Source organism: Bradyrhizobium sp. AUGA SZCCT0158, assembly GCF_018130065.1.
Lineage (GTDB): Bacteria > Pseudomonadota > Alphaproteobacteria > Rhizobiales > Xanthobacteraceae > Bradyrhizobium.
The window spans coordinates 112164-167972 of sequence record NZ_JAFCME010000016.1 but is presented as its reverse complement, the minus strand read 5'-3'; the positions used below and the strand labels follow the sequence as shown (position 1 = coordinate 167972).

Below are 55809 nucleotides of genomic sequence, written 5' to 3'. Positions count from 1 at the left end.
GTCGCGCGCCATCATGTTTTCGGTCATCACCTCTGCGGCATAGCGATAGGCGTCGGCGAGGCTCATTTCGACCTGCCGGTAAAATGCTTCCTTGCCGAGTTTCACGGTGTAGGCGGATTTGAGCGCGACCTTCTGCGCGAGTGCAATCGCCGCATCGCGTTCGGTGCCGGGTGCAACCACGCGGTTGACGAGGCCAAGGCCCCGCGCCGTCGTAGCGTCCACCGGCTCGCCGGTGAGCAGCATTTCCATCGCCTGCTTGCGCGGCACGTTGCGCGACAGTGCCACCATCGGCGTCGAACAGAACAGCCCGATATCGACACCGGGCGTGGCAAAACTCGCGTTCTCGGAGGCGACCGCCAGATCGCAGCTCGCCACCAGCTGGCAGCCGGCGGCGGTGGCGACGCCCTGAACGGCTGCGACCACCGGCTTCGGCAACTGCACGATCGCCTGCATCATCGCGCTGCAGGCGTTCATGATCTCTGCGAAATAGGCGCGGCCGCGATCGGCGTCGCTGCGGCGCGCGGTCAGTTCCTTCATGTCGTGACCGGCCGAAAACGCCGGGCCGTTGGCGGCGATAACCAGCGCGCGTACATTCTTGTCGTCGTGAATGTCTTTCAGCGCCGCATGCAGTTCGGCGATCAGGCCTTCCGACAGGCTGTTGCGCGCCGCGGGCCGGTTCAAGGTAAGCACAGCGACGCTGCCGACCCGCTCGCGCAGCAGGATCGGCGATTGAGGGGCGGGCGCGCGGGCGGTCTGGGGCGACATCTCAAAATTTCCACTAAGTGGTTTTCTTGGGTTTTGTTTGGGCTTTGATGACAACTTAATGTAACAGGCGGTCTGAAGCGAGGGCAGGGGTCAGCATGGCGGCAGCGAAAATGAGCGTGGCTGAACTGGAGAAGTTCCTCCACGACGAATTCCCGCAGGCGTTCAAGGGTGGCGATATCACCATCGAAAGCGCCGATGGCGAAACCTGCCTGCTGCGCCAGCGCTATAACGAGAACATGCTGCGCCCGGGCGGTACGGTGTCGGGCCCGACGCTGATGGCGATGGCCGATTTCGCAATGTATGTGGTGCTGCTGTCGGCGATCGGGCCGGTTGGGCTTGCCGTGACCACCAATCTCAACATCAATTTCCTGCGCAAGGGCCAGCCTGGACAGGACGTGCTGGCCGCAGCGCGGCTGTTGAAGCTCGGCAAGCGGCTGGCGGTGGGGGAGGTCAACCTGCTGTCGGGCACGTCGCCCGATCCGATCGCGCACGTGACGTCGACCTATTCCATTCCAAACAAATAGGCTTTTATACGGTAATATAACACCATATTTATAAGCTGTTGTTTTTGCTATTGTAATTATCGTCGCTTGGCATTGACGCGCCGCGCGCGGTTCTCTAGAAACCGCGCAGTTCGGCGCAGCCTGCGCCGCGGTCCCCTTTTACGGATTTCCTCACATGAAAACCTTTTCGGCAAAGCCCGCCGAGGTGACGAAGAAGTGGGTGCTGATCGACGCCAAAGGTCTGGTGGTCGGACGGCTCGCTACCCTGGTCGCCATGCGTCTGCGCGGCAAACATCTGCCCACCTACACGCCCCACGTCGATTGCGGCGATCACGTCGTCATCATCAATGCGGCGCACGTCGTTCTGACCGGTCGCAAGCGCGACCAGAAGGTCTATTACAAGCACACCGGCTTCATCGGTGGCATCAAGGAACGCACCGCGAAGTCGATCCTCGAGGGTCGCTTCCCCGAGCGCGTCGTCGAGAAGGCCATCGAGCGCATGATCCCCCGCGGTCCGCTCGGCCGCGTGCAGATGGGCAATCTGCGCGTTTACCCCGGCGCCGAACATCCGCATGAAGCCCAGCAGCCCGAGACGGTTGATATCGCTTCGATGAACCGCAAGAACATGAGGGCCGCATAAGATGTCCGATACCATGCAGTCGCTCGACCAGTTGTCGCAGCTGAAGCCGGCAACGCCGGATGCCCCGAAATACGTCAAGAAGGTCGACAAGTACGGCCGCGCTTACGCCACCGGCAAGCGCAAGGACGCGGTCGCCCGCGTCTGGATCAAGCCGGGCGCCGGCAAGATTCTGGTCAACACCCGCGAAGTCGAAGTCTATTTCGCGCGTCCCGTTCTGCGCATGCTGATCCAGCAGCCGCTGGTCGCAGCTGCCCGTGCCGGCCAGTACGACGTCATCTGCACGGTCGCCGGCGGCGGTCTGTCGGGCCAGGCGGGTGCCGTGCGTCACGGCATCTCCAAGGCGCTGACCTGCTTCGAGCCGGATCTGCGCGGCGTATTGAAGAAGGGCGGCTTCCTGACCCGCGACTCCCGCACCGTGGAGCGCAAGAAGTACGGTCGCGCCAAGGCGCGCAAGTCGTTCCAGTTCTCGAAGCGCTAATTGCTTCGCTAAAATTTGCAGCGATTGCTGCATTCATCAACGAGGAAAAAGGGCGCTTTTCAGCGCCCTTTTTGTATTCAGTTTAGAGATGAATTAACGCAGATTTTCACGAAAACTTTCGTGCGCGTACACACGAAATTGGAACCCGAGCGGCCTAGCGTGCCAGGACTGCGGGGGCGCAGCATCACATTTCCAAATACGCGCCCAGCATTGCATCACACTTTTACGGTGGGGCTCATGTCGTTCGATACGTCCACGCTATATCTGTTCGCGACCATGGTTGCGGGCATGCTCGGGGCCATGCTCATTTTCTTCGGCAAGCAGGAAAATGTCCCGGCGTTGAAGTGGTGGGGCACGGCCTATCTGCTCGGTGCGGCCTCGGTCGCGATCTGGACCGTCGGCGGCGCCGCACTTGGCGGACCGCTGACGCTGGCGTTGAACGCGGTCGGCTTCATCGCCTGCGGCATGGTCTGGAATGCCGCGCGCGTCTTCCTCGGCCGCGCGCCCAACCTGCCGGGGCTGGTGTTCGGCGCGATCGCCTGGGTCGGTGTATCGGTAGGCTTGCCGTGGCTCGATCCGGCGATGCGCCTGACCGCCGGTGCGCTGATCGTTGCGATCTATGCAGCGCTGACGGCCTCGGAATTGTGGAGCGAGCGGCGGCGCAGCATGCAGAAGCGCTGGCCGACCATTGCGGTGCCCGTCATGCATGGCTGCGTGCTGATGCTGCCGATCCTGCTCGGCGACCTCCTGCGTCCGCATGACGAAACCTTCTACAGCAGCATCTGGGTGACGGCGTTTTCGATCGAGCTCGTGCTCTATGCGATCGGCACTGTGTTCGTGATCTTCATGCTGGTGTCGGATCGTGCCGTGACCGTGCACAAGACGGCAGCGTCGATCGATCCCTTGAGCGGCATGTTCAACCGCCGTGGCTTTGCCGAAGCCTGCGCGCGGGTGATCGAACGCGAGGCCACGGCGGGCCGGCCGGTGACGGTGATGATCTTCGACATCGACCATTTCAAGGGCATCAACGACCGTTTCGGCCATCCGGCGGGCGATGAGATCCTCAAACTGTTTGCCACCGTCGTGGTGAGCAATCTGCGCATCAGCGATCTGTCGGGCCGCATCGGCGGTGAAGAGTTCGCCGCGCTGTTGCCGTGTGCGCTGGAAGAGGGCGTGCTGGTGGCCGAGCGCGTGCGTGAAGCGTTCGAGGCGTCCGGAATCGTGTGCGAGGAAGGGCCGGTCGATACCACCGTCAGCATCGGCGTGGCCGGTGGGCCGGCGGGCACCGAGCTCGAGGTGCTGCTGGCGGCGGCCGACACCGCGCTCTATCAGGCCAAGCGCAGCGGCCGCAATCGCGTCGAGGCCGCGGAAGAGCTGCCGCTGTCACTGGAGCACTGGCGGCGCAAGACCGCGGGCCTTCCGGCGCCGGCCCGTGCGCAGGCTGCCACGACCTGAAGAAGCGCGGCGGTAACTCCGCGTTTACCATTCCATCCATATTATTTACTTATGGAATCGATACGCTCGCGAAATCCCCAGGCTGCGCTGATGTCGCTCGAAGCGGCCGCAGTTTCCGCCCGTGGCGGCTTCGCCTGCATGTTCTCCAGCTCGGAAGAATTCGAGACGGCGCTCATCACCGAGCGCCGGGCGCAGGGCCGTTACGATCAGCGCAGAACGCGCTGGCCTGCCATCCTGTTCATCGGTTGCGCGATGATGGTTGTGGGCGCAGTGTTGCTGTTCAACTGAGGCCGACTTTTCGGGATGCTGATGCCGGGCGCCGCAAGGCGCCTTTTTCTTTTCGGCGCCTTCAGCTAGAGACGGTTATTCCCAGCAGAAGGGCTTCATCAATGATCACCGAAATCGCACAGATCGACGTCAAGCCCGGCACCGAGAAGGATTTTGAAGCCGCCGTGGCCAAGGCGCGCCCGCTGTTCCTGCGCGCCAAGGGCGGCAAGGGATTTGAACTGCACAAGTCGATCGAGAAGCCGCAGCGCTATCGCCTGATGGCGCAATGGGAAACGCTGGAAAATCACACCGTCGATTTCCGCGGCTCGGAAGATTTTACGGCATGGCGCGGCCTGGTCGGGCAGTACTTTGCGGCGCCCCCCGAGGTCGAGCACACCGAGACGGTGCTGACGTCGGAGGGTTAAAGCGGCTTACACCATCGTCTTTTCGGCCTTGAAATGGTCGATCATGACCTTGGCGATCGCCATCAGGGGCAGGGCAAGCGCGAGGCCCCAGATGCCAAAGACGACGCCGAGCAGGATCTGGAACGCGAACAGCGTGGCGGGCGGAATATCCAGCGCCTGACGCTGGATGATCGGCGTCAGCACGTAGCTTTCCAACGCGTGCACGCCGAGGAACAGGATGAACGCGCTGAGCGCCGCGACCCATCCGGAGGCGAGGCTCGCCAGCACCACGATCAGCCCGCCGAGGATCGCGCCGACGGTCGGAATGAAGGCGAGCAGGCCGGCCTGGATGCCCAGAATAAACGAGCTGGGGATGCCGATGATGGCAAGCCCGATCCAGGTGACAAAGAACACCGCTGCCATGGTGATGATCTGCGCGATCAGCCAGCGCTCCAGCGTCCAGCCGATGCGGTCGATAATGATGGTGGCGCGGGCGCGGTGCCTGGCCGGCGCCATGAACAACAGCCCGTTGCGGTAAACGCTTGGCTGCACGGCAAAGGCGAGGCCCAGAAACAGCACGATAAAGAAGTTTCCGACCGCGCTCACGGTGCCCAGGATCAGCTTCAGGCTCTGGCTGAAAATGGCGCCGCCGCTGGACGCGATGGTGCTGGCGCTGGGAAGGCTATGCGGCGTTGTTGGCGCCGCCGGCGCAGACGCATCCGAAGCCGCATTGAGGCTGCCGAAGTCGAAAAAGCTGGTATCGACCCCATTCCTGTCCAGGAAGGCTTTGAGGTCGACCAGCTGCGACTTGATCGTGTCGCTCAACACCTTGGTCTGTTGGGCGATGGTGGCGCCGCCGAGGAAAAGAATTCCCGACAGGATACCGGCCAGCACCAGGCAGACGACGGTGAGCCGCAGCGAATGCGGAAGTTTGACCACGCGGCCGAGCATACCGGCCATCGCGGTGAGGGCGACGCCGAGCAGCACGCCGGCAAAGATCAGGAACAGGGTCGCGGCGAAATACCAGGTGAACAGCAAGAGTGCCGTGAACAGCACGACGCCGATGCCTCCGACCGAGATCGCCCACGCCAGATCGTTGCGGGCCAAAAGACGACCGTCAGCCGGACCTGTCACGTTGATTCCTTCCCCCAAAATATTCCTGCGCCAGTCTTTCGCGAAAATTCGCCCGGGATCAAGCGGCGAGGCACGCGCCGGTTTGACGCTGCCATGCCCGGTGTGCCAAGCGGTGCAGGCTAACTAAAGCGTTTTCCAGCGAAGTGGACGCCGGTTCGCGTCAAGAAAACGCGTCAAATCAAGAATCTGGAGCTCCGTTCCGATTCCATCGGAGCGGAAAAGCTCCAGCGACGGGCGCTTCGGCGAGGATGAGATGAATTTCAAATGGTTGGGGCCGGTTGCGCTGCTGGCGGCGATCTATATCGGCGACCAGATCAGGATCAACCGACCCGGCCACAAATATCGCTTGACCGTTGAAGTCGAGACCCCCGATGGACGCAAATCGGCGAGCGGAGTCTTGGCGGTCCACCCGTATCGCGGCTACAGCGGCATCGGCCCAACCCGCACCGTGGGTGATGCCGTCTACGTCGACCTCGGCGGCGGCAAAAATCTGGTCGCGCTGCTGGCGCATATCGACAAGAAACTCGAACTCGACGGCATCAATTATGTAGCCCTGCGCGCCTATACGGCGGCCGCCGGCGACGGCAAGCGCGTGTCGTTCAACGAAATGAACCGCCAGACCGGCGTCGTGCCGGTAACGGGCGCGCTGATCCCGGTACTCGTGACGTTTGCCGACCCGGCCAATCCCGGGACCGCACGCAATGTGCAGCCTGACGAAGCGGAAAGTGCACTGGGGAAGGGATATCGCCTCCGCGGGATATCGGCCGAGGCGGTGCCGAACGGATTTTGGCCGCTCGATTTCGGCGGCGTGCTGGGCGAGCCGGTGACCCGTGCCATTCAGGCGAAACTGCCGTGGCTGAACGGCGCCGACAATTCCGCCGCGACTGCGCTTCGGGCGGCCGGGCTGCCCGGCGTCGAGGCTGTCGAAGCCAGGGAAGCCTTTACGCGGAAGTAGCTGCCTTTGCCGCGCGTCAGGCCGCTCCACGAGCCAAAACGCGTGCCTTTGCGCCTGTTCTGACGCCGGGCTTGCCGGCACGGCCTGGGCTTCGCGCGGAGCTGTAAAGCAGAAGTAGGCAGCATATCATGTTGATCCGGCACGATCTCGCAGGCATGATCGGCCAAAATCATGGCTCAACCTGGAAGATCCTTGCGCAGGACGATGAAAGCAGAAACTTGGCGATGAGACGGCCCGTGGTCGGTGTGATCGGGAACGCCCATCGCATCGAAAATCGTTTCACAACCCAGATGGTCGGAGAGCGCAATCTCCGCGCTGTAGCCGACGTGTCGGGCGCACTGCCGCTGATGTTTGCCGGATCGCCCGAGATTACCGATATCGGCGCCTTGCTCGAAGCCGTCGACGGAGTGGTGCTGACAGGCGCCCGCGCCAACGTCCATCCGACCCGCTTCAAGACCGAGCCGCATGAGAGGCACGAGCCCTACGATATTCACCGCGACGACGTCGCCCTTGCGCTGGCGGAAGCCTGCGTCGCCCGCGGCGTGCCGATCTTCGGCATCTGCCGCGGCTTGCAGGAAATGAACGTCGCCTTTGGCGGCTCGCTGCACCCGGAGATTCGCGACATCCCCGGCCGCATGAATCACCGCATGCCGCGGCTGGAGAACGGCGAGATCCACCCCGATCCGTTGGTGATCTTTGCCGACCGGCATGACGTCCATCTGACGCCTGATGGCGCCTTTGCGAAGCTGCTTGGCTGCGAAACCATTCGCGTGAACTCGCTGCATGGGCAAGGCATTCTCGATCCCGGCGAGCGCGTCGTCATCGAGGGCGTGGCGGAAGACGGCACCATCGAGGCAATTCGCATTGCCGATGCACCGAGCTTTGCGCTCGGCGTGCAATGGCATGCGGAGTACGACCCGCAGCGCAATCCGATCAACCGTGCGCTGTTTGAGGCGTTCGGCGAGGCGCTCAAAGCGCATCAGCGGGCGAGCTAGCTGCTGGTCGAAATGTTCGCACACCGCTCATGAGCAGGTGAGGGGGAAGGGCGAGCACATCCCGCTGGCGAATCTGAAATTGCTCAAGGCCGATCCCGCCGCCGTGCAAGCGCAAAGCGAGGAGATCAAGGCGCGTTACTCCAGGATATTCGGGGTATAATTTGATTCGAAATATCCATTTCTCCGGGGTGCTGTCCGTAATTCTACGGAACCGAAAACGCGGGAGCGCGGCCCAGAACTCGGCTATGCATTGGGGTAGCTGAGGGCGCCGAACAACCGGCGCAAGGCGCCGGACCCGCATTCATACTCACACCATTGTCGTCATCATTTCCTGGGCGGTTTCTCTGGCGGTTTTCTTAGCGATTTTATTGGGCAGTTGGTCGTCATGACTTTGTGGAGCCGTCTTGCATTCGCGATGGTGTTCCTGGTCGTGGGCACCGTTTGCGCCCTTGCTGTGTTCGGTGATGGTTTCGGTCGCGCGACACTGGTCGTCGGGGTGATCGCGGTCTTGGTCGCGCTGGTGCTTGCGGCCGCCATCGCGGGCTCGCTGTCCCGACAGCTGACCCGAATGACCCGGGCGGTCGAGGGGCTGTCGCGCGGCAAGCCGGTTGCGATGCCTGCCGAAGGTAGCCGGGAGATGGCCCCGCTATCGGCGGCTTTCGCCGAATTGTCGGACCAGCTCGGCGCCAGGCCAAACCTGCTGGAAAACACGGTCGAAAGCATCCGCGATTGCGTTGTCGTGGCCGACGAGAACGCGGTGGTCGTCGTTGCCAACGGCGCAGCCCGCCACCTGCTGGGTCTGGACCGCGGCTTCGACAGCCTGACGGGGGTCAGAAAATTCGCCTGTTTCCTTGTCGACGGTACCACACCGCTGCCGATCCCGGATTCGCCGCTGGCGCGGGCGCTGCGCGGCGAACATGTCGATGATTTCGAACTCATGGTGCAGTCCGAAGGATCCTGCGCGAAAGCCCACATCGTCGCCAACGCCCGGCCGTTGCGCGACGAACGCGGCAGGCTTTGCGGGGCGGTGACCGTGCTCCGCGACGTCACCGAACAAAAGCGCGCCCTGCAGGCCCTGGTCGACAGCGAACAGATGGCGCAGACCATCGTGAGCACCGCGCTCGACGCCTTCGTCCAGACCGACGAAAACGGCTTCGTTCTCGAATGGAGTCCGCAGGCCGAAGCCTTGACCGGGTGGACGCGGGCGGAGACGGTTGGTGTGAAGCTGGTCGAGCTGGTGTTTCCCGAGCACCTTCGCGCGGCGCACCGGCAGCGGATCGCCAAATTCCTGCGTGAGACCGCCGGTGGCGCCATGGGCATGCGCTATGAGGCGCCGGCGCTGCACCGGGACGGTCACGAATTTTTTGTCGAAGTGTCGCTCACGGCGCTGCGCCGCGGCGACGGTTACATCATCAACGCCTTTGTCCGGGACATCACCCAGCGGCGCATCGCCGAGGAGCGGCTGATTCAGGCGCAAAAGATGGATACCGTCGGGCAATTGACCGGCGGCATTGCCCACGACTTCAACAACATGCTCACGGTGATCACAGGCACGATCGAAATTCTGGCCGATGGCGTCAAGGACGTTCCGCACCTGGCTTCGATCACCAAGCTGATCAGCGACGCCGCCGACCGCGGCGCAAACCTCACCGCCAGCCTGCTGGCGTTCGCGCGCAAGCAGCCGTTGCAGCCGGCCGAGATCGACGTCAATGATCTTGTTCGCGAGGCCGTTCGATTGCTCGCGCCGACCGTCGGCAAGGATATCGAAATCGAGGCCGCCTTGAGCGACGAGGCGTGGCCGGCATTCGTCGATCGTAGCCAACTCTCCTCCGCGGTCGTCAATCTCGCCATCAATGCCCGGGACGCCATGGCAGATGGCGGAAAGCTGACCATTGCGACCGGCAACATCACTTTGGGCGTGCCCGAGGCGGTGGCCCGCGGCGTCGAACGCGCCGGCGATTATGTCGTGGTCGAAGTGAGCGACACCGGCACCGGGATTCCGCAGCCCATTCTCGACAAGATATTTGAACCGTTCTTTTCCACCAAGGAGGTTGGCCAGGGAACAGGGCTCGGACTCAGCATGGTGTTTGGCTTCGCCAAGCAGTCGGGCGGAAGCGTCGACGTGCGCAGCGAGGAGGGAAGCGGCACGACGTTCACGATCTATCTGCCCAAAGCCGACACCAGCGCGCTTCAACCGTCGACACACGACGAGGATTCGCCGGTGCAGGGCGGCAGCGAAACGCTCCTGTGCGTCGAGGACGACCGCAAGATCCGCGACTACGTGACGATGCAGCTCGAGAGCCTCGGCTACAAGGTGATCGTGGCCTCGAATGCCGACGAGGCCCTCGCCATCGTCAATCGGGGCGCCGCGTTTGATTTATTGTTCACCGACGTCGTGATGCCCGGCAGTATGAACGGCAGGCAACTGGCCGAAACGCTGATGGCCCGCCGGCCGTCGCTGCGGGTGCTCTTCACCTCCGGCTATAGCGACGGCGCGCTGCCGCTGAAAAACCGCGCAGGCCACGGGATTCCGCTTTTGACCAAGCCTTATCGGCGCGCGGAGCTGGCGCGAACGTTGCGCCGTTGTCTTGATATTGCGGTCGATCCGGCCGGCGATCCGATACCGACGCCTTATTCCGTGCAGCCGGAGCTCGAGCGTTTCCTGCGCAAGTATCCGCCGAAGGAGGGATAGGTTATTCTTTGGCAGCCTCAACTTCTCTGGACTTGAACAGGCCGCCACATGAAGTCTCGCGTAGAGACACTCACGCCGCCGAACACGCCGAAGCCGATCGGCCCTTACAATCATATCGCCAAGGTCGGCCAACACATCTCGATTGGGGGGACGGCCGGCTTCGATCCGGCGACGGGACAATTGGCTGGCGCTGATGTCGGCGCGCAGACACGGCAAATCCTGAAATCATTCGCGGTCATGCTTGAAGCCGTGGGGTCCGATCTCAATCATGTGCTGCACATTTATATCTTCCTGCAGCACATGTCCGACTTCGAGGCGATGAACGCGGCCTATGTCGAGATGATGGGAGATCACAGACCGGCGCGGACGGTCATTGCGGTGAAGGAGCTGCCCAAGTCCGGCGTGTTGCTGACGATGAATCTCACCGCCGTAACGCGAGAGGGATGATCCTGCGTTCCGAGCACCGGTGTTGAGATGTGTTCAAAAACAAAAGGCGCCCCGTTCGGAGCGCCTTTCGCATTTGTGAACCGTGACATCAGCGGCGCGAACGCCGCGAAAAATCACAGCGAATAGTACATGTCGAATTCGACCGGATGCGGGGTCATCTCGAAGCGCTCGACTTCGGTCATCTTTAGCTCGATGTAGCTGTCGATGAAGTCGTCGTCGAACACGCCGCCGTTCTTGAGGAACGCGCGGTCCTTGTCGAGGTTTTCCAGCGCCTCGCGGAGCGAACCGCATACCGTCGGGATCTGCTTCAGCTCTTCCTTCGGCAGGTCGTAGAGGTCCTTGTCCATCGCCGGACCCGGATCGATCTTGTTCTTGATGCCGTCGAGGCCGGCCATCAGCATCGCGGCGAAGCCGAGATACGGGTTGGCCATCGGGTCGGGGAAGCGGACCTCGACGCGCTTGGCCTTCGGGTTGGCGGTGTAGGGGATACGGCAGGAGGCCGAACGGTTGCGCGCGGAGTAGGCGAGCAGCACGGGCGCTTCATAACCGGGGACCAGACGCTTGTAGGAGTTGGTCGACGGGTTGGTGAAGGCGTTGATCGCCTTGGCGTGCTTGATGATGCCGCCGATGTAGTGGAGGCAGGTCTCGGAGAGGTCGGCGTATTTGTTGCCGGCGAACACCGGCTTGCCGTCTTTCCAGATCGACTGGTGGACATGCATGCCCGAGCCGTTGTCGCCATAGATCGGCTTCGGCATGAAGGTCGCGGTCTTGCCGTAGATGTGCGCGACCTGATGGATGCAGTATTTGTAGATCTGCATGTGGTCGGCCATCAGCGTCAGCGTGTCGAACTTCATGCCGAGCTCGTGCTGGGCGGAAGCGACTTCATGGTGATGCTTCTCGACCTTGACGCCCATCTTGGCCATCGCGCCGAGCATTTCCGAGCGCATGTCCTGGACCGAGTCCTGCGGCGGGACCGGGAAGTAGCCGCCCTTGGTGCGGATGCGGTGTCCGAGATTGCCGCCTTCATATTCGGTGTCCGAATTGGTCGGAAATTCCGAGGAGTCGAGCTTGAAGCCGGTGTTGTAGGGGGTAGAGGAGAAGCGCACGTCGTCGAATACGAAGAACTCGGCTTCCGGTCCGACGAACACGGTGTCGCCGATGCCCATCGACTTGACCATCGCCTCGGCCTTCTTGGCCATGCCGCGCGGGTCGCGGTTGTAGGGCTCGCCGGTGGTCGGCTCGAGCACGTCGCAGGTGATGACCATGGTGGTTTCGGCGAAGAACGGATCGATCGTCGCGGTCACCGGATCGGGCATCAGGCACATGTCGGATTCATTGATCGCCTTCCAGCCGGCAATCGACGAGCCGTCGAACATGGTGCCTTCGGCAAAGATTTCCTCGTCGATCATGCCGATGTCGAAAGTCACGTGCTGCCACTTGCCGCGCGGGTCGGTGAAGCGCAGGTCGACGTATTTTACGTCGTTGTCCTTGATCGATTTCAGGACGTCTTTGGCGGTCTTCATGAATACCCCTTTTGGTTTCCAGGACTCTGCGACAACGACATTTTCGCAAACAACACGCACACACAGACAGACAGAGTGGTGAGATATCGCAAACGAAATCAGGCCGCCGAAGCAGCCCTTTTCTTGTTTTTCAGTCGCAAAATGCGGGATAGCACCCGGCTTAGATAGCGTCCAGCCCGGATTCTCCGGTTCTGATCCGGATCGCTTCTTCGATGTTGGAGACGAAGATTTTGCCGTCGCCGATGCGGCCGGTCTGGGCGGCGCGCCGGATCGCGTCGATGGCTTTCTCGACCAGTTCGTCTGATATCACGATCTCGATTTTGACCTTGGGCAGGAAGTCCACGATGTATTCCGCACCGCGATACAGTTCGGCGTGGCCTTTTTGCCGACCGAAACCCTTGGCCTCGGTCACGGTGATGCCCTGCAGTCCGACCTCCTGAAGCGCCTCTTTCACCTCGTCGAGCTTGAACGGCTTGATGATGGCTTCGATTTTTTTCACTGAGCGCCTCCCGGGCATTACAAATTGCAGAGCAGATAGTTTCGATATCGCGCGTGGCGCCGTCTGGTCGTCGATCCCTGATCAGGGCCCGAAACGCTCGCAATTGGCGCGAACGGCGACGGTCCTGAGCCGGCTTCCTTACCGGCTTCCCCAAAAGCAGGGTCTATGCCAAGTTGTTAACGGGCCTGATTTTGGAATGTTATCAGACTTTTAACAGGCAATCGGCAGAGGTCGGACCGGACGCTGCATGATACCCAAGCCTACCAAATAGGCAAACCGATCAATTGGTATGCAGCTATTGGGCGATTGGCTACGGCCGATATGGGAAATGCCTCTGGAAAAGGCTGATAGATCGAGGATTCGGCATGGAAGTTCTGACCACCACTGAGATGGAGCGTGCCGACCGAATGACCATTGCCGCCGGCACGCCCGGCTTCGCGCTGATGATGAGCGCGGGCCAGGCCGTTGCAGAAGCCGCGATGGAACTGGTCGAGGAGGGCGCGATCGTGGTGGTTGCCGGCCGTGGCAACAATGGCGGCGACGGGTTTGTCGCTGCGGCCGAACTTGCCGCGCGCGGCCGCGACGTTTCGGTGATCCTGCTCTGCGAGCGGGACAGTCTTACCGGCGACGCGGCACTCGCGGCGAAGGGGTGGAAATACCCGGTGCTGCCGTTCAATCCGCAGGCGATCGGGAAGCCGGCGCTGATCATCGATGCGCTGCTCGGCGCCGGTCTCAACCGTCCCGTGAAGGGCGATCCGCTTGAGATGATCGAGGCGATCAACGCCAACGGCGCGCCGGTCCTCGCCGTCGATCTGCCGAGCGGCATCAACGGCACCACCGGCGCCGTGATGGATGTTGCGATCAACGCCGTCGAAACCGTGACGTTCTTCCGCAAGAAGCCGGCGCATCTGTTGCTGCCGGGACGGATGCATTGCGGCCGCGTCCGCGTCGCCGACATCGGCATCCATGCGCATGTGCTGGGCGAAATCCAGCCGCAGACAATGGAAAACGTTCCGCAGGCTTGGCGGGGATGCTTTCCGGTGCCGCGGATCGATGGCCACAAATATGCGCGCGGTCACGCCGTCGTCGTATCCGGCGACATGGCCTCAACCGGCGCGGCGCGGCTGGCGGCACGCGCCGCGCTGCGGGCCGGCGCCGGCCTCGTCACGCTGGCGTCGCCGCGCGAGGCGCTGGCGGTGAATGCTTCGGCGCTGACCGCGGTGATGATCCGCGCGGTCGATAGCGCGGTCGAATTCGCCGACATGCTGAACGACAAGCGGCTCAATGCCTGCGTGATCGGGCCGGGCGCTGGCATCAGCGCGCGCACGCGCGATCTCGTCCACACTGCATTGTCAGCGCAACGTCACCTCGTGCTCGATGCCGACGCGCTGACGAGTTTTGCGCAAGAACCGGAGCGCCTGTTTGAATCGATCAAGGCGTCCAGCGATCCGCAGGTCGTGCTGACCCCGCACGAGGGCGAGTTTCCGCGGCTGTTCAGCGACATCAGCAACAAGCATCCGGGCCGCTCCAAACTCGAACGGGTGCGCGACGCCGCCTTGCGCTCTGGCGCCGTGGTGCTGCTGAAGGGGCCGGATACGGTGGTGGCATCGCCCGACGGGCGCGCCAGCATCGCGGCCAACGCGCCGCCCTGGCTCGCCACCGCCGGCGCCGGCGACGTGCTGGCGGGAATCATCGCAGGGCTGTTGGCGCAAGGCGTGCCGGCTTTCGAGGCCGCCAGCATCGGCGTCTGGATGCACGGCGAAGGCGCCCGCGAGGCGGGGCCGGGCCTGATCGCAGAAGATTTGACCGAGGTGCTGCCCGCGGTGTTCCGGCGGCTCTACGACGAGTTCGGGATTGAGTATTAGTTGGTAGGATGGGTGGAGCGAAGCGATATACCCATCGTCTTCGCGGTTGCAGGCATTGATGGGTATCGCTTCGCTCCACCCATCCTACGGTTACGGCGAAGCATCTTGCCAGGGGATGGAGTGAATGAGATGGGCGAGAAGCTAACGGCTTATGATCCGGCTGAGGATCTGCTGTCCGATGAGGCGATTGCCGTATTCATGGAGGAAGCATTCAAGACCGAGGATGCAGGCTATATCGCGCATGCGCTCGGCGTTGTCGCCCGTGCCAAAGGTAGGACACCTGGCTAGCCGAAATGGCAGCGATGATGGGTTTCGCTCGCTCTACCCATCCTACGTCACGAGATATTTCGCCACCGCCGCCTCGTTCCATTCCAGGCCAAGGCCGGGACCTCGCGCGGTGACCGTGCCGTCGATGATCTCGGCGGGTTGGGCGAGAATGACGCGGGCGAAATCGAGAAATTCCAGCCAGTGCGCGGTTGGCGTCACCGCCAGCATGTGGGCGCTGGCCTCCGCGAAGAGATGGCTCGACATCGGAATGTTGGCGGCTTCCGCTTGGGCTGCGACCTGAAGCCAGCCGGTGACGCCGCCGCATTTCATCAAATCGGGCATGATGAAGTCGCTGGCGCCGGCCGCGATCGCCTCGGCAAAGCCGCGCGGGAACCACCAGTTCTCGCCGGCCTGGATCGGCGTCGGCGAGGTCTCGCGCACCTTGGCATGGCCCAACAGATTTTCCTGCGGCACCGGCTCTTCGATCCAGTGCAGGTCATACGGGGCGAGGCGGGCGATGCGGCGGCCGGCTTCCGCGGGATCGAGCGACTGGTTGAAGTCGATCATCAATGCGATGTCCGGGCCGAGCAGGGCGCGCACGCCCTTGACCACTCGCTCGTCATTGGCGGCGTCGCCATCGCCGCCCTTGATCTTGATGCCGCGAAACCCCTGCTCCAGCGAGCGGCGCAGCGCCTTCTCGTCGGCAATGGGATCGACCACGCCATAGCTGTCATAGGCCTTGATCGGCCGCGGCGCGCCGCCGAGCAGCTCGGCCAATGGCCGACCGGCAATCTGGCCGAGCGCGTCCCAATAGGCCATGTCGAGCCCGGACACCGCCATGCCGACCAGGCCCTGCCAGCCGAGCAGGCGGAATTTTGCGTCCATCGCCTTCATCAGATCAAACGGCGCAACCGGCTTGCCGACGAGTTCGCGCCCGATCTCCTCGATCAGGTGCACCAGCGGCTTCACTGTCAGTTTGGCGTAGGCAAAGATGTAAGCGCGTCCGGTAACGCCTTGATCGGTCGCGACATCGATCAGCACCATCGGTGCGGCATCGATCGTTGAGAAAGCGGTCTTCACGGGCCGCGCGATCGGCACCACGAGGCCGCGGGCGGTGACGCTGCGAATGGCGGGAACGGATGCGCTCATGCCGGTCTCCTCATTCCACACTGTACCATCGCACCAGGCGGGGGGCGGCCCAGTCGGTCGCGACGGATTCGATCAGCCAGCGTCCGGCATATTCGGCGGCAAAGGCGATGCGTTGCGTCTGGCCGGGTTCGATCGCCAGCGTATCCAGCCAGAACGGCTTCCAGCCGTCATCGAGCCGGTCGAGCAGCCGGAAATGATGACCGTGCAGGTGGAATACCGTTGGGATGGGGCCGCGGTTGTTCAGGGCCAGCACAACGGTGCGTCCCGCTTTGGTACGGAACGCGGGCGCGGCGGTCGCGGCGAAGTTCGCCGGCGGCACCCAGTCGCCTTGCGGCCCGCCAAGGGCCAATTCGGCCCGGGTGGCGCCCTTGAGGTCGAGTCGCGCCGGCAGGCCATTGGAAGGTAGCGGCGGCGCCGAGGGAAGCGGGGCGGGGCGGGCCGGCGGTTCGCCCGACACGATCAGCCTGCCGATGGGACGGGCCTCCTTGCCGTCGTGGACCAGAATCGCTGCGGTGGTCCCGGCGGGTGCCGTCACATCGATAAAGGCATCGACGCGGCCGCCGGGGGGCACCACCAACGCACCGTTGCGGGCCTGGAACGGCTCGGACGGCTGGCTGTCGATGGCCATCACGCGAACCTCGAAATTCTCGATTTTGACCGCGATAACAGCCCGCTGGCAGCCGTTGATGAAGCGAATCCTGATCCGTTCATTGGTTCGTGCTGTAATATCGAACGAAAGCTGGCCGTTGGCCGTCAGAACCGTTGCCGCGTCCTTGGGGTCGATTCCGGGCGCGATTGCGGTTCCGTCCGGGCGCAGCCGCCAGTCCTCGACCAGAAACACCTCGTCGCGATCGACGGCGACAGTCTCGTTTTCCCGGACCACCACTGCGCGAGCCCGGGATGGCCGTGCCTGGCCGTCGCCGAGAAGGGTTAGATCACACAGCTGCGTTCCGGCATGTCGCAGCGGCAGTTGTAGAGTTTCCCTCATCCCGGCCGCGAGCGGCGCGCGGGCCGTCAGCGATTCGGCGCTCGCGGCGCCGTCGAGCCCTCGCCAATTGAGGGCAACGGGCTGCGGCAGCTCATTGGCGAGTGTGACTTCAACGGTGTCGCCGCGCTTGAACCTGACCTCCGGCGATCCAAGCGACCAAACCGGCGTCGCCGGCGCTCCTGGCCGAAGCGCAACAACATCGCCTTTGGCTTGCAGCGCCAGCGCTGCGCGGCCTTGAGCAGAGCCAATGGCGGGCCATATCGGGAGCAGGGCGGCAGCGCCCAGTCCGGCCATCAGCTCGCGTCGGTGCAGCAGGGATTTGGGGCTTGCCATGAGACCGATGCGGACCATTTTCTGAAGGTCCTGTCCAGCTGTGACGCCTTGCCTCGGGCGGCGTTCAAAAAGCGCCATTTTTTTGCTGCGGACCGGTGGGCGCATGTTATAAGCCCGCCGCTCGCGGCATCGCGGCCGGACTGGATGCTTTTTACGCGGGCGTGGCGGAACTGGTAGACGCGCTGGATTTAGGTTCCAGTGACGAAAGTTGTGGGGGTTCGAGTCCCTCCGCCCGCACCAAGCGCTCTATTCAAGCGTTTGCATGATGAATACTGGAGGGCCTGTTTCCCCGGTTGGGGAGTTGGGTCAGCCGAACCACCGGCGCAGGCTTTAAGGGCCCCGCGTCGATCCAATTGACAATGTCGGGGCCATCAGGCCCTGCCGAAACGGAAGAAGATTGACGCCATGCAGGTCACCGAAACCCTCGTCGAGGGATTGAAGCACGAGTTCAAGATCAGCGTTCCCGCATCGGATCTCGATGCCAAGGCCGGCGCCAAGCTGATCGATCTCAAGGACAAGGTGAAGCTCAACGGCTTCCGTCCCGGCAAGGTGCCGGTGAGTCACCTGAAGAAGGTCTATGGCCGCTCTGTCATGGCCGAGACCATCGACCAGACCATCCGCGACACTAACACGCAGATATTCACCGATCGCGGCTTCCGCCTTGCGACCGAACCGAAGATCACGATGCCGACCGAGGAAAAAGAGGTCGAGGAACTCCTCTCCGGCAAGAGCGATCTCACCTACACGGTAGCGATCGAGGTGGTGCCGACGATCCAGCTCGCCGACTTCAAGAGCTTTACCGTCGAGAAGCCGGTCGTCGACGTGTCCGACAGCGATGTCGATGACGCCATCAAGCGCATCGCCGACCAGAGCCGCCCCTATAACGCCAAGAGCGAAGGCGCGAAGGCCGAGAACGGCGATCGCGTCACCATCAACTTCACCGGCCGTATCGACGGTACGCCGTTCGAGGGTGGTACCGGCGAGGGCATCCAGGTCGTGATCGGCACCGGCCAGTTCATTCCGGGCTTTGAAGAGCAGTTGATCGGCATCGGCGCGGGCGAGACCCGTAACCTGAAGGTTTCCTTCCCGAAGAACTACGCTAGCGAAAAGCTCGCCGGCCAGCCCGCCGAGTTCGAAACCACCGCCACCGCCATTGAAGCCCCGGGCGAGACCACCGTCGATGACGAGTTCGCCAAGACGCTCGGTCTGGAATCGCTCGACAAGCTGAAGGAAGCCGCGCGCGAGCGCCTGGTCGCTGAGTTTGCCGGTGCGACGCGCCAGCGCGTCAAGCGCGCGCTGCTCGACCGTCTCGACGAGAGCCACAAATTCGAAGCGCCGCCGTCGCTGATCGCTGAAGAGTTCAATCTAATGTGGAACTCGATCAAGGCCGAGATGGAATCGAGCGGCAAGACCTTTGCCGACGAGAACACCACCGAGGACGCCGCCAAGGAAGAGTACCAGAAGATCGCCGACCGCCGGGTCCGCCTCGGCCTCGTGCTTTCGGAGATCGGCGAGAAGAACAAGATCACCGTCACCGACGACGAAGTCAGCCGCGCCGTAATCGAGCGGGCGCGGTCGATGCCGGGCCGCGAGAAGGAAGTCTGGGACTACTATCGCAACAACGCCAATGCGCTGGCCCAGCTTCGTGCGCCGATTTATGAAGACAAGGTGGTCGATTTCATCCTCGAGCTCGCCAACGTGACCGAAAAGAAGGTTTCGCGTGAAGACCTGTTCAAGGATGAGGACGCTGAGAAAACTGCCGCTTAATCCCGGCACCTGATGTTAATGATGAACGGCGAAAGCGGCGGGGCTCCGGCATCCGTCGCTATGAGTTCGGCTGCGAATCAGTTTGAACTCGTCTAGCTCAGCCCGCCATTGTCCGGCCTTGTCGCCGGGGAATTGGCTCATATCTGAGTTCTGTCTGTGAAGTCCTGCATCACGGGACGTTCGTCCACTTCTGGCAAATCAAGTCTGGTTGCCGCTGGATGTTCGCCCCCGCCAACCCTTTAGGTGATACATGCGCGATCCCGTTGAAACCTACATGAACCTTGTTCCGATGGTGGTCGAGCAGACCAACCGCGGTGAACGCGCTTACGACATTTTCTCGCGCCTGCTGAAGGAGCGCATCATCTTCCTGACCGGTCCGGTCGAGGATGGCATGGCGACGCTGACGGTCGCGCAGCTGTTGTTCCTTGAAGCCGAGAATCCGAAGAAGGAAATCTCGATGTACATCAACTCGCCCGGCGGCGTGGTGACATCGGGCCTGGCGATCTACGACACCATGCAGTTCATCCGTCCGCCGGTGACGACGCTGTGCACCGGGCAGGCGGCCTCGATGGGCTCGCTGCTGCTGGCGGCCGGCCACAAGGACATGCGCTTCTCGCTGCCGAATTCGCGCATCATGGTGCATCAACCCTCAGGCGGCTTCCAGGGCCAGGCCACCGACATCATGCTGCACGCGCAGGAGATCTTGAATCTCAAGAAGCGGCTCAACGAAATCTACGTGAAGCACACCGGCCAGACCTACAAGGCGATCGAGGATGCGCTGGAGCGCGACAAATTCCTGACCGCCGACATGGCCAAGGACTTCGGTATTGTCGACAAGGTGATGGATAAGCGTCCGGAAGAGCCGGCGATGACCAAGACCCCGTAAGGTAACGGGTGGAGGTACCCACGCGTTGACCTTGACAGGTGGGCCCAATCGGCAAATTACGCTCTAAGCGGCTGTCTATACCCGAACGTAGGCAGAAAGTTCCGCTTTCGTGCTGGTTTGGCAGCGTGGTAATCGCGCAACGCTTGGGTGATTTCGGCAACTTCTCCACGTGCGAAGGCCGAAAATCACGGTATTGTCACGGTGTCCGCTCCGTGCCCGGTTAGCGAATTCTTGATAGTCGGGTGTCAGCATGGTTGGCTGTGAGGGATCGGGTAGGATCTCGGGGATTCGAGTAAACCGTGATTCGAACGACGCGTATTGAGTTAAGGTCTTTTTTGGTACGGAATTTGCTCTATCTACTTTCAGGTCCGGCTTGGTACCGGAATGGGTCGATCGAGTGACGGGATCGAACGGCGGACGGAGAATAGAATGAGTAAGGTCGGCACGAGCGACTCCAAGAACACGCTGTATTGCTCGTTCTGTGGCAAGAGCCAGCATGAGGTCCGCAAACTGATCGCGGGACCCACCGTATTCATCTGCGACGAATGCGTTGAGCTCTGCATGGACATCATCCGTGAGGAGAACAAGTCCTCGCTGGTGAAGTCGCGCGACGGCATTCCGACGCCGAAGGAAATCTGCAAGGTGCTGGACGACTACGTGATTGGCCAGAGCCACGCCAAGAAGGTGCTCTCGGTCGCTGTCCACAATCACTACAAGCGGCTCAATCACCAGACCAAGCACAACGACGTTGAACTCGCGAAGTCGAACATCCTGCTGATCGGTCCGACCGGTTCGGGCAAGACGCTGCTGGCGCAGACGCTGGCGCGGATTCTCGACGTGCCGTTCACGATGGCGGATGCGACCACGCTGACCGAAGCCGGCTATGTCGGTGAGGACGTCGAGAACATCATCCTGAAGCTGCTGCAGTCGGCCGACTACAATGTCGAGCGCGCGCAGCGCGGCATCGTCTATATCGACGAAATCGACAAGATCAGCCGAAAGTCCGACAATCCGTCGATCACCCGCGATGTTTCGGGCGAGGGCGTGCAGCAGGCGCTGTTGAAGATCATGGAAGGCACCGTCGCCTCCGTGCCTCCGCAGGGCGGCCGCAAGCATCCGCAGCAGGAATTCCTGCAGGTCGACACCACGAACATCCTGTTCATCTGCGGCGGCGCCTTCTCTGGGCTCGAGAAGATCATCTCCGCACGCGGCCGTTCAACCTCGATCGGTTTCGCAGCGCAGGTTCTGGCGCCGGAAGACCGCCGCACCGGCGAAATCTTCCGCCATGTCGAGCCGGAAGATCTCTTGAAGTACGGCCTGATCCCGGAATTCGTCGGCCGCTTGCCTGTCGTCGCGACGCTGGAAGATCTGGATGAGGCTTCGCTTAAGAAGATCCTGACCGATCCGAAGAACGCGCTGGTCAAGCAGTACCAGCGGCTGTTCGAAATGGAGAATATCGAACTCACCTTCGCCGACGAGGCGCTTGGCGCGGTCGCCCGCAAGGCGATCGAGCGCAAGACCGGCGCGCGGGGCTTGCGTTCGATCCTCGAAAGCATCCTGCTCGAGACCATGTTCGATCTTCCGGGTCTGGAAGGCGTCGAAGAGGTGGTGATCTCGCGCGAAGTGGTCGAGGGAACTGCCCGTCCGCTCTACATCTACGCGGACCGTTCCGACCGCGCCGTCGAGAGCAGCGCCAGCGCCTGATAGGCCCTGGTCGGGGATGGATTTCTGTCCCAAACAGGACGGCTGCCGGGACATTCCGGCGGCCACAGCGGCGTAGTTGTTGCGCAGCAATCCTTCGCGTTTAGCCCCATTTGACGGGCATTTTTCGTGACTTGACACCCCCGTACCCGATAGCCACCTAATGCTCTCGGTGGCGAAGCTCATGCCTGAGATTCGTCGCCAAACGATCCGGAAAAACAGGCTGCGAAGGTGGCTTGCAGCCCCGGAACCTCCCGGCACCTTGTGGCGGTTGCGCACAAAGAGCGGACTGCGTGCAAGGGGGCACAACAAAAGGAATTAGGCTATGACTTCAGCCAAACCCCGGCCATCTATCGTTCACGGCGAAAGCCACTCTTATCCGGTGCTGCCGCTCCGCGACATCGTCGTATTCCCGCACATGATCGTGCCTCTGTTCGTCGGCCGCGAGAAGTCGATCCGCGCGCTCGAAGAGGTGATGAAGAACGATGCGTTGATCCTGCTCGCCACGCAGAAGAACGCCTCCGACGATGATCCGAGCCCGGATTCGATCTACGAAGTCGGCACGCTCGCCAGCGTCCTGCAGCTGCTCAAATTGCCCGACGGCACCGTCAAGGTGCTGGTCGAAGGCTTGGAGCGCGCACGCGTCCAGAAATATTCCGACCGCAGCGAATATTACGAAGCAACCGCCGTTGCGCTCGCCGATACCGATGCGACCTCCGTCGAGGCCGAGGCGCTCGCGCGTTCGGTGGTGTCCGACTTCGAAAGCTATGTGAAGCTGAACAAGAAGATCTCCGCCGAAGTCGTCGGCGTGGTTCAGGCGATCACCGATTTCGCCAAGCTGAGCGATCAGGTCGCCCAGCATCTCGCCGTCAAGATCGCCGATCGCCAGGGCATCCTGGAGACGTTGTCCGTCACGCAGCGCCTGGAGAAGGTGCTGGGGCTGATGGAGAGCGAGATCTCGGTGCTGCAGGTCGAGAAGCGCATCCGCTCGCGCGTCAAGCGCCAGATGGAGAAGACCCAGCGCGAGTATTACCTGAACGAGCAGATGAAGGCGATCCAGAAGGAACTCGGCGACGACGAAGGTCGCGACGAGCTCGCCGATCTGGAAGAGAAGATTGCCAAGACCAAGCTCTCCAAGGAAGCGCGGGAGAAGGCGCAGCACGAATTGAAGAAGCTGCGCCAGATGTCGCCGATGTCCGCGGAAGCCACCGTCGTGCGCAACTATCTCGACTGGCTGCTGTCGATCCCGTGGAACAAGAAGTCCAAGGTCAAGAAGGACCTGGTCGCCGCGCAGGCGGTCCTGGACAGCGACCATTACGGGCTTGAGAAGGTCAAGGACCGCATCGTCGAGTATCTGGCGGTGCAGTCGCGCGCCAACAAGCTGACCGGACCGATCCTGTGTCTGGTCGGACCTCCCGGCGTCGGCAAGACCTCGCTCGGCAAGTCGATCGCGAAGGCGACGGGGCGCGAGTTCGTGCGCGTGTCGCTTGGCGGCGTGCGCGACGAGGCCGAGATCCGCGGTCATCGCCGCACCTATATCGGCTCGATGCCTGGCAAGATCATTCAGTCGATGCGGAAGGCGAAGTCCTCGAATCCGTTGTTCCTGCTCGACGAAATCGACAAGATGGGCGCCGATTTCCGCGGCGATCCGTCGTCGGCGCTGCTTGAGGTGCTGGATCCGGAGCAGAACGGCACGTTCGCCGACCACTATCTGGAGGTCGACTACGATCTGTCGAACGTCATGTTCATCACGACCGCGAATACGCTGAATATTCCGGGACCGCTGATGGACCGCATGGAGATCATCCGGATCGCCGGCTACACCGAGAACGAGAAGGTCGAGATCGCGCGCAAGCATCTGATCCCGAACGCCATCTCCAAGCATGGCCTCGATTCCAAGGAATGGTCGATCGACGACGATGCGCTGCTCTTGATGATCCGCCGCTACACCCGCGAGGCGGGCGTGCGTAACCTGGAGCGTGAGCTCTCCACACTCGCCCGCAAGGCGGTGAAGGAGCTGATGATCTCCAAGAAGAAGTCGGTCAAGGTCACCGAGAAGTCCCTCGAGGAATTCCTGGGTGTGCCGAAGTACCGCTACGGCGAGATCGAGAGCGAGCCTCAGGTCGGCATCGTGACAGGCCTGGCCTGGACCGATGTCGGTGGCGAGCTGCTCACCATCGAAGGCGTCATGATGCCCGGCAAGGGCAAGATGACGGTGACCGGCAACCTGCGCGACGTCATGAAGGAGTCGATCTCGGCGGCGGCGTCCTACGTCCGCTCGCGGTCGATCAACTACGGCATTGAGCCGCCGCTGTTCGACCGGCGTGACATCCACGTCCACGTTCCCGAGGGCGCAACCCCGAAGGACGGACCGTCGGCGGGTGTCGCGATGGCGACCGCCATCATCTCGGTCATGACCGGCATTCCGGTCCGGCACGATGTCGCCATGACCGGCGAGATCACGCTGCGAGGGCGGGTGCTGCCGATCGGCGGCCTGAAGGAGAAGCTGCTCGCGGCCGCCCGTGGCGGCATCAAGACGGTGTTCATCCCCGAGGACAACGCCAAGGATCTCACGGAGATTTCCGATGCGATCAAGGGCGGCATGGACATCATCCCGGTCGCCCGGCTTGATGACGTCGTCGCCAAGGCGCTGGTGCGCCCTCCGGTGGCGATCGTGTGGGAAGAGGACACCAAGGTGCCGGTCAAATCCGACGCCACGGACGAAGCCGGTGGCCTGACCGCTCACTGATCGAACGATTTGCAAGATGAGAGAACGGCGCCTTCGGGCGCCGTTTTGTTTGTGCCGTTTGTGGTTCACCGTGAACCGGGCCCGGCAAGCGGCGTTGAACTGTCATGAAAATCGACGGGCAATGCCATTGCGGGCGCGTGGGGTATCAGGCCGACATCGATCCTGGAAAAGTGTCGATCTGTCACTGCACCGATTGCCAGACCCTGACGGGCTCGCCGTACCGGGTGACGGTGATCTGTTCCGCCGACCAGGTCCGCTTGACCAGCGGGACGCCGAAAATCTACGCCAAGACCGGCGACAATGGCCGAACCCGGTTTCAGCATTTCTGTGCGGAATGTGGTTCCCCGCTGTTCACCGCGGCGACGGCGGGCCAGATGATTGGGGCATCCGCTGGGGCAGCATTCGCCAGCGCGATCAATTAAAGCCGGCGCGGCAAATCTGGTGCCGCTCCGCCGCGCCTTGGATCCACGACCTCAAGGGGTTGCCGGTGCGCCCAATGGATTGACTGGATCCGACCTTGCGCCAAAGGGGCGGGCAGGGCTAAACACGGGGCCTGAGGGCGGCTAGCTCAGCTGGTTAGAGCATCTCGTTTACACCGAGAGGGTCGGCGGTTCGAATCCGTCGCCGCCTACCAGCCTTCGCGCTTCGCGCTACGGCTGGGCAAGCCAGCCAGGGTGCGAAGCGCAAAGGCTGTCGCGCCGTAGCTCGTAGAGCGAAGGCGGACCAACAATGAGTATTCCCCACATGGAATCCCCGACCGGGCACGAACAAAACGCCGACCAGATCGCCTACTGGAACGGTCCCGCCGGGCAGCGCTGGGCTGACCGGCAACAGGCGCAAGACATTCTGCTCGGACCCGTCGCCGATCTTGTGATCGATCGCGCAAGGCCCAGGACCGGCGAACGGGTCATCGATATCGGGTGCGGCAGCGGAGTCACGACGATCGGCTTCGCGCAAAAGGTTGCTCCATCAGGTCATGCGTTGGGCGTCGACATATCAGGTCCGATGCTGGCGCGGGCGCGGGCGAGTGCGCCGCAGGGTTTGCCGGTTGATTTCGTTCAGGCGGACGCCACCGTCTACCCGTTCGATCCCGCAAGTTTTGATCTGCTGGTTTCGCGCTTCGGGGTGATGTTCTTTGCCGATCCGGTGGTGTCGTTTGCGAACATGCGCAAGGCGCTGAAGCCTTCGGGGCGGCTGGCCTTCGCCTGCTGGCGCGAGCCGCGCGAAAACCCCTGGATGATCGCGCCGCTGCAGGCGGTCTACAAACACGTGCCGAAACTGCCGCCGCAGGGACCTGAAGATCCGGGCCCGTTCGCGTTCGCCTCCGAAGAGCGCGTGCACCGGATACTCGGCGGCGCCGGCTTCACCGGCATCGCGATGGAGGCATGTCCACTTTCGATGGATATCGCGATCGGAGGCGGCCTCGATGCGGCGGTGCAGGGCGCCCTCGAAATCGGCCCCACCCATCGCGCGCTGGAAGGCCAGCCGGCCGAACTCCGCGACGCGGCGATCAACTCGCTCCGCGAAGCGCTGGCACCGCTCGCCAAGGGCGACACGGTGGTGCTTCCCGGTTCGATCTGGATCGTCACCGCGCGCGCTACCTGAATACCGCTAGCTGCGCCCCATGTCTTTGCATGGGGTTGTCGCGATTTGTGTCCGGGCCCCGCTACTCGACCGGCTTGCAATATTCCGTCGCAACCGTTGCCGATTGCCGGGTCTCGGAAACGAAGCAGAAATAGAGTTTTGGACCCTTGCGCAGAAACAGTCCGGCGCCGCCGCTCGCCGGCGCCGAGGTCCCGGCGATTGCGTAGTCCTGCGCAAGCAGGGAGCTCACGGTGACTTTCTCGGCTGAGGTTTGCGCCAGGGAAGGCGCTGCACCAAACGCGAACAACCACACAACACAAATCGAACTTCTGATTTTCACACGATCGCTCCCGCGCGTCAGCTAGGCCTTTTCTTCCCAGATCATCGCCAGATGGACGATGGTCTGCACGGCTTTCTCCATGTCCTGGACGCTGACCCATTCAAGCCGCGAGTGGAAGGCGTGTTCGCCGGCAAAGATGTTGGGGCAGGGCAGTCCCATGAACGACAGCCGCGAGCCGTCGGTGCCGCCGCGGATCGATGAGCGCACCGGCGTCAGGCCGGCGCGGCGGATCGCCTCGATCGCGTACGTGACGATTTCGGGGTGGCGGTCGATCACCTGCTTCATGTTGCGATACTGGTGCTTGACCTCCATCCGGTAGGTCGAGCGCGGATAGTCCTTCATCACGTCCCTGACGATGCCCTCCAGCAGCGCTTCTTTTTCCTTCAGGCCCTCATCGGTGAAATCGCGCACGATGAAGCCGATAGTCGCTTTCTCAAGCGCACCGGAAATGCCGATCGGATGCAGGAAACCTTGCTTGCCTTCGGTGGTCTCCGGCGAGCAGGTGTCTTTCGGCAGGCGATCGACGATGGCGGCGGCGATCTTGATGGCGTGCTCCATCCTGCCCTTGGCAAAGCCGGGATGGGTGCTGACGCCCTCGATAGTGATGGTGGCGCCGTCGGCCGAAAACGTCTCGTCCTCGATATTCCCCGCGGTCTCGCCATCCATCGTGTAGCCGAAGTCGGCGCCGAGCTTTTTCAGATCGACCTTGTCGACGCCGCGGCCGATCTCTTCGTCCGGCGTGAACAGGATCTTGATGGTGCCGTGCTTGACTTGCGGATTGTCGATCAGGAACTGCGCGGCATCCATGATCTCGGCAAGACCGGCCTTGTTGTCGGCGCCCAATAGCGTGGTGCCGTCCGTCGTGACGATGTCGTTGCCGATCTGGTCGGCAAGCGCCGGATGATCGGCGAATCGAATCACCTGCGTCGTATCCCCCGGCAGCACGATGTCGCCGCCACTGTAATTGCGCACGATCTGCGGCTTGACGTCCTTGCCGCTGCAATCCGGCGAGGTGTCCATGTGCGAGCAGAAGCAGATTACCGGCACCTGCTTGTCGGTGTTGGCCGGAATGGTGGCGTAGACATAGCCGTGCTCGTCGAGATGGGCGTCGGAGAGGCCCATTGCCTTGAGTTCGGCCGCGAGCACGCGACCGAGGTCTCTTTGCTTTTCGGTGGAAGGGCAGGTCGGCGAGGCCGGATCCGACTGGGTGTCGATCAGGACATAGCGCAGGAAGCGCTCGGTAACACCGTGGGTAAAGGCGAGGGGCGAAGCCAGCATGACAACCGCAACCGGATTTGAGAAATGACGGCGCTCTATAACAGAAAAGCGCCATTCCGGGCCCCCGGAACGGCGCTTGAATTTCGGATCGGAAGTACCGTGACTTAAACGGCTTCCTTGAGTTCCTTGGCCGCGCGGAAGGCAACCTTCTTGCTGGCCTTGATCTGGATCGCTTCGCCCGTGGCGGGGTTGCGGCCCATGCGGGCGGCGCGCTTGCGAACCTGGAGAATGCCGAGACCGACGATACGGATGCGCTCGCCCTTCTTCAGGTGCTTGGTGATCATGGTGACCATGTCGCTCAGAATCGATTCAGCCTGCTTCTTGGACAATTCCTGGTCCTCGGCGATAGCCGCTGCCAGATGCTTCAGCGTGATCGTCGCCGGAGTCGCTGCTTTCTTCGCCATATTCGGCCCTCCTCGGTGATGAATGGCTTTACGGAAACTTAGGCGTATCAGGCCTTAAACGATTCGGGAGGCGGGTGCCTACGCTGTTTTGCCTGCAAATAGGCCATTATTCGCATCGGCATCGCAAAAAGGCCCATTTGACAAGGGGATTCGCAACGTCCTTGACTAAAACAAGGAGGGCCTTTAAGTCCTCGCTTCTGCGCGGATCAAGACGTGATTACGCATCCGCGGGAGTAGCTCAGTTGGTTAGAGCGCCGCCCTGTCACGGCGGAGGCCGCGGGTTCGAGTCCCGTCTCTCGCGCCAGTCTTTTCAAAGACTTAGGCTAAGTTCCCGATCTCAGAAGTGTCACAAGGGACGTCAATGTGACACTTTCGGTCGCTTTTTGTTCGGCTAGCCGGGTTGGCCCGAATTAGGAACCCCGGTCGTCTTGACCCGTTGTCTGGCATCACCGGCCAAGCCTTTGCCGTAGGCGTCGGTGGCTGAGAGACCGATAGCGCTCCCGCCTGCTTAGATGGGAGAGCGCCATGACCTCACAGCCCCATATCCACTCCTATTCAATCGCAGCGCGTGTCTGTCTCGCCGTTGCGATCCTAAGCACCGCATTGCTCGCCACAGTGCTTACAAGGGTTGTGTAACAAGGCCGATTTGACCCTTGCCGAAGTGCGTCTCAGTTGGGCGCCTCTTTCGATTTCAAAAGTGTCACAAGGGACGTCAATGTGACACTTTCGGCCGCATTTTGTTCGGCCTCCAGTTTCTTTGCCCCGATCACCCGCGCCTGGTCGAAGCGCCGCACGCTGGCGACGTTGACCGGGTTGTAGGTCTTGCGCAGCTGTTTGTTGCGGTCGACCGTGTTGGCCATCTTGTTCGATTGATCCTCGATCGTGGCGCCGCCGGCGTCGCCCTCGACTGCGCCTGAGCGGCGCATGTCCTGCAGCTGGCGCTTTTCCTGTTTGCCGAAAGCAAGTTCCCGGACGGCGCGGAAGTCCTGGTTGAGCGAGCTCTTGGTGTAGGGGCGCGGCGCGATGTGACGGCCGCCGCCGTGATCGCCGCCCCATTGTCCGGTGGCCCCATTGCGTGACACCGGCCGGCCGCCACGGGTCCAGAACAGCGGCGTGTTGTCCATCAGTTCGACGCCGAACCGCTTCAGGTAGGCTATCAGGATCGCCAGCGACCATTGCGTCAGCGTCGCAGCCGCGGCCTTGTCGGTCTTGGTGCGCTCGATCGCGAAATAGACGCCGGCAGGATCCCGGCGCGCCTGCGCCAGCGTCAGAGATCGGTTGTCGACCGGCGACAGCTGGCTGTCCCATGCGATCGCCATCAGCGCGGCGAGGCCGTAATATTCGTGGCGCCATGCCACCTGAACCAGGCGCAGCACTTCCCAACGCAGCCAGATTTGATCGCGCGGCTGCGGTGGTGTGTTGGCAAACGATTTGGCCGGATCCGCATCGAGGTCGCAATATTTCATTGCGGCCATTTTTTTCCACAGCGCGCGCCAGACCTTGATCACCATGTGCCGCTCGGTGACGGAAACCGCTGCTTCGATCTCCGGGACAAGGCCTAACGCCGCGCCCGTGACAGGGTCCAGCCGCAAAAAGTGTTCCGGCTCGATCGTGCGTGGGTCGCAATCGGCGAATTTCGGCTCGATCCATTTCCAGGCGCGCGGCCAGCCGTCGCGCTTTTCCTGTTCATTGGTCCAGATGACGCCCTTCGCGACCCGCCCGGCCTTGCGCAGCGCCATGGCGCGCTGATAGCCGTCGCCGACGCTGCCTTCCGGAAAGTGCTTCAGCGTCGTTCTGGCGGGCACTGAGGGCTGTCCGCTGCGGACATGGTCCCACGCGCGATTGAGTTCAATCGCGCGCTGCTGATCCTCGACGCTGGCTTTCGGATGGCCCTCGGAATCGATGCCGGGTCCGCCTGGTCCGAAGGTCGTCAGGCCAAAGCCGTGCGCCTTCATGGCCTTTGTCGGCCGCCAGCGCCAGCGGCCGTTGAGATAGAGGAAATACCTGATCTTGTCCTTGCCCACCTGGTCCCCGCAAGGCACGCACAACAATGCTGGGCGCGATCTAGTGGACACCCAGCTTCTCACGAGCGTCGCGGAGCTTTGGCTTTCCTGTCAAGTCCGGCCGGCCGGGGCTGGCCGTGTTTTCCCGCCCGTCGGTCAGCACGGTGCCGTCCGGCTGCACGCCGGTGACCCGCAAGCCGGCGGCGAGGGCGGCCCGGATGGCGCGCTCGATCGCGCGCTGGGTGTAGGGGTTTTGTTTCACGCCTCTGGCCCCTGGTGCTAAGGCGAGCGGTTCATCGCCATTAATAACGACGCGGTCGCGGAGTGCCGGACCTGGCCGGAGAACTCGGTCGACCTGATGGTGTCCTCGATCCCGTTCGGCAAGCAATACGAATACTCGGCGAGCTACCGGGATTTCGGTCATAGCGACGACAATGCGCATTTCTGGTCGCAGATGGATTTCCTGTCGACCGAACTGCTGCGGATGCTCAAGCCCGGCCGGCTGGCCTGCATCCACGTCAAGGACCGCGTGCTGTTCGGCGCCGTCACCGGGCAGGGCGTGCCGACGGTCGAGCCGTTCCACGCCGAGGCGATCATGCATTACCGGGCGCACGGCTTCCAGTACATGGGCATGATCACGGTCGTGACCGACGTCGTGCGCGAAAACAACCAGACCTATCGGCTGGGCTGGAGCGAAAACGCAAAAGACGGCACCAAGATGGGCTGCGGCATGCCGGAATACATTTTGCTCCTTCGCAAGCCTCAGTCGAACCGCTCGAAGAGCTATGCCGACGTGCCGGTCGTCAAGTCGAAGGACGACTATACCCGCGCGCGATGGCAGATCGACGCCCATGCGTTCTGGAAATCGAGCGGCAACCGGCACCTGACGCCGGAAGAGTTCGCTAGCGTAGGCCCTGGCGATATGGCGCGGCTGTTTGCGAAGACGTCGACCGAACGCACCTACGACTACGAGGCGCATGTCGCGATCGGCGAGGCGCTGGAGCGCACCGGGACGCTGCCGACGACGTTCATGTCGATCGCGCCTGGCTCCAAGCATCCTGAGGTATGGAGCGACGTCAACCGGATGCGCACGCTCAACATGCTACAACAGCGCAAGGGCGCGGAGATGCATCTGTGTCCGCTGCAGTTCGACATCGTCGACCGCCTGATCGAGCGCTATTCCAACGAAGGCGATCTCGTCTTCGATCCGTTCGGCGGGCTGATGACCGTGCCGTACCGTGCGCTGCTGAAGAAGCGCCGCGGGGCCGCGACCGAACTTTCCGCCAGCTACTTCCTCGACGGCGTGCACTATCTGCACATGGCGGAAGAAAAGATGACGACGCCGCAGCTGTTCGACCTCGCGACGTTTGACGCCGCCAATACGCCCAGCGACAGACTTGATGGAGCCGCAGAGTGACCGACGTCATCAAAGCGATCTCGATGTGGCAGCCGTGGGCCTCGCTCTGGCTGACACCGAACAAGCGGCATGAAACCCGGCATTGGAAAACCCCGCACCGCGGGAAGCTTCTGGTCCATGCGGCAAAGAAGCTGGTGACTGATTTGGATGAGGACCTGCTCGGAATCCTCTCGGCAACGTTCGGCGATCAATGGCAGTCCAGGCTTCGCTACGGCGCGATCATAGGCATGGTCGATCTGGTCGACGTGATTCCGACAGAAAAGATCGTCGCGGGCTTCCGCTGGACCGACGAACAGCGGACCGACAATGCCTGCGGCAACTTCGATGACGGCCGGTTCGGTTGGCGCCGCAGTACCTACTGGGTGTTCCCGCGCCCGATCCCTTATCGCGGGCGGCAGAGCATGTTCAGCGTGCCGTGCGAAGTCGTCGCCGAACAGATCGCGGCGGCGAAGGAGGTTAGCGGTGGCTAGCCCTGTCGTCACCATCGACCAGGCTGCGATTGATGCCCGCAAGCCGCGCGCCGGGCCGCTGGTCGATCCGGCGGAAGCCATCGCGATCGCGCTGTCGGTCGCGCGATGGGCGCCGGGCGGCCTGCAGGATCCCAACGGCACGGTCGTGCAGCTGGTCCTGAAGTCGGTCCATGACGCCGGCTGGAAGATCGAACCGCGTTGAGTGTGTTGCGTGTTGCGTCATCTGAAATCGAAGGAAGTGGAGGGTCGCCATGCAGGCGCATGCGAGCAATACCGGCATTGACGGGCAGCGGGAACAGGCGTCGGCCCGGTTCGCCAAGGATCAACTGAAGGCGATCGTGGATCGGATCGAGCGGCTGGAGGAGGAGAAGAAGACCACTTCCGACGACATCAAGGATGTCTACGCCGAGGCGAAGGGCAACGGCTACGACACCAAGGCGCTGCGCCGGATCGTCCGGCTGCGCCGCATGGATGGGCCGCAGAAGGCGGCGCACGACGAGGTCGAGACGATCGTCGAGACGTACATGCAAGCGCTGGGGATGCTGTAGCTGTGCGCAACGGATCAGCCAACGTAACCGGTCGCCTCATACTGATCCACAAGGGGGCGAAGCTGTTCGGCGTCACTCTCTTCGTTGAATTCACTTCGGGTTCGGTCTGCAAAGACCGGCACAAATCGGGCGTCGAAAGCTTCCAGTGCACTGGCGAAAAGAGTGAACCTTGCGCGCGCCATCATTACATCGAGTGCGGGCCGGACGGGTCTAATGTCTTCGTCTTCCCTGCCGTAGTAACGGCCGAGCAATTTTCCGCTGCGCTCAATCTCTTGCAGCTGCCATCGCTTGAGCGGGTGCAGCCCTTGGGAAAAGGGCGCGATCTCAGTCATTTTTTCGTCGAAGTACTGCCGAAAGGGAACGATGGTTTGAACGAGGCCGAGCCCTCGTTCCATGGCCGGGGCGTCTTGCGCGGCGGCGATGTCCAGAGCGCGCCAAGCCAAGGCGTACATTTGGGCAAATGGCAAGAGTTCTGTAGCGACGAGATCGAGCAGGGCGACTTCCTGGCGTTCCGCCAGTTCTTTCGCGGCCGCAATTTGTCGCTGGACTGCAAACCAGGCTACGGTAGCTGCGGCCAGTGTGACGATCGCTCCGACCACGTTCCCCGCAAATCCGATCCAGTCATTCAATTTGACCTTTTCCACCGAGAGGACCAGCGGAATCGCGGTGACAGCAAAGATGCTGAGCACCAAGGTACGCGCCAGCAGCCAGAACGGGGTCAACCCGGGAAGCGTGTTTTTCATCCGCGCAACCTGACGGATTGGATCGGACCTGTCGAGGGGGTGGCTGCATGACGCCCGAACAGGCACCTTTGCGCCAGAGCGCACACATCATCGGCCTGCTGCAACGGCATCGCCTGTCGCTGTCGGATGAAAAGCAGCTGCAGGCCGAGATGGCTGCCGTGTTCGAGACGGCGGGTATGCGCTTCCGCCGGGAAGTGCGGCTCGACGCGCGCGACATCGTCGATTTCATGGTTGAGGATGTGGTGCCGGACGCCGCCGGCATCGCGGTCGAGGTCAAGATCGGTGGCTCGCGGCGGGCCATCTTTCGACAGCTGGAGCGCTATGCCCAGCATGACGCGGTCGGCGAGATCCTGCTGGCGACCAATGTGCCGATGAACCTGCCGCGCGAGATCGCCGGCAAGTTCACCTCGATCGCCTTCCTGGCGAGGGGGTGGATGTGAGCGCGCACCTCCACCATTCGCAGGGCGACGACCTGCTGAGCTGGGCGGAACAGAACGCCTGGCGTGACGGAGCCGACGTCGAGCGCACCTATGGGCGGCTGGAATATCAGGCGCATGCGCGGCGCTGGGTGATATCGGGGCTGGAGCCGCAGGTCGCCATCCGCGTCAAGCGCATCTTCCCGCGCATCTCGCTGACGCAGGTCGGGCTTTTTGGTTTCGCCGACAATGACGAGGCGCGCGCCGAACTGGAATGGTTTTTGTCGCGCTATCCGCTGGTCTGCTCGGCGGAGGATCGCCAGCTTCTATGCGAGGGCCGGGTGCGGTTCGAGCGCATCCGCAGCGAAGTGCACCAGGTGCTGCAGCCGGACTGGACGCCGGCGGGCGAGCTGGCGCAGCTGCGCGACGGTTTTGCGCTGCGCGCCAACCAGGCCCGCGCGGTCGAGGTGGCGCGGCGGCTCGGCCGGCTGATCGTCGCCGACGATGTCGGGCTCGGCAAGACGCTGGCGGCGATCGCCAGCGTGATGGACCCGCGCTTTCTGCCCGTCGCGATCATCGTGCAGCCGCAGCTCGCCATCCAGTGGCAGCGCGACTTCATCCAGCAGTTCACCACGCTGACCTCGCACGTCATTCAGGGGACGGGGTACTACGTGCTGCCGGTCGTCGACTGCTACATCTTCAAATACACCAACATCTTCGGCTGGACCGATGTAGCCGCAACGGGGCGGTTTCGATCGGTGATCTTTGACGAGGTGCAGGAGATCCGTCACGGCATCGGCACGCTGAAGGGCGGTTCGGCCAAGGTGTTCGCTGATAATGCAGGCCTGCGCATTGGTCTCTCGGCGACGCCGGTCTTTGGCTATGGCGGCGAGATGTTCAACATCGTCGACATCATCGAGCCGGGCGTGCTCGGTTCGCGTGACGAGTTCATTCGCGAGTGGTGTACGTCCGACAACGGCAAGATGATCGTCAACGATGCCGCCGCGCTCGGCGCGCATCTTTACGACATCAACCTCTTGCTGCGCGAGGTCGGCAAGGGCCCGCCGCCGAACCGCGTCATCCATGACGTGCCCTATGACGAAGAGGTGGCGGCGGCCGATGAGGCGTTTGCGCGGGCACTGGCGCTTAAAGTTATGCAGGGATCGTTCAGCGAGCGCGGACAGGCTGCGCGGGAGCTCGACATGTTCGCCCGCCGCGTCACCGGCGTCGCCAAGGCGCGGCATGTCGCGGCGTTCGTGCGCATCCTCTTGGAGGCCAAGACGCCGGTCATCCTCGGCGGCTGGCACCGCGACGTCTATGACATCTGGCTCGAGGAGCTGAAGGAGTTCAACCCGCAGCTCTACACGGGATCGGAGACGCCAAAACAGAAGGACGCGGTCAAGCGCGCCTTCATGTCCGGCGAGACCGACCTGATCATCATGAGCCTGCGATCGGGCGCGGGCCTCGACGGGCTGCAGCATCGCTGTTCGACCGTGGTGCACGGCGAGCTCGACTGGTCGCGCGAGGTGCACAAGCAGCTCGCCGGCCGCCTGCGTCCGCACGCGCGCAAGGATCCGATCACGGAAATCTACATCGTCGCCGACGGCGGCTCCGACCCCGTCATCGCAGCGTTGCAGGGTCTGAAGGCCAGCCAGGCGCACGGCATCGTCGATCCCAAGCGCGGCGTGACGCAGGCCGCGACCGACGACAGCCGGATCAAGGCGCTGGCGCGACAATATCTGGAGCGCGGGGGCGCGCCGCCTTCTTCGCCGGAAAACCCGCCATGAGGCCGGACTTTTCCACAATCGCAGCCTGCCACTTCGGCAGCATGTCGTCGCCTCGCGAGGCCGGTTTTGCCCGCGCGCGTCCCCGTTTTCCGAGATATCCACAGGTGCAGAAGTGAGCTGGGAAGCCGTTACTTGGGCAAATAAGCAGAAGCTCAAGAAATCCTATGAGCAGATCGTGCTGCTGGTGCTGGCGAACTGCGCCGATCCGAACGGGGAGGCGTTCGTCAAATGGCCGGGCAGGGAACACTGGTGGGTCTATCTCAGTGATCGGACCCGTCTGCCGAAGTCCAGCCTGTTCCGGCACCTCAACACGTTGATGGGGCTGGGGCTCGGCGAGCGGGCGATGCAAGTGCTCGCCGACGGCTCGCGGCGCCCGACGTTCAAGCTCAACATGAACGTCTCCTTCGATATCGATTTGCCGGAGGATGAGGAACGCTACAACGCAATCTTTGCAAAGGGTTCGGCGGAAAACCAGTCCCCCGTGGGGACTGAGCATGACGACCTCGGCGAGGGTGGCGAAAACGGCAACGATATCAGCGGTTCGCAAGCGTCCGAAACGACGATCGCGCCCCAGTCTCCCGCAGAGACTGGCGAAACCGATGCGCCCGTTCCCAGCGCTGAGACTGGATCATTCCCAGTCCTGAGACTGCATAAGGATTCCAAACCTTTTTCCAAAGACTCCCCCCTACCCCCCTCCGGGGGGGCGGCCGGTCCGGGCTTCGCGGAATTTCAAAAGGTTTGGCTTCGGCCGATCGAACGGCCGTCGGTCGCGCAACGGGTGTGGGATCACATCCCGACCGAAAAGCTCGGCGAGGCCATCGCAGCCGCCAAGGGTTACTTCGAGTGGATCGGTCGGCAACGCAAGGAACCGGCGATCGTCAGCGCGCAGACATTCCTGCGCGAGGTGTCCGGCTGGTCGCAGTGGCTGGCCTACGCACCGACCGAGGCTGGCACGCCGGTCGTCAGCAACACGTTCGCCGCCAGTAGCCGCGAGGGCCGGGCCATCGCGATGCTTTGGGAAATCGCAGGTCAAGGCGATTTCTTCCGAAGCGTCAAATGCCGCGGCGGCGCGGTTTTCTACGCCAATCCGATCACGCCGCGCCTCCTGGCGCTCGCCGATGCGCCGCCTCGCGCCGAATGGGCGAGGCTCGGCCGGCAGCAAGCGGCTGCATGGGAGGGGCTGATCGGCGAGGGCGTGCAGGTCGCGCGGCGCCGATTGTCGGAAGGCGCGCAGGCACCCTGGCCATGGCCACCACGCAAGGACGGAACGCTTTCGCCGGCAGCCGACGGCCCGGTGATGACAGATGACGATATCGACGCTCTCGCGAGCGAAGGTCACAGGTGAGGGAACTATGCTGATGAGGGAATACGACAGGACGGGCCTTGGTCGGATTGAGGCGGAGCGTCGCGCTGCCGAACGGAAGGCTGCCCGCGAAGCACCCGGACCGAAATGGTACATCGTGCAATGCCTCCGCAACAGCGACCAGCAGGTGCTTGACGCCTTCGTTCGCTATAAGCTGGAGACGTACTATCCGACCGTGATTCAGATGAAGCCGATGCCAAGGCGCGCGATGTCGGCAGCGCAGCGGCGATCTGGGCTCACCGTGATGCAGCCGCGCGAGTCCGCTGTTTTCCCTCGGTACGTGTTCACCCGCTTTGACATCGCTGTCCGCGGCTGGCGCGAGGCCTTCGACTATGCGGGCGTCGGGCTTATGGGCCAGAAGGGCTTGCCGATCTGGATGCCGGATGAACTGATCTCGCGGGTGAGGGAGCGTGTGGGTTCGCCGGTCACCACGTCCGACAGTCTGCGGGTGTTCTTCGATGTCGGCGAGAGTGTCGTCGTGAATCACGGGCCGTTCGCTTCTTTCCCCGGCATAGTCGAGGAAGGGCTCGACGTGCCGATCGAGAAGATGGACGCCAGCATGCGAATCAAGGTAGCGGTGCAGATATTCGGACGCGCTACACCCGTCGAACTGGAATACTGGCAGGTCTCCAAAGCGTAGCCTTCAGCCAGCCACCCCAAACAGCCACCCTTGCAGCCACCCCGTTGGCCACGCAAAGTGCGAAGCGCGCCATATCGATGGATCTACCACCGGAAACGTTGGATCGTTTGCGGGACTGGGCATCAAGCAAGAGCGCGATCTTCTCCTTGTGGCTTTTTGGTAGTCGGGCAAAAGGCAGCAATCGGCCGGACAGCGATCACGATATTGCGATTGAGCTGTGCCCCAAGAAGGGCAATCACGACTGGGCGCTGGGCGACTATGTATTTCTGTTTGAGGACTGGAAGGATGAGCTAAGGGCCATTGTGAAAACGGATGTCAGTCTGGTTGCCATGCGAGATGACATCGACAATGACACCCCGTTCGATCCACGCGAGTTTGGGATAAGGCTCTGGTCCAGATCGATGTAACAGGCCCGACACGGCAACGTGTCGGGCCTTTGTCGTTTCTAAGCACATAGGTTGTGCGGCAGCGTTTCTTTCCTCGTCTGGTGTCCCTCCCTCAACCGTGACACGTCGCGGCAGGTGCATCTAGCTATGATCGTGCGCTATCGCTGCCCTCCTTGGGCGTTTCCTCCCTAGACTTGGGAGCGGCCTCGCGGCATCCGACGAGGCCGCTCGCCATTTGATGGGCGGGGGCCTCTGGGTCCTTCCCACGATTAAGTTGCTTCGCGGGTCAGTCCATTCCGGGATTTTTGCAGTTTTGATGTTTTTTCGCAGGGTTGACGGGGTTGACGGGAGTTGACGGTGCGGGGTCAACCGGTTGACGGCGGCGCGCCGGGCGAGATCGCCGAGGTCTGGGTTTCGATATCGAAGCTGGCGGAGATCAAGGGCAAGTCGAAGCAGGGCGTTTCGAAGCGGGTGAAGCGTCTGGTTGACGGCGGGCTGCTCGAAACCAAGCCGGGCCCCGGTTCCGAAATCCTGGTCAACCGCGTGGCGTACGACCGGGCGATCGGCGAGACGACCGATCCGGCGCAGGCGCTGCGCAATCCCGGCCTCGAGGTCGCCACTGCCGATGCCTCGCCGCCCGCGGCGCAGACGACGGGAGAGGGGCAGCCCAAATCGAAGGGCTACCTGCTCCACAAGGAAACCAGCGCCGCCTACCAGGCGGAGAACGATCGCCTCGACCTCGAGGAACGGCTGGAGCGAACTTGCGATCGCGCCGACATCGAAAACCGGACGTTCAACGTGTTCCGGCGATTGCGCGACCGCCTTCTGTCACTGCCATCGATCTGCGCGCCGCGGGTGGCGAACGCCATCGATGAACGCGCCGCGCGGCTCATCCTCGATGAGGAAGTCAGGAAACTGCTCGATGCGCTCGCTGGCGACCTGGACAAGCCGGAGGATGATGATTCCGGCGACGGTGTAGAGGAACCGGAAGTTGAACCTGCGCGAGTACAGTGATGCGCGGATCAAGGCGAACGGGCACATCGTCGAAACGACCGCGGCGACCGCGCTGCGGCCTGATCCGCGCAAGCGGGTTTCGGAATGGGCCGCCGAAGAGCGCGTCGTCTCCGCCGAGGCATCTGTTCTGCCGGGTCCCTGGAGCAACGACGTTGCGCCGGAGCTGGTTGAGATCATGGACCGCCTCTCGCCGGATGATCCTTGCGAGAACGTCATCCATGTGAAGTGCGCGCAGTCGGGCGGATCGGAGGTCGCCTGCAACTGGATCGGCTACCTCGCGCACAAGACGCCTGGCCCGGGCATGTATGTCGGACCGACGGTGAGCGCGGCAAAGGACTGGCGGGTCGAAAAGCTCGATCCGACGATCGCGGTCACCGACGTGCTGAACCCGCTGAAGGGCGGCGTCGTCTCGACCCAGAAGTCGCGATCCGGCGAAGGGTCGACCGCGAACCGGCTGCGCTTCAAGGGCGGCTACATCCTGTTCGCCGGCGCGAATTCCGCCGCCACGTTGCGGCAACATTCGATCCGCTTCATGGTTCGCGACGATCGATCCGCATGGACCGACAACGCGGAGGGTGAGGGCGATCCGAAGAGCCTGTCCGACAAGCGGCTGAAGACCTATCGCCGGTTCGGACTCGCCAAGGTGCTGGATATCTCGACGCCGGTCATGAAGGGCGCGGACATCGACCGCGACTACATGGCGAGCGACCAGCGCCGCTTTTACATGGCGTGCAAGAACGACGACTGCGGCATGATCACGGATGTCCGCTGGGAGGACATCCAGAAGAACAAGACGCCGCCGTACCGCTGCCGTTGGTTCTGTCCGTCGTGCAAGACCGAGCACATCGACGCCGACAAGCCGGAAATGAAATCGCTTGCGCGCGGCGCCTGCTGGATTCCGACCGTTCCCGATGCCGACGGCGTGGTGCCGCCGCTGACGATGCACCGGGATGAGGCCGCAGCTTGGCGCGCGCCGCACGAAGCGCGGCTGGACCACTCCTACTCGCAGACCGGCGAGATCACGTCGTTCGAAACATGGGATGAGATCGCGCGGCAGGAAGCGGAGGCCGGCGAGGATCCGGAGCTGCAGAAACCGTTCCAGAACGCGGCGCTCGGCCGGTCTTACGAGGCCAAGGGCGAGGGGCCGAAATGGGAGGAGATGTCGGCCCGGCGCGAGCCGGACTGGCATCTCGGCACGGCACCGCACTGGGCGCTGTATTTCACGATGGCGGTCGACGTCCAGGGCGACGGGCTTTATTGGGAGCGCGTCGGCTGGGGACCGAACAAGGAAAGCGCGCTGATCGGTTGCGGCTTTCTCTCCGGCACCACCGACACGGCCTTCGAGGGCGCCTGGCCGAAACTGGATGCCATCGTCGATCGCGGCTTCCGGCTTGCATCGGGCGCCCGGCTCGGCGACGACCTGATCGCGGTCGACAGCGGCTTCAACATCAACGCGGTCGCGCCTTGGGTGAAGCGGCGGCACAACGCGCTGGCGATCAAGGGTGAGGACGGCTGGTCGAAGCCTGCGATCTTCGGCGCCAAGGCCGCCGAGGTGAAGCATTCCGGCCCGCAGGCGGGCCGCTCTAAAAAGTTTGGCGTTCGGATCTGGCTGATCGGCACCTACGGCCTGAAGGCCGCGCTGATGATCTACCTGGCGCGGGTGCCGAAGGAAAACAAATCCGGTTTTCCGAACGGCTACTGCCATTGGCCGTCGGATACGCCGGAAGAGTATTTCCGGCACATGTCGAGCGAGTACGTCAAAACCGAGATTGGCAAGGACGGCCCGGAGCGTATCTGGGCCCGCAAGGGTCCGAACCACTGGCTCGATTGCCGGGTCTACAACATGGCACTGACGCATCACGCGGGGCTGTGGGCATGGTCCGACAAGAAATGGGCCGATCGCGCCGCCGAACTGGCGCAGCTGTCAGCGCCGCTAGCGCCGGATCTGTTCGATCATGCGGCGTCGACCGCCGCCGCGGTCGCGCCCGTCAATGACGATGCCGACGCCGGAGTGGCCGGTGCCGAAACGCCGCCCCCCGTGCCCGTCAAGGCGCTGGCGGAGATCAACCGCAAGTCCGCGCTGCCGCGCCCGCCGGTGACGGTCGCGGATAATCCCTATCTCTAGAGACCACTTTTCCTTCGAGAACCGACATCGCCGACGGTGCTAGGGAGGTCCGAAAAGTGCAATAGCGGTCTCATGCACAGCAGCAAAGAGGAGAGCTATTCAATCACCCCGTCAGCGCGGGCAAGAAGTGGTGCTGGGACTTCGAGACCTAATGCTCTGGCAGTTTTGAGATTGATGTAAATCTCGTATCGATCTGGTTGTTCGACAGGGAGGTCGGCGGGCTTGGCTCCGCGAATAATCTTGTCAAGATAAACCGCGCCTTGCCTCACTATCGCAAAAAGGTCCGGCCCCAAGCTGACCAGGCCTCCTGCCACAACCGATTCCCTGAACCCGTGGCAAGACGGCAGGCGATGGGCAAGAGAGAGCTCCGCGATCATTTTTGAGTTTATGGAGGTGAGTAGGCCCGCAACCACGATCAAACCGCTGACGCGACTTCGCTGCATTTGATCAAATGCGGAGGGTAGACCATCTGCAGACTCGACATAAACTGACATCAATTCGACATTCATCGCGGGGGCGGCCTTCTCCAGCGACGCCATGCCGAACGAAACATTCGGATCGCCCTGCGCACCTAGAACAGCGACCCGTTCGAGAGTCGGCACGACCTCCTTCAGCATCTGCAGGCGCTTTGCATAGGTGTCTGTCGCCGCTTCAAACGTAACCCCTGTCATGTTGCCGCCGGGATGAGAGAGACTTTGAACTAATCCAATGTCGACAGGGGCGCCGACTGACAGAAATACTGTGGGGACGGTAGATGTCATGGCCTTTGCTGCTGCTCCACCAATAGTACCCCATACGACGAGAATATCGGATTCGGGAATCAGCCTGGTGATGGCGGCTTCGATTGCCTTCGACTGCGGCGGCACATTCAAACGGTTTACGAGGATGCTCTTCCCTTGAGTATGACCAAGAGCGTCGAGCTTCTGCGTAAAAGCATGAAACAACTGATCGCCCAATCCTCCGGTACCGACGTAGCCAATCCGCCAGATCTTGCCGGATTTCTGCGCGCGCGCCGCTAGTGGCCATGTCGCCACACCACCGATGAGCGTGATGAATTCGCGCCGTCTCATGTGACCACCCCCAAAAGGTGCCTTGCGCAATTGCTAATCTATAGCAGCCTCGAACCACTTGCGAGGAGGAAATGGGCAAGCGCCGGCCTCACAGGCGGATCAGTCCGATGTCCGAAATGGGTTAATTTCGGAAGTCAGAACGTCGTTTGATTGTCCGCTTGACCTGGCGACCGGACATCGGCCACGGGCGGAGCCGGCAGAGTGATCAAGAGCTTGCGATCCCCGAAGTTTAAAACGGACGAACTCATGGCCGATCTCGACACACTGCAGGGCTGGCTGACGGAGGCGGAAGCCGCGAAGCACAAGCTGCTGACCGGCTCGCTGGCCGCGACCGTGAAGTACAACGGCCAGAACGAAGTCACCTACGCGCGGACCGACATCGACAAGCTCGATGCCTACATCGCGTCGCTGCGTGCCCAGATCGGCGGCCTCGATGGCGACGTGCGCAAGGTCTCGCGCCCGATCTATTTCGGCTTTTGAACGGACAATCGATGCAGGACCTGCCCAACCCATGGCTAGCGTCGCAGCCTGCGCAAATTTGCGCAGGCTCGTCGTCGGTTGCCGTGATCGAGCCGCGGCGAGTGTCGGTATCCGCGCGGCCGGAGGTCGAGACGTCGTATGCCGCGGCGTCGCTCAACGCCAAGGACATGTCGTCATGGAATCCCTGGCGCGTGTCGCCGGATGCTGCGCTGCTCGGCGAGCTCGACACCATCAACGCGCGCGGCGACGATCTGGCGCGCAACAACGGCGTCGCCGCCGGCGCCGAGCGTACCTATGTCGACAACGTCATCGGGCCGCGCGTCGTCTGCAAGCCGAACCCGGATCGCGTCGCGCTGAAGAAGGATGCGACCTGGGTCGACGGCTGGTCGCGCGAGGTCGAGGCGGAATGGAAGGGGTTTGCCGACGGTGTGTATTTCGACGCCGCCGCGCGCTCAAACTTTCACGGCGCGACTCGGCTGCAGGCGGCAACGCTCGCCTCCGCCGGCGAAATTCTGGCGCTGCCGCTCTGGCTGACCGATCGCGGTTCGCGCTGGAACACTTGTCTCCAGCTGGTCGACCCGGCGCGGCTGTCCAACCCGAACGGAAAAAGCGATTCTGCGACCCTGCGCGGCGGCATCGAGATCGACGCTTATGGCGCGCCGGTCGCCTACAACATCCGCAAGAGCCATCCCGGCGACCTCTTTGGCTTCGGCGGCACGCCATTCTCCGGCGTCTGGGAGCGTATCCCGGCCTGGACCGATTTCGGCCGTGCGCGCGTTATCCACGCCTTCGAGCCGAACCGCATCGGCCAGAACCGCGGCCGCCCGCCGATCGCGCCGGTCGCGCGCATGTTCAAGATGTACGACCACCTGACCGTCGAAAAACTGCGCTCGACCGTGCTGAACGCGATGATCTTCGCGGCGATGGAAACGCCGATGGATCAGGAATCTTTCGTCACCACGTTCGGCGGCGACAAGATGGCGGATTATCACACGGCGCTGAACGAATGGCGCGTGCAGATGAAGGGCGGGGCGATCATCCCGCTGCCGCCCGGCACCAAGCTCAATCCGTTCATTCCCGGCGGCCCCGACAGCGAGCTGGACGCGTTTGCGACCTTGATGCTGCGCCATATCGGGACAGGGCTCAACATGCCCTACGAGCTGATCTTCAAGGATTTCAGCAAGACCAACTATTCCAGCGCCCGCGCAGCGCTGCTGGAAGCCTGGCGCTATTTCTACGCCTGCCGGCAGATGGTCTCCGACGGCTGGTGCAGCGTGGTCTACGACCTCTGGTTCGAGGAGGCGGTCAACCGTGGCCGGATCCCGGATTGCAAGCCGGCCGATTTCTATTCGCGCCGTCTCGCCTGGACGCAGGCCAAATGGATCTACGCCGGCCGCGGCTGGGTCGATCCGCTGAAGGAAGCGCAGGCCGCCGGTACGCGCATGGACAACAACCTGTCCAGCGAGGAAGACGAAGCGGCCGAGCAGGGCAGGGATGCCCGCGACATCCGCGAGCAGCGCGCCCGCGAGATGGCGCATGAGTTTGAACTCGAGAAGCAGTACGGCCTGCCGCCGGGCTCGATGTCGCGCAAGGGCAATGGCCAAATCGTTACGGTTCATTCGTCGGATGGCGAAAGCAGCGCCAAGTCGGATCAGGGAGCAAAAGCCGCATGACCAATCCCTTGCTCGCCCGCTTCATCGGCGTCCCGGCGCTGCTCGCCCCGCATATGCGCGAGCGCTTCGAGAGTACGCTCGCCGGCATGGCGGCGCATGAACATGCGAATGCGCTGCTGACCGCCAATGCCTATGCGGAAGACGGCTTTTGGCCAGCCGCCGACGACTGGCGTGCCGCGTATCGACCTTATGTCATCAAGGACGGCATCCTGCAGATCCCGGTCAAGGGCGTGCTCCTGCACGACTTCCCGTGGGCCCTCGGTTCGTGGGCGACGGGTTATATCTACATCGCCCGCGCGCTAGAGCGCGGCCTTGCCGATCCGATGGTGCAGGGCATCGCGCTGCTGGTCGATTCCTACGGCGGTGAAGTCGCTGGTTGCTTCGAGCTGGTCGACAAGATCTATGCCGCGCGGTCCGCAAAGCCGATCGCCGCGTTTGCCCATGAATACGCGTTTTCCGCCGGATACGCAGTCGCCTCAGCGGCGCGCAAGGTCGCGGTATCGCGGACCGGCGGTGTCGGCTCGATCGGCGTCGTCACGGCGCATGTCGACTATTCCGAAGCGATGAAAGAGATGGGGGTCAAGGTGACCTTCATCTTCGCCGGCAAGCACAAGGTCGACGGCAACCGCTATGAACCGCTTCCGGCCGACGTCCAGGCGCGCATTCAGTCCCGGATCGACGCCCTCTATGACGTCTTTGTCAAAAGCGTCGCCCGCAACCGCAGCATGGAAGAGAAAGCCGTGCGCGGAACCGAGGCTTTGGATTTCACCGCCGCCGAGGCGGTCGAAAACGGGCTGGCCGATTCCATCGCGCCGCTCGACGATGGCATCGCTGCATTCAGCGCTAACCCGTCCGACGCGGACGACCAAGAAGGAGACGACGAAATGTCTGGATCAGTTCCCGCGGCCGGTGCCGCCGCGACCGCACAAGCTGCACTCGATGCCGCACGCGCTGAGGGCGTGACAGCAGGTAAAGTGGAAGGCAGGACGGAAGGAAGGGCCGAAGGCGTCGCCGAGGGCGCGACCGCCGAACGCACCCGCATCGGGGCGATCCTCGGCAGCGAGGAAGCCAAGGGCCGCAGCGAGTTGGCGCAACATTTCGCGTTCAACACCAGCATGAGCGCCGACGATGCCAAGGCGGCGTTGAAGGCAGCGCCGAAACAGGAGGCCGCTGCCGCCGATCCGCTCGCTACGGCGATGAGTGGCGTCAAGAACCCGCAGGTCGGCGCCGACGCCAATGCCGATCAGTCGGATGACGCCAAGGCGCAGGCCCTCGCCGGCAGCATCGTGACGGCCTATCGCGGCAAGCCGGCTGCGGCGGCGTAGTCGACGCTTACGGCTCTGCCTGCGCAAATTTGCGCAGGCTCGCACCAACCCGGCGGCAACGCCGGGGTTTTTCTTTGCATAGGGTACAGCGTCGTTTTTTAAACCTCGAACCAAGAAGGAACCTCGGCCATGGTGGCGAGCTTCGGTAATGTCGATACGCTTTCGAACGTCCCCGCTCTGCTGGTCGGGACCCGTGAACCTGTTTCCCGCAACATCACGCTGCTGTCCGGCGAAAATCGCGCGCGCGGCACCGTGCTCGGAAAGATCGGCGTCGGCGGCGCCACGTCGGCGGCGAAGCCCGGCGGCAATACCGGCACGGGCACGCTGACGATGGACGCCACCACGCCGGTCCGCCCTGGCGCCAAGGTGGGCGTCTACACGGTGCGCTTCACCGCGGCAGCGGCCAACAACGGTACCTTCCGCGTCGAGGATCCCGACGGCAACATGATCGGCGAAGTGGTGATGGCCGGCGGCGCCGGCGCCTTTGACGACGACATCAAGTTCGCGGTCGCCGACGGCGGCACAGACTTCATTGTCGGCGACGGTTTTGACGTCACGGTCGCGGCCGGCTCGGCCAAGTACAAGATGGCGATCGCCGCAGCGGTCGACGGTTCGGCGGTGCCGTCGGTGATCCTGGCCGAAGATTGCGACGCTTCGGGCGGCGACAAGGTGACCGTGGCGTATTTCGCGGCGACCGTCGATGAAAATGCGCTGACCTACGGCGCGGGCCATACGGCGGCAACCTGCCGCGAACCGCTGCGCGACGTTGGCATCGACCTGCAGGCCTCCATCGCCTGATCTAGCGCGGCCGGTTCGCCGGCCGCGTCTCCACATCATTTCTGCGTCACAGCCTCCCTTTCCAACAATCCAGACAAGGAGTCACCGTCATGGTGGACATCTACAGCCCCGCGGTGCTCAACCGCGTCGTTCAGGATCTCAAGACGACCTACCGCCCGCCTTTCCTGCTTGGCCGCTACTTCAACGAAACCTCGGTTTCCAATCAGGAAGAGATTTTCTTCGACGTGTTGACCGGAAAGCCCCGCCTGGCGCCGTTCTGTTCGCCACTGGTCGAAGGCAAGATCGTCCGCAGTCAAGGCTACGCGACCAAGAGCTTCAAGCCGGCCTACATCAAAGACAAGCGCGTGTTCGAGGACGGCAAACCCGTCCGCCGGCCGGCGGGTAGCCCGATCTCCGGTCCGCTGGATGCGATGGCGGTGCGTCAGATCAATCTGGCGACCGAGAGCGAGGATCAGCTCGGCATGCTGGAGCGCCGTCAGGAATGGATGGCGGCGCAGATCCTGCGCACGGGTACGGTGACCGTGAGCGGTGAGGGCTATCCGACCACGGTGGTCGACTTCGGCCGCGACGCGGCGTTGTCGGTGACGCTGACCTCGACCGCGCGCTGGAATGACAGCGCTCCGGATCCGCTCGGCAACCTGGAGACTTGGGCCGGCCTGATCCGGGACAAATCGGGCGCCAACGCGGTCGACGTGGTGATGGCGCAGAACGTCTGGAATTCGTTCCGCAGCAATGACGACGTCAAGGACCTGCTGAGCCGGTTGCTGAATCTGTCGGAACGTACGCAGGTCGATATCGGGCCGGATGCGCAGAAGCTCGGCTACACCGAAAAGGGCAAGGTCGGCGACTACAACATCACGATCTATCACGACCAGTATACCGATGATGCAGGCGACACCCAGCCGTTCCTGCCCGATGACTATCTGATGATGGTCGGCCAGATCGAGGGTGTGCGGCACTACGGCCAGATCAAGGATGAGAAAGCGGGCTTCCAGGCGCTGGACTACTTCCAGAAGTCCTGGACGGTCGAGGATCCGGCGGCGCGCTTCCTTATGTTGCAATCCGCTCCGCTGGTGGTGCCGTATCGCGTCAACGCCTGCCTTGCGGCGAAGGTGCAGTAGTCAGCGGATCAGCTTGATCTGCGAAAGAGCGTATCACTAAAGCCCCGGCGTATCCGCCGGGGCTTTTCTGTTTGCATAGGGTGTAACCCAATTTTCCTAGCAAAGGACGCCGTCATGAAGATGATCGCCATTGGAACCATTCACGGTCACGAACTGATCCGCAAAGCCGATCCGCGGGACCCGAAGTCGAGGGCCAAATACAAGGACCTGATCGCCGTGCCCGGCGCGGAATTCGATACAGCCGAGTTTGGTATCGATGACAAAGAGGTGCAGGCCCTGATCGACAGCAAGGCCGCCAGGCGCAAGACGCGCGAAGTGGCCGATGACAGCGCGCCTGCGGCCACGACCGAACAGCCGGCGGCCTGAGAGGCGCGATGAACGTCTTCGCCGGCATGGCTGACCACTTCGTGGCCGCGTTCGGGCGTGAAGCGCAATACTTCGCGCCCGGCAGCGATGTCGGCGTCGACTGCGTCATCATCGTCACATCGGCCGAGGACGATAAGCCGGAGTTATCCGGCAAGCCGCCGATCGGCGGCTATCGCGTGGCGGTGCGGCAGAGCGAAGTGCCGGCGCCGGCCGGGACCGGCAGGTTCGTCGAAGCCGCGCCGCGCACGGGCACCTACGCGATTGTCGGCAAGCCGACGATCGATGTCGAAAATCCCGATCTCTGGATCTGCAAGGCTGGATGATGGCGGCGGATTGGGCGGGGGCGATCGTTGCGATCAAGGCGCTGTTCGCGTCAACCTGGGTGATCGGACCGGATCCGCGCACGCGCATCGTCGAGGTCAACAAGAACCCGGAAGATCCGTGGCCTCCAAAGGATGCCCAAGGCAACCTGCAGGCCTACGTCCTGATCGCGCCCGAAGGGGCGTCCGCCGATCGCATCGCCTTCGGCACGCCGGGCAATCAGACGTATCTCTATCCTGGCCTGATTCATGTGCACGTCTTTGTGCCGGTCGGGCAGGGCACGGATCAGGCGTTTGCGCTGGCGGTCGCGGCCGGTGAGATCTTCCGCAACCAGAAATTCTACGACGACGTCACACCCGCCTGCTACGTCCGCAGCTGGACGCCGCGGGTCGACGGCGGCGGGCCCGGCGATGATGACGGCGTCTGGTTTCGCGTCACGGCGACCATTCCGTTCGAATACTGGCATAGGGGCTAGCACATGCCGGTCAAATTCATTCCGGGTCAGGATGATCCTGCTGCCGATCTCGACGGCGTGGACAAGCACTACTACCGGAACCAGGTCGGGCCTTCGTCGCCATTCGATACGACGCACGCCTTTCGCTGGGCCGAAGCGCGCGCCAAAGATCGGGCCCGGCACAATTTGATCAGGGCGGTGCGAAAGGAAGAGCAGCGCCTCAGGAATGAAACCTTCGCCGGGGGCGTGAGGGTGGATTCATCGCTCAATGTGGTTGTCGACGATTTCTCAGCCGAGGCGCGTCAGAACGTCCTGAACAACCGCACCATCGACGGCATCGCTGGCGCGAAAGACGACGCCATCAAGCTGTGAACCAGAAGATCGTCTACCGCTTCGTCAACATGCCGGCGATCGCCGATTTTGCTCGGCAGACGCTGATGGCCGGCTCGCCGGTCGGCTCCGGCGACGATCCGCATATCGGGCTCTACCGCGCAAGCCATCTGATGTTCCTCAACGGGCAGTGGGTGGCGGACGCGAGCGGGTGGAAGCCGGGCGATGAGATCGAGATTTCGAACCCGGTGCCGTATTCGCGCCTGATCGAGATCGGGATCTTGCGGATGCGGGTGCCTGGCACCGACCACGTCTACCAGCGCGCGGAAGTGATCCTGCGCGGCAAGTACGGCAACGATGTCGACGTCAAGTTTTTGTTCATGCCAGTCCGCTTCGCCGATCGTCGCGCCGCCAACCTGATCGGCCGGCTCGAGGGCAAGGACCGCGACACAAGGGCGTCCTCGCTCAAGCAGCAGCCGGCGCTGATCATCAAGGCGCGCGCGTAAGTAGAAGCCTCTTTTCCTGGTCGCCTGGGGCAGCGACGTTCAATCCGGAGACCGCACGATGGTTTATCAGAGCCAGTCCAACGGCTATTACGCCTACAAATTTCAGTCCGGGCTCGGGGTCCAGGCGTCCGGCTCCGACGCCAAGGTGTTTCGCACCACGGGATCAGGCTCGCCGGGCAAGATGACCAAGGGGCTGACCGCCAGCAATGAAGTGCGGCGCGACGGCCAGCGCTCGCGCGGGCGGCACGGCATCCAGAAGACGTCGGGCGTCTGGGGCGGCCAGCTCGCGCTCGGCGCCTACGACGATGTGATGGAAGCGATCGTGCGCGGTACCTATAGCGCGGCCGATCTCGCCATCACTGAAGCGACGGCGGGCCTGACCTCGATCACCACCACGGCCAATACCATCGTTGCCGCCGCCGGCTCCTGGATTACCGCCGGCGTTCGCGTCAACGATGTCTGGCGGCTGACCAACCATTCGAGTGCGGCGAACAATGGAATCAATCTTCGCGTCCTGGGCGTCACCGCGTCGACCCTAACGGTCGCCGAAACGCTTGTGGTCAACGCGGTGGCCGATACCGCGTTCACGCTGACCAGGCCGGGAAGGGTGCTGATCAATCCGGCGGCCGGCGCCCTGGTGCCGCGGTACGCGACCATTGAAGAGCACGAAATCGACATTGATGGTTCGGAAGTGTTCACCGACGGCGTGTTCGGCATGGGCAAAATCTCGATGGGGCCGAACGGCATCATCACCTTCGATGCCGGCTGGACCGGTACCGGCAAGTTCGAAACCAAGACCGGCGGAGCTGCGCCGTTCTTCACCACGCCGACCGAGAACACCTCGACCGAAATGGCTGTGGTCGACGCCACCATCAGGCTCGGTACCACCGACCTGGTCGAGCTGACGGCGTTCGATCTCACCTTCGGGACCGGCCCGATGGCGCCGGAAACCTTCGGCTCGGGCGCGCAGAAATATTCGCCCGACGTCTTCACCGGCCAGATGGGCATCGGCCTCAACTTCACGGCGCTGCGCAAGGACCTCGCTTACGTCGCCAACCACGTCGCCGAGGATCAGCTGTCGCTGCATGTGCTCGCCGTCGAGCTCGAGTCCGAGCCCAAGGACTTCATCGCCTTCAGTGTCGCCAACTTCACGCTTGGCGGCGTCGACAAGTCGGCGCTGAACAAATCGGCCGGGCCACGCACGCAAACCCTGTCGATTCCGGAAGACCTAGTCGGCAAGGATCAGCGCGGCGGCGCCTATGACCCGACCATGATCAAGATCCAGGTCTCCAACGCGTCCTGATCCCCGCTCCAGAGAATTCTGGTAGCGCCCCGCCACCTCGCACAAGGAGTGCACCACCATGGACCACGAGAAGAACATCCGCGCCGCTGCCGAGAAGCTGCAGTCGGCGATCGCGGAAGGCCGCAAGGCAGGTTTGAGCATCGCCTGGCCGGGACGCCCCGAAGATCTCGGCGCCATTGCCATCAGCGAGACCGTGAAGGTCAAGCGGCCTGCGCCGGCGGCGCCCGCCGCGGCACCGGCCAAACCCGCGACCTGACGCCGTCATTCCCGACAGAATGTCGACGACGCGAGAGCGTCGCGACGGATTGCGCGCAATCGGCCGCAGGCCTGTCGGGGCCTGCGGCCACCTCCTTCCGACAAAGGACCCGAACATGACTGAATCCGCTGACTTCGACCTCGCGTCGCTTGATGCGCAAGACGAAATGACCCTCGACATCATCGATCCGCGCTCCGGCAAGCCGACCGGCTGGGTCTGGACGTTCTACGGGCCGGGCCATACCAAGACGGTCGAACTCTCCGACCGTATTTCCCGGCGCATCCTGAGCCAGGCGCGCGAAAAGGAGCGGGCGCGGGTCAATAACAAGAAGTGGAAGGGTGACGACCAGACGCCCGATGAGGTCCGGGGCGAACTGATCGACGTGCTGGTTGGGCGCACCAAAGGCTTTACGCCGGTCAAGCTCAACGGCGAACTGATCGAGTACAGCGAAGCGGCCGCGCGCCGGATCCTGCTCGATCCCCGCAAAGGCCCGGTGCTCAACCAGATCTCGGAATTCCTGCGGGATGACGACAGTTTTTTGCAACGCTCGGCGAAGAGCTAAAGGCCTTCGCGCAGAAAACGTTCGGGCTCAACAAGCCCGACAAGGAAGGTGTTTCCTACCGGGAGACCGTCGAGGGCTTGCTGGCGCGAACACGCAAGCCCGACCGCATTGGAGAGCTGCAGGCGGAACTGGCGGTGCCACCTTTCCCCGAAGCGCTGGCCTATCTCTGGGTCGCGTTCTGTCGGCTCAGCAGCCGGCGCGGGTCGAGCGGGTTTGCGATTAACCCGATCGGATGGCCAGACATCGATGCCTTTGTGCGCCATTCCGGGGTGCGCCTGGCGCCATGGGAAGTGCGCCTGATTGAAGAACTGGATGACCTGTTCCGGATCGAGCAGGCGAGGACGGAGACGGAATGAACGACCGCGTTGTCACAGAGCTGGTGATCGATTCCGATACGTCGGGCGCCGATCGCTATGCGCAGTCGATGGGGCAGGCCTCTGCCGCGTCCGAGCAGGGCATCAGCTCGGCACAGGGCGCGGTGGTAGCGATCGGCGGCGTCAGCCTGGCTTTTGTCGGCGCCCTGGTCGGCTTGCGGGCGTTCTATGACTATGTCGGCCGGCAGTCTCAGGTACTGGTCGATCTCGCCGACCATGCCGCGCTGGCGGGCATGAACGTCAAGGAACTCCAGCAGACCATGTTTGCGGGCATGTCGTCTGGTCTGAAGGAAAAGGACTTCCTCGCCGGCATCGACCAGATCGCGGCTGACATCACGGCGGCGGGCCGCGGCGTCACCGATTTCGGCAGGCTGTTCGAAGCCAACGGCAAGTCGATCCGCGATGCCAACGGTGATCTGAAGACCACCAAGGTGATCATTGGCGAACTCGCAGGCTTGATGCAGAACGCCTCGCCGCAGGTGCAGCAGGGCATCGCCAAGATCGCCGGCGTCTCGAAGGAATGGATTCCCTTCCTGCGGCAGGGCGTCGAGGGCATCGAGGCGCAGAAGAAAGCCGCGGAAGACCTTGGCATCATTATCGACGATGCCACGATCGCGAAAGCCAAGCAGTTCAATAGCGAGTGGAAGACGGCGGTTGCAGCCTGGGATCTGCAGTTCAAGGCCTCGCTGGCAACGATCCTGCCGATGCTGGTGCAGGCAGCAGGTCTCGCCAGCACGATCATTTCCGGAATTGGTGCGCTTAGCGGCACGGTCGGGCGCTGGCTCACGCCGGACGAGAACAAGTCGCCGACGCAGATCAAGGACCAGATTGCCGACGCCGAGCGGCTGACGGAGATCATGACCCGGCTTGGGGAGCAATCGTTTCGGGCAAAGAACCTGAAGGGCGCGCTCGGCCTTCCGGAGGATGCGGATTCGAAAGCCATCGATCACTACATCGATCAGCTGGAGGACATTTACGAAGAGCAGCAAAAGATTACGCGGATCCCGATTTCCGGCGGCACAACGGTCCTTCCGTCGAAGGGGGATGACAGCACCGATGCGCTCGAAACCGAAATCCAGCGCATTGAAAAGCACATCGCCCTCCTGAAGGCGGATACCGAAGCCGTGGGGCAATCCGAAGCGGCGCGCGCGGGCTTGCGGGTCGAAGCTTCGCTGTATGCCGCGGCGGAAAAAGCAGGGTTTACCGACCTCGAGCAGTTCGCCGAAAAGTTCATGAAGATCCGCGAAGAGGTCGAGGCGGCGACCGCGGCCCTGGCCAAAGCGAAAGTCGCCGCGGAGATCAAGTTCAGCACGGACACGCTCGGCCTGTCGGCAGAATCCGTCGATATCGCCGGCAAGCTGCGCAGCATCTATCCGGATGTGGCGACCGCGCTCGGCAGCGTCGAGGCGGCGCAGATGCGGGTGCTGAACGCGCAAAAGCTTCTGGTCGACGGCTTCCAGGACGTCGGCAAGTCGATGCTGTCCGCCTTCCTGTCCGGCAAGAACGTCATGGATGCGATGGTGCAGTCGCTCGACAACGTCGCCAAGAAACTGTCCGACAAGGCGTTCGAGAACATCCTGGAAGGTGCATTGACCGGCAATCCGCTGCAGGCCGGCATCGGCGTGGCGCAGGCCGGCGTGTCCGCGCTGATCTCGGCCTTCACCGGCGACCAGAAGGCCAAGAAGGAGCTGGAGCAGGCCAAAGCCGAATGGGCCAAGATGGCCGGCCAGGTGGCCGATTTCAACCGCGCGGCGGCGGGCTTCGAGCTCGGCCCGCTGTCTCAGGAGCTTCAGTCGCTCATTTCGAATTACATCACGCTTCAGACAGCGGCGATCAAGGCGGGGGATCTCCAGTCCGAGTTGCGGCAGGGCGAAACGTTCGCCCGCGGGATCAGGCGGATTGTCGACGAATTCGCCGATGGCGCGCAGACGCTGACGCCGCTGCAGCAGGCGATCAAGGACGTCAACGATGAGGCCCGCGGCCTGAAGGAGGCGCTGGAATCGGTCGCCGCTTCTGGTATCGGCGGCGGCGATGCCTTGAGGATCGACGCCGCGGCGGCGGCGCGCATCAAGTCGATCATGGCGCAGTTTACCGACCAGCTCACGTCCGGCCTGACCGAACGGCTCAACGCGGCGCAGGGCAAGTCCTATCTCAACGATGTGGCTGCGCTGCTGGTTCAGCGTCAGAAGGATCTCGCCGACGCCGCCATGCTCGGCAACGATCCGGCGCTGCTGGCGCAGATCTCGGCCGTGTTCAGCGCGGAGGCGCAGAAGATCATCGAGGATGCCGGCCTGGTCGGCGATCAGTTCGCCGACTTCATCAAGCTATTTCCGGATTTCAATGGCGTCGTCACGGAATCCGCGACCGCGCTGGAGCAGGCGAACGAGAAATTCGCCGCGATGGTCAAGACCATCAATGATTATCTCGACAGCCTGCAGCTGGGCGAAAATTCCATCCTGTCGCCACAGAATCAGCTGGCCGCGGCGCAGGAACAGTTCAACCGCCAGCTCGGCCTGGCCGCAGGCGGCGACAGCGATGCGATGGGCTCGATCACGAAATACGCTTCGGCGCTGCTGGACCAGGCGAAGAGCTTCTACGCGTCGTCGGCGGGCTACACCGACATCTATAGCGCCGTGACGTCGGCGCTGTCAGCGCTCACCGGCGGAACCGCGAATGCAGTCATGGGCGGCAGCCAGATCGGCAACCCGGCGGCGCTGGCGGGCCTGACGGGCACGGTGACGCCGCCGGTGCAGGCGCCGACGACGACCGCGGCGAATGACAACGGCGCGCTGTTCGCCGGCCAGACACAGGCGCTGGTGCAGGCGATAGCGTCCGTCGGCAATGCCGAAATTCAGGCGCTGCGAGAAGAGATGGCGCTGCTGCGGGCGCAGAACGAGCGGCTGATCACCACGGTTGCGGACGCCAGGTCGCGGCCGGGCCGTCCGGCGTCGAAAGTCGCGTGATGAGCGGGACACGGTACATCCGCAAGAAAATCCTCGACGACCTCAACGGCGTCGCGGCCTATTCGCCTCCGGCGCTCTATCTGTCGCTGCACACGGATGATCCGGGTGATACCGGCTCGCACGCCAACGAGGTTTCTGGCGGCGGTTATGCCCGCCAGCCGTTGTCCGGTGTCATGGGCGCCGCTGATGCTTCGGGTTTTTCAGTGAACACCACGCTGATCACCTTTGGGCCCGCAAGCGCCGATTGGGGCACCATCACGTATCTCGCCGTCGAGGATGCGCTTACCGGCGGCAACATGGTCTGCCCCGGCTCGCCGGCGTTGCCGCGCACCATCACGTCGGGGCAGCCGCTGCAGATACCGGTCGGGCAGCTGCGGCTACGGCTGACCTGATCCTCAAACGTCAAGGAGACGACGATGTCCAAGGGCGATACGTTCGAAAACGATCTCATGAAACTACTGTTTCAGGGCACGACGATTGCCAACATCGCCGACAACGCGGCGTCCTCGCCGCTGGCGACTTTGTATTTTGGCCTTCACACCGCAGACCCTGCTGAGTCCGGGAACCAGACGACAAGCGAGTGCACCTACACGCCTTATGCCCGGGTCGGTGTTGCGCGCAGCGCGGCCGGCTTTACGGTGACGGCCAACAGCGTTTCGCCGGTTGCCGACGTCGACTTTCCGATCTGTTCGAGCGGCAGTGAGACGGCAACCCACTTCTCGATCGGCACGGCCGCGAGCGGCTCGGGCAAGATTCTATATTCCGGAACCTTGACGCCGAACATCGTCATCGCGGCGACCGTTCCGCCGACGATCCGCAAGGAATCGACCGTCACCGAAGACTGAAGCGCGGCCGTCAGACGGCAATTTGAGGGTCGATGTTTCTCATCAAGCCATTCCTTGTCCTGCCGTTCACCGACACGGGGAC

58 protein-coding genes, 3 tRNA genes and 2 pseudogenes (2 of these 63 running past the window's edge) are annotated in these 55809 nt (G+C 62.9%); 50 read left to right on the top strand and 13 right to left on the bottom strand.

Translation table 11 applies throughout. From position 1 onward, the window contains the following. A protein-coding gene (locus JQ574_RS23060) for an enoyl-CoA hydratase (RefSeq protein WP_212208132.1) crosses the window boundary here: on the bottom strand, nucleotides 1–765 show its 5' portion. It extends 60 nt beyond the left edge of the window; the window shows 765 of its 825 coding nt (coding positions 1–765); its start codon is at nucleotides 763–765; the stop codon falls past the left edge of the window. Nucleotides 766–860: 95 nt separating this feature from the next. On the opposite strand from JQ574_RS23060, the gene JQ574_RS23055 reads away from it, so the two are divergent. From JQ574_RS23055 to JQ574_RS23030, 6 genes are all read left to right on the top strand, one after another. Then, nucleotides 861–1289 carry a PaaI family thioesterase gene (locus tag JQ574_RS23055; RefSeq protein WP_192733483.1) on the top strand — a complete coding sequence of 143 codons (429 nt, stop codon included), beginning with the start codon at nucleotides 861–863 and terminating at the stop codon, nucleotides 1287–1289. 154 nt (nucleotides 1290–1443) lie between these two features. Beyond that, nucleotides 1444–1908, top strand: a complete 465-nt coding sequence (gene rplM, locus JQ574_RS23050) for a 50S ribosomal protein L13 (RefSeq protein WP_212032288.1) — start codon at nucleotides 1444–1446, stop codon at nucleotides 1906–1908. A 1-nt stretch (nucleotide 1909) separates the two neighbouring features. Then, on the top strand, nucleotides 1910–2386 hold the full coding sequence (gene rpsI / locus JQ574_RS23045; RefSeq protein WP_212032287.1) for a 30S ribosomal protein S9: 477 nt from the start codon (nucleotides 1910–1912) through the stop codon (nucleotides 2384–2386). Between the two features lie 237 nt (nucleotides 2387–2623). Then, nucleotides 2624–3841, top strand: coding sequence for a GGDEF domain-containing protein (locus tag JQ574_RS23040; protein ID WP_212208131.1), 1218 nt, complete (start codon nucleotides 2624–2626; stop codon nucleotides 3839–3841). A gap of 51 nt (nucleotides 3842–3892) precedes the next feature. Then, nucleotides 3893–4129: a hypothetical protein gene (locus tag JQ574_RS23035; RefSeq protein WP_192733479.1), complete on the top strand. Its 237-nt coding sequence runs from the start codon at nucleotides 3893–3895 to the stop codon at nucleotides 4127–4129. A 101-nt stretch (nucleotides 4130–4230) separates the two neighbouring features. After that, the gene (locus JQ574_RS23030; protein ID WP_212208130.1) at nucleotides 4231–4533 is read left to right on the top strand and encodes an antibiotic biosynthesis monooxygenase; all 303 of its coding nucleotides are present in this window, start codon (nucleotides 4231–4233) and stop codon (nucleotides 4531–4533) included. A gap of 6 nt (nucleotides 4534–4539) precedes the next feature. Here JQ574_RS23030 and JQ574_RS23025 read toward each other — a convergent pair whose 3' ends face one another. After that, the gene (locus JQ574_RS23025) at nucleotides 4540–5646 is read right to left on the bottom strand and encodes an AI-2E family transporter (protein WP_212208129.1); all 1107 of its coding nucleotides are present in this window, start codon (nucleotides 5644–5646) and stop codon (nucleotides 4540–4542) included. 253 nt (nucleotides 5647–5899) lie between these two features. Between JQ574_RS23025 and JQ574_RS23020 the strand changes: the two genes are divergently transcribed. From JQ574_RS23020 to JQ574_RS23005, 4 genes are all read left to right on the top strand, one after another. Further along, the gene (locus JQ574_RS23020; protein ID WP_212208128.1) at nucleotides 5900–6601 is read left to right on the top strand and encodes a hypothetical protein; all 702 of its coding nucleotides are present in this window, start codon (nucleotides 5900–5902) and stop codon (nucleotides 6599–6601) included. 224 nt (nucleotides 6602–6825) lie between these two features. After that, the gene (locus JQ574_RS23015) at nucleotides 6826–7596 is read left to right on the top strand and encodes a gamma-glutamyl-gamma-aminobutyrate hydrolase family protein (RefSeq protein ID WP_212208127.1); all 771 of its coding nucleotides are present in this window, start codon (nucleotides 6826–6828) and stop codon (nucleotides 7594–7596) included. 385 nt (nucleotides 7597–7981) lie between these two features. After that, on the top strand, nucleotides 7982–10288 hold the full coding sequence (locus JQ574_RS23010) for a PAS domain-containing sensor histidine kinase (RefSeq protein WP_249119524.1): 2307 nt from the start codon (nucleotides 7982–7984) through the stop codon (nucleotides 10286–10288). A 48-nt stretch (nucleotides 10289–10336) separates the two neighbouring features. Further along, nucleotides 10337–10735, top strand: coding sequence for a RidA family protein (locus tag JQ574_RS23005; protein ID WP_212208126.1), 399 nt, complete (start codon nucleotides 10337–10339; stop codon nucleotides 10733–10735). Nucleotides 10736–10848: 113 nt separating this feature from the next. Here the strand turns inward: JQ574_RS23005 and glnA are convergent, their stop codons facing one another. Continuing rightward, complete coding sequence (gene glnA, locus JQ574_RS23000) at nucleotides 10849–12258, bottom strand: type I glutamate--ammonia ligase (RefSeq protein ID WP_212208125.1); 1410 nt, start codon at nucleotides 12256–12258, stop codon at nucleotides 10849–10851. Between the two features lie 160 nt (nucleotides 12259–12418). Beyond that, a complete protein-coding gene (locus JQ574_RS22995; protein WP_027537227.1) occupies nucleotides 12419–12757 on the bottom strand; it encodes a P-II family nitrogen regulator in 339 nt (112 codons plus the stop codon). Nucleotides 12758–13122: 365 nt separating this feature from the next. Between JQ574_RS22995 and JQ574_RS22990 the strand changes: the two genes are divergently transcribed. Both JQ574_RS22990 and JQ574_RS22985 read left to right on the top strand, forming a co-directional pair. Next, nucleotides 13123–14622, top strand: coding sequence for an NAD(P)H-hydrate dehydratase (locus JQ574_RS22990; protein WP_212208124.1), 1500 nt, complete (start codon nucleotides 13123–13125; stop codon nucleotides 14620–14622). A 129-nt stretch (nucleotides 14623–14751) separates the two neighbouring features. After that, a pseudogene (locus tag JQ574_RS22985) lies at nucleotides 14752–14901 on the top strand (transcriptional regulator); the annotation flags it as partial. Nucleotides 14902–14952: 51 nt separating this feature from the next. Here the strand turns inward: JQ574_RS22985 and JQ574_RS22980 are convergent. Beyond that, nucleotides 14953–16038 (bottom strand): enolase C-terminal domain-like protein, encoded by a 1086-nt coding sequence (locus tag JQ574_RS22980; RefSeq protein ID WP_212208123.1) that lies wholly within the window; start codon nucleotides 16036–16038, stop codon nucleotides 14953–14955. Nucleotides 16039–16048: 10 nt separating this feature from the next. Next, the gene (locus JQ574_RS22975) at nucleotides 16049–17377 is read right to left on the bottom strand and encodes a multicopper oxidase family protein (protein ID WP_212208122.1); all 1329 of its coding nucleotides are present in this window, start codon (nucleotides 17375–17377) and stop codon (nucleotides 16049–16051) included. A gap of 137 nt (nucleotides 17378–17514) precedes the next feature. Between JQ574_RS22975 and JQ574_RS22970 the strand changes: the two genes are divergently transcribed. The 8 genes and pseudogenes from JQ574_RS22970 (at nucleotide 17515) to JQ574_RS22935 (ending at nucleotide 26067) form a co-directional block, all read left to right on the top strand. Then, nucleotides 17515–17599, top strand: a tRNA-Leu gene (locus JQ574_RS22970). Nucleotides 17600–17764: 165 nt separating this feature from the next. Continuing rightward, entirely contained in the window at nucleotides 17765–19126 is a 1362-nt protein-coding gene (gene tig / locus JQ574_RS22965) for a trigger factor (RefSeq protein WP_212208121.1), read from the top strand. Between the two features lie 250 nt (nucleotides 19127–19376). Next, nucleotides 19377–20012, top strand: coding sequence for an ATP-dependent Clp protease proteolytic subunit (locus JQ574_RS22960; protein WP_212001188.1), 636 nt, complete (start codon nucleotides 19377–19379; stop codon nucleotides 20010–20012). A gap of 429 nt (nucleotides 20013–20441) precedes the next feature. Then, entirely contained in the window at nucleotides 20442–21716 is a 1275-nt protein-coding gene (clpX, locus tag JQ574_RS22955; protein WP_027537232.1) for an ATP-dependent Clp protease ATP-binding subunit ClpX, read from the top strand. 322 nt (nucleotides 21717–22038) lie between these two features. Further along, nucleotides 22039–24462 (top strand): endopeptidase La, encoded by a 2424-nt coding sequence (gene lon, locus JQ574_RS22950; RefSeq protein WP_212208120.1) that lies wholly within the window; start codon nucleotides 22039–22041, stop codon nucleotides 24460–24462. A gap of 104 nt (nucleotides 24463–24566) precedes the next feature. Further along, nucleotides 24567–24967: pseudogene (locus JQ574_RS22945) on the top strand (GFA family protein). A gap of 52 nt (nucleotides 24968–25019) precedes the next feature. Beyond that, nucleotides 25020–25096 (top strand) — tRNA-Val (locus JQ574_RS22940). A gap of 110 nt (nucleotides 25097–25206) precedes the next feature. After that, nucleotides 25207–26067, top strand: coding sequence for a class I SAM-dependent methyltransferase (locus JQ574_RS22935; protein WP_212208241.1), 861 nt, complete (start codon nucleotides 25207–25209; stop codon nucleotides 26065–26067). A 61-nt stretch (nucleotides 26068–26128) separates the two neighbouring features. On the opposite strand, the gene JQ574_RS22930 is transcribed toward JQ574_RS22935, so the two are convergent. The 3 genes from JQ574_RS22930 to JQ574_RS22920 all read right to left on the bottom strand — a co-directional run bounded on the left by JQ574_RS22930 (nucleotide 26129) and on the right by JQ574_RS22920 (nucleotide 28068). Next, nucleotides 26129–26296, bottom strand: a complete 168-nt coding sequence (locus tag JQ574_RS22930; protein ID WP_212208119.1) for a hypothetical protein — start codon at nucleotides 26294–26296, stop codon at nucleotides 26129–26131. Nucleotides 26297–26407: 111 nt separating this feature from the next. Continuing rightward, nucleotides 26408–27664, bottom strand: a complete 1257-nt coding sequence (gene pepT, locus JQ574_RS22925) for a peptidase T (RefSeq protein ID WP_212208118.1) — start codon at nucleotides 27662–27664, stop codon at nucleotides 26408–26410. A 104-nt stretch (nucleotides 27665–27768) separates the two neighbouring features. Then, a complete protein-coding gene (locus tag JQ574_RS22920; protein ID WP_212208117.1) occupies nucleotides 27769–28068 on the bottom strand; it encodes an HU family DNA-binding protein in 300 nt (99 codons plus the stop codon). 227 nt (nucleotides 28069–28295) lie between these two features. On the opposite strand from JQ574_RS22920, the gene JQ574_RS22915 reads away from it, so the two are divergent. Further along, nucleotides 28296–28372: transfer RNA gene (locus JQ574_RS22915), tRNA-Asp, on the top strand. A gap of 364 nt (nucleotides 28373–28736) precedes the next feature. Here JQ574_RS22915 and JQ574_RS22910 read toward each other — a convergent pair. Further along, the gene (locus JQ574_RS22910) at nucleotides 28737–30092 is read right to left on the bottom strand and encodes a hypothetical protein (protein ID WP_212383947.1); all 1356 of its coding nucleotides are present in this window, start codon (nucleotides 30090–30092) and stop codon (nucleotides 28737–28739) included. Between the two features lie 40 nt (nucleotides 30093–30132). Continuing rightward, a complete protein-coding gene (locus JQ574_RS22905) occupies nucleotides 30133–30333 on the bottom strand; it encodes a hypothetical protein (protein ID WP_212383946.1) in 201 nt (66 codons plus the stop codon). A 96-nt stretch (nucleotides 30334–30429) separates the two neighbouring features. Between JQ574_RS22905 and JQ574_RS22900 the strand changes: the two genes are divergently transcribed. Genes JQ574_RS22900 through JQ574_RS22885 form a run of 4 tightly spaced genes read left to right on the top strand, consistent with a single transcriptional unit; the run spans nucleotide 30430 to nucleotide 32506 of the window. Continuing rightward, on the top strand, nucleotides 30430–31488 hold the full coding sequence (locus JQ574_RS22900) for a DNA methyltransferase (RefSeq protein ID WP_212383945.1): 1059 nt from the start codon (nucleotides 30430–30432) through the stop codon (nucleotides 31486–31488). After that, the gene (locus JQ574_RS22895) at nucleotides 31485–31958 is read left to right on the top strand and encodes an ASCH domain-containing protein (protein ID WP_212383944.1); all 474 of its coding nucleotides are present in this window, start codon (nucleotides 31485–31487) and stop codon (nucleotides 31956–31958) included. Before JQ574_RS22900 ends, JQ574_RS22895 begins: the two co-directional genes overlap by 4 nt. After that, entirely contained in the window at nucleotides 31951–32160 is a 210-nt protein-coding gene (locus JQ574_RS22890) for a hypothetical protein (RefSeq protein WP_212383943.1), read from the top strand. Before JQ574_RS22895 ends, JQ574_RS22890 begins: the two co-directional genes overlap by 8 nt. Nucleotides 32161–32209: 49 nt before the next feature. Continuing rightward, nucleotides 32210–32506 carry a DUF2312 domain-containing protein gene (locus JQ574_RS22885; RefSeq protein ID WP_212383942.1) on the top strand — a complete coding sequence of 99 codons (297 nt, stop codon included), beginning with the start codon at nucleotides 32210–32212 and terminating at the stop codon, nucleotides 32504–32506. A 14-nt stretch (nucleotides 32507–32520) separates the two neighbouring features. Here JQ574_RS22885 and JQ574_RS22880 read toward each other — a convergent pair whose 3' ends face one another. Then, nucleotides 32521–33249, bottom strand: a complete 729-nt coding sequence (locus JQ574_RS22880) for a hypothetical protein (protein ID WP_212383941.1) — start codon at nucleotides 33247–33249, stop codon at nucleotides 32521–32523. Between the two features lie 47 nt (nucleotides 33250–33296). On the opposite strand from JQ574_RS22880, the gene JQ574_RS22875 reads away from it, so the two are divergent. The 7 genes from JQ574_RS22875 to JQ574_RS22845 all read left to right on the top strand — a co-directional run bounded on the left by JQ574_RS22875 (nucleotide 33297) and on the right by JQ574_RS22845 (nucleotide 40980). Then, entirely contained in the window at nucleotides 33297–33689 is a 393-nt protein-coding gene (locus JQ574_RS22875; RefSeq protein WP_212383940.1) for a hypothetical protein, read from the top strand. Then, nucleotides 33686–35452, top strand: coding sequence for an SNF2-related protein (locus tag JQ574_RS22870; protein WP_212383939.1), 1767 nt, complete (start codon nucleotides 33686–33688; stop codon nucleotides 35450–35452). The genes JQ574_RS22875 and JQ574_RS22870 overlap by 4 nt, the downstream gene beginning before the upstream one ends. A 112-nt stretch (nucleotides 35453–35564) precedes the next feature. Beyond that, nucleotides 35565–36797: a hypothetical protein gene (locus JQ574_RS22865; RefSeq protein WP_212383938.1), complete on the top strand. Its 1233-nt coding sequence runs from the start codon at nucleotides 35565–35567 to the stop codon at nucleotides 36795–36797. A gap of 13 nt (nucleotides 36798–36810) precedes the next feature. Beyond that, complete coding sequence (locus JQ574_RS22860) at nucleotides 36811–37455, top strand: transcription termination/antitermination protein NusG (RefSeq protein WP_212383937.1); 645 nt, start codon at nucleotides 36811–36813, stop codon at nucleotides 37453–37455. A gap of 44 nt (nucleotides 37456–37499) precedes the next feature. Further along, entirely contained in the window at nucleotides 37500–37862 is a 363-nt protein-coding gene (locus JQ574_RS22855; protein ID WP_212383936.1) for a nucleotidyltransferase family protein, read from the top strand. Between the two features lie 336 nt (nucleotides 37863–38198). Continuing rightward, the gene (locus tag JQ574_RS22850; RefSeq protein WP_212383935.1) at nucleotides 38199–38855 is read left to right on the top strand and encodes a helix-turn-helix domain-containing protein; all 657 of its coding nucleotides are present in this window, start codon (nucleotides 38199–38201) and stop codon (nucleotides 38853–38855) included. Next, the gene (locus JQ574_RS22845) at nucleotides 38833–40980 is read left to right on the top strand and encodes a terminase gpA endonuclease subunit (protein ID WP_212383934.1); all 2148 of its coding nucleotides are present in this window, start codon (nucleotides 38833–38835) and stop codon (nucleotides 40978–40980) included. The genes JQ574_RS22850 and JQ574_RS22845 overlap by 23 nt, the downstream gene beginning before the upstream one ends. Before the next feature lie 95 nt (nucleotides 40981–41075). On the opposite strand, the gene JQ574_RS22840 is transcribed toward JQ574_RS22845, so the two are convergent. Then, nucleotides 41076–42050 carry an ABC transporter substrate-binding protein gene (locus JQ574_RS22840; RefSeq protein WP_212383933.1) on the bottom strand — a complete coding sequence of 325 codons (975 nt, stop codon included), beginning with the start codon at nucleotides 42048–42050 and terminating at the stop codon, nucleotides 41076–41078. A 246-nt stretch (nucleotides 42051–42296) separates the two neighbouring features. Here JQ574_RS22840 and gpW point away from each other — a divergent pair, with 246 nt between their 5' ends. The 18 genes from gpW to JQ574_RS22750 form a co-directional block, all read left to right on the top strand. After that, entirely contained in the window at nucleotides 42297–42530 is a 234-nt protein-coding gene (gene gpW, locus JQ574_RS22835; protein WP_212383932.1) for a gpW family head-tail joining protein, read from the top strand. A gap of 11 nt (nucleotides 42531–42541) precedes the next feature. Continuing rightward, on the top strand, nucleotides 42542–44203 hold the full coding sequence (locus JQ574_RS22830; RefSeq protein WP_212383931.1) for a phage portal protein: 1662 nt from the start codon (nucleotides 42542–42544) through the stop codon (nucleotides 44201–44203). Continuing rightward, on the top strand, nucleotides 44200–45528 hold the full coding sequence (locus JQ574_RS22825; RefSeq protein ID WP_212383930.1) for a S49 family peptidase: 1329 nt from the start codon (nucleotides 44200–44202) through the stop codon (nucleotides 45526–45528). The genes JQ574_RS22830 and JQ574_RS22825 overlap by 4 nt, the downstream gene beginning before the upstream one ends. Before the next feature lie 129 nt (nucleotides 45529–45657). Further along, the gene (locus JQ574_RS22820) at nucleotides 45658–46326 is read left to right on the top strand and encodes a head decoration protein (protein ID WP_212383929.1); all 669 of its coding nucleotides are present in this window, start codon (nucleotides 45658–45660) and stop codon (nucleotides 46324–46326) included. 89 nt (nucleotides 46327–46415) lie between these two features. Further along, the gene (locus JQ574_RS22815) at nucleotides 46416–47447 is read left to right on the top strand and encodes a major capsid protein (RefSeq protein ID WP_212383928.1); all 1032 of its coding nucleotides are present in this window, start codon (nucleotides 46416–46418) and stop codon (nucleotides 47445–47447) included. 114 nt (nucleotides 47448–47561) lie between these two features. Further along, the gene (locus tag JQ574_RS22810) at nucleotides 47562–47813 is read left to right on the top strand and encodes a hypothetical protein (protein WP_212383926.1); all 252 of its coding nucleotides are present in this window, start codon (nucleotides 47562–47564) and stop codon (nucleotides 47811–47813) included. An 8-nt stretch (nucleotides 47814–47821) separates the two neighbouring features. Continuing rightward, a complete protein-coding gene (locus JQ574_RS22805) occupies nucleotides 47822–48136 on the top strand; it encodes a hypothetical protein (protein WP_212383924.1) in 315 nt (104 codons plus the stop codon). After that, entirely contained in the window at nucleotides 48133–48609 is a 477-nt protein-coding gene (locus JQ574_RS22800) for a hypothetical protein (protein WP_212383922.1), read from the top strand. The genes JQ574_RS22805 and JQ574_RS22800 overlap by 4 nt, the downstream gene beginning before the upstream one ends. Nucleotides 48610–48612: 3 nt before the next feature. Further along, nucleotides 48613–48960, top strand: coding sequence for a hypothetical protein (locus tag JQ574_RS22795; RefSeq protein ID WP_212383920.1), 348 nt, complete (start codon nucleotides 48613–48615; stop codon nucleotides 48958–48960). Beyond that, nucleotides 48957–49424: a hypothetical protein gene (locus JQ574_RS22790; protein WP_212383918.1), complete on the top strand. Its 468-nt coding sequence runs from the start codon at nucleotides 48957–48959 to the stop codon at nucleotides 49422–49424. The genes JQ574_RS22795 and JQ574_RS22790 overlap by 4 nt, the downstream gene beginning before the upstream one ends. 58 nt (nucleotides 49425–49482) lie before the next feature. Further along, nucleotides 49483–50727: a phage tail tube protein gene (locus tag JQ574_RS22785; protein WP_212383917.1), complete on the top strand. Its 1245-nt coding sequence runs from the start codon at nucleotides 49483–49485 to the stop codon at nucleotides 50725–50727. A gap of 58 nt (nucleotides 50728–50785) precedes the next feature. Beyond that, nucleotides 50786–50983: a hypothetical protein gene (locus tag JQ574_RS22780; protein WP_212383915.1), complete on the top strand. Its 198-nt coding sequence runs from the start codon at nucleotides 50786–50788 to the stop codon at nucleotides 50981–50983. Between the two features lie 115 nt (nucleotides 50984–51098). Then, nucleotides 51099–51545, top strand: coding sequence for a branched-chain amino acid ABC transporter (locus JQ574_RS22775; RefSeq protein ID WP_212383913.1), 447 nt, complete (start codon nucleotides 51099–51101; stop codon nucleotides 51543–51545). 77 nt (nucleotides 51546–51622) lie between these two features. After that, complete coding sequence (locus tag JQ574_RS22770) at nucleotides 51623–51901, top strand: hypothetical protein (RefSeq protein WP_212383911.1); 279 nt, start codon at nucleotides 51623–51625, stop codon at nucleotides 51899–51901. Further along, nucleotides 51898–54882: a hypothetical protein gene (locus JQ574_RS22765; RefSeq protein ID WP_212383909.1), complete on the top strand. Its 2985-nt coding sequence runs from the start codon at nucleotides 51898–51900 to the stop codon at nucleotides 54880–54882. The genes JQ574_RS22770 and JQ574_RS22765 overlap by 4 nt, the downstream gene beginning before the upstream one ends. Then, a complete protein-coding gene (locus JQ574_RS22760) occupies nucleotides 54882–55274 on the top strand; it encodes a hypothetical protein (RefSeq protein ID WP_212383907.1) in 393 nt (130 codons plus the stop codon). The genes JQ574_RS22765 and JQ574_RS22760 overlap by 1 nt, the downstream gene beginning before the upstream one ends. Before the next feature lie 24 nt (nucleotides 55275–55298). Next, nucleotides 55299–55727 carry a hypothetical protein gene (locus JQ574_RS22755; protein WP_212383905.1) on the top strand — a complete coding sequence of 143 codons (429 nt, stop codon included), beginning with the start codon at nucleotides 55299–55301 and terminating at the stop codon, nucleotides 55725–55727. Between the two features lie 32 nt (nucleotides 55728–55759). After that, nucleotides 55760–55809: the 5' portion of a hypothetical protein gene (locus JQ574_RS22750; protein ID WP_212383903.1), read on the top strand. Its footprint extends 427 nt past the window's final position; 50 of the gene's 477 nt are visible here — the first part of the coding sequence; the start codon lies at nucleotides 55760–55762; its stop codon lies beyond the right edge, outside the window.

Excerpts from the sequence above, each read along its gene's own strand:
- JQ574_RS23055 (WP_192733483.1), top strand. The coding sequence starts at position 861 with ATGGCGGCAGCGAAAATGAGCGTGGCTGAACTGGAGAAGTTCCTCCAC.
- rplM (WP_212032288.1), top strand. The coding sequence starts at position 1,444 with ATGAAAACCTTTTCGGCAAAGCCCGCCGAGGTGACGAAGAAGTGGGTG.
- rpsI (WP_212032287.1), top strand. The coding sequence starts at position 1,910 with ATGTCCGATACCATGCAGTCGCTCGACCAGTTGTCGCAGCTGAAGCCG.
- JQ574_RS23040 (WP_212208131.1), top strand. The coding sequence starts at position 2,624 with ATGTCGTTCGATACGTCCACGCTATATCTGTTCGCGACCATGGTTGCG.
- JQ574_RS23035 (WP_192733479.1), top strand. The coding sequence starts at position 3,893 with ATGGAATCGATACGCTCGCGAAATCCCCAGGCTGCGCTGATGTCGCTC.
- JQ574_RS23030 (WP_212208130.1), top strand. The coding sequence starts at position 4,231 with ATGATCACCGAAATCGCACAGATCGACGTCAAGCCCGGCACCGAGAAG.
- JQ574_RS23020 (WP_212208128.1), top strand. The coding sequence starts at position 5,900 with ATGAATTTCAAATGGTTGGGGCCGGTTGCGCTGCTGGCGGCGATCTAT.
- JQ574_RS23015 (WP_212208127.1), top strand. The coding sequence starts at position 6,826 with ATGAGACGGCCCGTGGTCGGTGTGATCGGGAACGCCCATCGCATCGAA.
- JQ574_RS23010 (WP_249119524.1), top strand. The coding sequence starts at position 7,982 with ATGACTTTGTGGAGCCGTCTTGCATTCGCGATGGTGTTCCTGGTCGTG.
- JQ574_RS23005 (WP_212208126.1), top strand. The coding sequence starts at position 10,337 with ATGAAGTCTCGCGTAGAGACACTCACGCCGCCGAACACGCCGAAGCCG.
- glnA (WP_212208125.1), bottom strand. The coding sequence starts at position 12,258 with ATGAAGACCGCCAAAGACGTCCTGAAATCGATCAAGGACAACGACGTA.
- JQ574_RS22990 (WP_212208124.1), top strand. The coding sequence starts at position 13,123 with ATGGAAGTTCTGACCACCACTGAGATGGAGCGTGCCGACCGAATGACC.
- JQ574_RS22980 (WP_212208123.1), bottom strand. The coding sequence starts at position 16,038 with ATGAGCGCATCCGTTCCCGCCATTCGCAGCGTCACCGCCCGCGGCCTC.
- JQ574_RS22975 (WP_212208122.1), bottom strand. The coding sequence starts at position 17,377 with ATGGTCCGCATCGGTCTCATGGCAAGCCCCAAATCCCTGCTGCACCGA.
- tig (WP_212208121.1), top strand. The coding sequence starts at position 17,765 with ATGCAGGTCACCGAAACCCTCGTCGAGGGATTGAAGCACGAGTTCAAG.
- JQ574_RS22960 (WP_212001188.1), top strand. The coding sequence starts at position 19,377 with ATGCGCGATCCCGTTGAAACCTACATGAACCTTGTTCCGATGGTGGTC.
- clpX (WP_027537232.1), top strand. The coding sequence starts at position 20,442 with ATGAGTAAGGTCGGCACGAGCGACTCCAAGAACACGCTGTATTGCTCG.
- lon (WP_212208120.1), top strand. The coding sequence starts at position 22,039 with ATGACTTCAGCCAAACCCCGGCCATCTATCGTTCACGGCGAAAGCCAC.
- JQ574_RS22935 (WP_212208241.1), top strand. The coding sequence starts at position 25,207 with ATGGAATCCCCGACCGGGCACGAACAAAACGCCGACCAGATCGCCTAC.
- pepT (WP_212208118.1), bottom strand. The coding sequence starts at position 27,664 with ATGCTGGCTTCGCCCCTCGCCTTTACCCACGGTGTTACCGAGCGCTTC.
- JQ574_RS22920 (WP_212208117.1), bottom strand. The coding sequence starts at position 28,068 with ATGGCGAAGAAAGCAGCGACTCCGGCGACGATCACGCTGAAGCATCTG.
- JQ574_RS22900 (WP_212383945.1), top strand. The coding sequence starts at position 30,430 with ATGGTGTCCTCGATCCCGTTCGGCAAGCAATACGAATACTCGGCGAGC.
- JQ574_RS22885 (WP_212383942.1), top strand. The coding sequence starts at position 32,210 with ATGCAGGCGCATGCGAGCAATACCGGCATTGACGGGCAGCGGGAACAG.
- JQ574_RS22880 (WP_212383941.1), bottom strand. The coding sequence starts at position 33,249 with ATGAAAAACACGCTTCCCGGGTTGACCCCGTTCTGGCTGCTGGCGCGT.
- JQ574_RS22875 (WP_212383940.1), top strand. The coding sequence starts at position 33,297 with ATGACGCCCGAACAGGCACCTTTGCGCCAGAGCGCACACATCATCGGC.
- JQ574_RS22860 (WP_212383937.1), top strand. The coding sequence starts at position 36,811 with ATGAGGGAATACGACAGGACGGGCCTTGGTCGGATTGAGGCGGAGCGT.
- JQ574_RS22840 (WP_212383933.1), bottom strand. The coding sequence starts at position 42,050 with ATGAGACGGCGCGAATTCATCACGCTCATCGGTGGTGTGGCGACATGG.
- gpW (WP_212383932.1), top strand. The coding sequence starts at position 42,297 with ATGGCCGATCTCGACACACTGCAGGGCTGGCTGACGGAGGCGGAAGCC.
- JQ574_RS22830 (WP_212383931.1), top strand. The coding sequence starts at position 42,542 with ATGCAGGACCTGCCCAACCCATGGCTAGCGTCGCAGCCTGCGCAAATT.
- JQ574_RS22825 (WP_212383930.1), top strand. The coding sequence starts at position 44,200 with ATGACCAATCCCTTGCTCGCCCGCTTCATCGGCGTCCCGGCGCTGCTC.
- JQ574_RS22820 (WP_212383929.1), top strand. The coding sequence starts at position 45,658 with ATGGTGGCGAGCTTCGGTAATGTCGATACGCTTTCGAACGTCCCCGCT.
- JQ574_RS22815 (WP_212383928.1), top strand. The coding sequence starts at position 46,416 with ATGGTGGACATCTACAGCCCCGCGGTGCTCAACCGCGTCGTTCAGGAT.
- JQ574_RS22810 (WP_212383926.1), top strand. The coding sequence starts at position 47,562 with ATGAAGATGATCGCCATTGGAACCATTCACGGTCACGAACTGATCCGC.
- JQ574_RS22805 (WP_212383924.1), top strand. The coding sequence starts at position 47,822 with ATGAACGTCTTCGCCGGCATGGCTGACCACTTCGTGGCCGCGTTCGGG.
- JQ574_RS22800 (WP_212383922.1), top strand. The coding sequence starts at position 48,133 with ATGATGGCGGCGGATTGGGCGGGGGCGATCGTTGCGATCAAGGCGCTG.
- JQ574_RS22795 (WP_212383920.1), top strand. The coding sequence starts at position 48,613 with ATGCCGGTCAAATTCATTCCGGGTCAGGATGATCCTGCTGCCGATCTC.
- JQ574_RS22785 (WP_212383917.1), top strand. The coding sequence starts at position 49,483 with ATGGTTTATCAGAGCCAGTCCAACGGCTATTACGCCTACAAATTTCAG.
- JQ574_RS22780 (WP_212383915.1), top strand. The coding sequence starts at position 50,786 with ATGGACCACGAGAAGAACATCCGCGCCGCTGCCGAGAAGCTGCAGTCG.
- JQ574_RS22775 (WP_212383913.1), top strand. The coding sequence starts at position 51,099 with ATGACTGAATCCGCTGACTTCGACCTCGCGTCGCTTGATGCGCAAGAC.
- JQ574_RS22765 (WP_212383909.1), top strand. The coding sequence starts at position 51,898 with ATGAACGACCGCGTTGTCACAGAGCTGGTGATCGATTCCGATACGTCG.
- JQ574_RS22760 (WP_212383907.1), top strand. The coding sequence starts at position 54,882 with ATGAGCGGGACACGGTACATCCGCAAGAAAATCCTCGACGACCTCAAC.
- JQ574_RS22755 (WP_212383905.1), top strand. The coding sequence starts at position 55,299 with ATGTCCAAGGGCGATACGTTCGAAAACGATCTCATGAAACTACTGTTT.